Here is a 43,848-nt window from a genome sequence, read left to right on the forward strand (position 1 = left end):
GAGCTTCAGAAGATTGCGCTACTGGCCCTGATCAGTGCGACCAACGCGCTGGTCACACCGCTGGCCCAGGCCGAGGACACCATCAAGGTCGGCCTGATCGCCGCCTTCTCCGGCCCCTTCGCCGACTATGGCAAGCAGATGGAAGGCGGCATCAAGGCCTACATGGCGCAACATGGCGATCAGGTGGCCGGCAAGAAAGTGCAAGTCATCATCAAGGACACCACCGGTCCTTCACCCGAGATCGCCAAGCGCCTGGCGCAGGAGCTGGTGGTGCGCGAGAAGGTGGATTTCCTGGCCGGCTTCGGCCTGACGCCCGAAGCGCTGGCGGTAGCGCCCATTGCCGAACAGGCCAAGAAGCCCATGATCATCATGAACGCAGCTTCTTCCATCATCACCACCAAGTCCAACTACATCGCGCGCTTTTCGATGACGCTGCCCCAGGTCTCCGGTCCCATGGCGACCTGGGCACTGAAGAATGGCATCAAGCGCGTGGTCACGCTGGTGGCCGATTATGGGCCGGGCATCGATGCCGAGACCGCCTTCAAGACCAACCTGCTGGGCGGTGGCGGCCAGGTGGTCGAATCGATCCGGGTGCCGCTGCGCAATCCTGAATTCGCGCCCTACATCCAACGCATCAAGGATGCCAAGCCGCAGGCCGTGTTCATCTTCGTACCGGCTGGCGAGCAGAGCATTGCCTTCATGAAAGGCTATCGTGAACGCGGCCTGGCCGAGGCCGGCATCAAGGTCATCGCCACGGGCGATCTGACCGACGACCACGTCATGCCGGCCATGGGCGACTCCACCCTGGGCGTGATCACCACCTTCCACTATTCGGCCGCGCACGATTCGCCGGAAAACAAGGCTTTCCTGAAAAGCTTCGCCGCCGCCAATCCCGATGCCGGTCGTCCCAACTTCATGGCAGTGGCGGCCTATGACGGCATGAACGCCATCTACGAAGTGAGCAAGAAGCTCAATGGCAAGATCGATGGCGAGCGCGCCATGGCCATCCTCAAGACCATGAAGTTCGTCAGCCCGCGCGGCCCGATTGCCATCGACCCGGCCACCCGCGACATCGTGCAGACGGTGTATGTACGCAAGGTGGAGAAGATCGGCAACGAAGCCTACAACGTGGAATTCGACAAGTTCGAGAACATGAAGGATACGGGCAAGTAAATTCATCTTCATGCCTCCGAGAAACGCCGGTGATGCAGTGCACACCGGCGTTTTTCTTTGCGCCCTCAATGCCGGTGCCCGCTGGCATCGTGCCTGTCACATTATCGTCATCAGGATGACCGCAGCGCAGCATCAAACAGCCATCCAAGATCCTTCATGTTCGTTCGGCTATCGCCCGCTTTTACGAAGATCGCACACACAAGAATGCGGGTTGGGCTTGCGTTTGCCTTCACTTTACTTATACTGAATAAACGTTATAACTTATAACTAATTTAAACGCCGACCGAAACCAGACAGAGACAGCATGAACCAGCACAGCGACCTCCTCGACATCCAAGTTCACGGCGCCATCGCCGAGATTGCCCTCAACCGCAGCGCCAAGCGCAATGCCCTCAACGATCCGATGGTGCGCGCCATCCGCGATTGCTTCGAGGACCTGCCGCCGGAGGTGAAGGTGGCCATCATCCACGGCCGTGGCGAACACTTCTGCGCCGGCCTGGACCTGTCCGAACTGCGCGAGCGAGATACCACCGAATCGGTGCACCATTCGCGCATGTGGCACGCTGCCTTCGAACAGATTTCCTTCGGTCGCGTGCCCGTCATCGCGGTATTGCATGGCGCGGTGATCGGCGGGGGCCTGGAACTGGCTTCGGCGGCCCACATCCGCGTAGCCGAACCGAGCGCCTTCTATGGCTTGCCCGAAGGCCAGCGTGGTCTGTTCGTCGGCGGCGGTGGCTCGGTGCGCATCTCGCGTCTGATCGGGGTGGCGCGCATGACCGACATGATGTTGACCGGTCGCGTCCTGAGCGCCGAAGAAGGCCATCAGGTCGGCATCTCGCAATACAGCGTGGCCGAGGGCGCCGGGCTTGACAAGGCGCGCGAACTGGCCGAGCGCATCGCCCGCAATGCGCCGATGACCAACTACGGCGTCATGCACGTGCTGCCGCGCATCCATGACCAGTCGATCCAGGATGGCCTGATGACCGAGTCGCTGATGGCCGCCGTGGCCGGTAGCGATCCCGATACCAAGGGCCGCTTGGCGGCCTTCCTCGATCACAAGCAGAACAAGGTGAAGCCGGCCTGAGACCAGACCGACTGCACCCGGCAATACACCGCAGCAAGCCAGCAATACAGCGCACACCACAACAATACACCCGCCCGGCCACGACCCGGCGGGCCACACAACAGAGACATGTATGAACACTCCACCTCGCTATCGCAGCTTCAGGTTCGGCATCGGCGGCGTTGACGTCGTACCGGGCCGCGACGGTATCTCCCTCGTCAAGACCCGCCAGCCGCTGGACGCCTATCCGGCGCGCCTGACCGACAAACTGATCCACTGGGCCAAGGTCGACCCCGACCGCACCTACATGGCCCGCCGTGACAAGGAGGGACAATGGCGTCGCATCAGCTATGGCCAGGCACTGCAAAGCGCGCGCCGCATCGGCCAGGCGCTGCTGCAGCGGGGCCTGTCGGCCGAGCGTCCGCTGCTGATCCTCTCCGAGAACGACCTTGAGCACGCCATGCTGGTGCTGGGTTGCCACTATGCAGGCGTGCCGTATGCGCCGGTGTCCTCGGCCTATTCGCTGCTGTCCAAGGACTACGCCAAGCTGCGCCATGCGGTGCAATTGCTCACCCCCGGGCTGATCTTCGCCGCCCATGGCGAGAAGTTCGCCGCTGCCGTCAATGCGGTCGCGCCAGACATCGAATTCGTGGTCACCGAAGCGCCGCCGGCCGGGCGCGAATGCACGCTCTACGCCGACCTGGAAGCCACCCGCGCTGGCGATGAAGTCGAGCGTGCCTTTGCCGCCACAGGCCCGGACACCATCGTCAAGTTCCTCTTCACCTCGGGCTCGACCAAGATGCCCAAGGCAGTCATCAACACCCAGCGCATGATGTGCAGCAATCTGCAGATGATCGTGCAGACCTTCCCCTTCCTGGGCGAAGAGCCGCCCATCCTGATCGACTGGCTGCCCTGGAACCACACCTTCGGCGCCAACCACAACGTGGGCATCGTGATCTACAACGGGGGCACCATGTACATCGATGAGGGCAAGCCCACGCCGCAAGGCCTGGCCACCACCCTGGCCAACCTGCATGAGATCTCCCCGACCGTATATTTCAACGTGCCAGTGGGCTGGGAAGGCATCGCCCACGCGCTGGAGAAGGACCAGGCACTGCGCGAAAAATTCTACAGCCGCCTGCGTATGCAGTTCTATGCCGGCGCCGCCCTGGCGCAACCCGTGTGGGACAAGCTGCACGCCACTGCCGAAGCGACCTGCGGCGAACGCATCGTCATGTGCTGTGGACTGGGCATGACCGAGACCTCGCCCTCGGCACTGTTCGTGGCCGATCTTGAGGTGCAGGCCGGCCAGATCGGCATCCCCACCCCGGGCATGGAAATCAAGCTGGTCCCCAATGGCGACAAGATCGAGATCCGCTATCGTGGCCCCAATGTCACCCCCGGTTACTGGCGCGCCCCGGAGCAGACCGCCGAGGCCTTCGATGAAGAAGGCTACTTCCGCTCGGGCGATGCGGTGCGCTGGCTGGACCCGCAGCACCCGGATCGCGGCTTCATGTTCGATGGCCGCGTGGCCGAAGACTTCAAGCTCTACACCGGGACCTGGGTCAGCGTCGGTCCGCTGCGTGCGCTGATCGCGCATGAAGGCGCGCCCTACCTGCAGGATGCCGTCATCACCGGTCAGGACCGCAAGGAGATCGGCATGTTGATCGTGCCCAATATCGAGCGCTGCCGCCAATTGGCACGCCTGCCGGCCGACGCCTCGCGCGCCGAGGTGCTCAATGCGGCGCCGGTGCGGGACTTCTTCCAGGGTATGTTGGATCGCCTGCAGGCCCACGCCACCGGTAGCTCCAACCGGGTGACCCGGGCCCTGGTGCTGATCGATCCGCCCTCGTTTGACCGTGGCGAAATCACCGACAAGGGTTCCATCAACCAGCGTTCGGTACTGACCCATCGCGCCGCCCTGGTGGAGGCGCTCTACGCCGGCACCGACCCGGCCGTGCTCACGGCCCAGGCCGCGCTCACCCCCGCTCACTGAGGAAGCAACAGACATGGCACAAGCAGCGTTCTACTCCAGCTTCAAGGACATCTGGCTCATCGGCGGCGTGCGCACGCCCATGGTGGATTACTGCACCAGCTTCAGCCAGCTCTCGCCCACCGACATGGGTATCAAGGTGGCGCGCGAAGTGCTGGCGCGCACCGGCATCGCCGCCACCGACATCGGCTCGGTGATCGCCGGCAACATGGCGCCCGGTGACGCCTACCAGTACATGCTGCCGCGTCACATCGGCCTGTATGCCGGGGTGCCCATCACCACCCCGGCCATCATGGTCCAGCGCATCTGCGGCACCGGTTTCGAACTGATCCGCCAAGCCGGCGACCAGATCGAGCGCGGCTATACCGAGACCGCCCTGATCGTGGGCAGTGAATCGATGACGCGCAATCCCATTGCCGCCTTCGGCCACCGCACCGGCTTCAAGCTGGGCGCTCCAGTGGAATTCCAGGACTACATGTGGGAAGCCCTGGTCGATCCGGCTCCCGGCATCACCATGCCGCAGACGGCAGAGAACCTGGCCCGGAAATACGGCATCACCCGCGCCGAAGTGGATGCCTATGCCGCCTATTCATTCGAGCGCGCATTGAAGGCGCAGGCGGCCGGTTTCCATGCGGGCGAGATCGTGAGCGTGGTCAATGAAACCTTCAAGCTCGATGGCTACCACGATCGCCACATCAAGCTGCAAGGCAAGATCAGCGAAGCCTCCGCCGATACCCATCCGCGCCCTTCGCCGGTGGAGGTGCTGGCCAAGCTGCGCACGCTCTACCCGGATGGCGTGCAGACCGGTGGCAACAGCTCGGCGCTGGTCGATGCGGCTGCCGCCACCATCGTCGCTTCCGGCGACTACCTGCGCCGCAATGACAGGCAACCGCTGGCACGCGTGGTCGCCGCCGCGGTAGCCGGCGTACCACCGGAAATCATGGGCATCGGTCCGGTACCGGCCATCCGCACCCTGCTGGAACGCAATGGACTGAGCGTCAACGACATCGGCTGCTTCGAGATCAACGAAGCGCAAGGCGCGCAGATCGTGGCGGTGGAGCGCGAGCTGGGCCTCGATCGCGAACGCCTCAACGTCAACGGCGGTGCCATCGCGCTAGGCCATCCGCTGGCGGCCACCGGGGTGCGCCTGTCGATCACGGCAGCACGCGAGATGAACCGTCGGGGAGCGCGCTATAGCGTGGCCTCGGCCTGCATCGGCGGTGGCCAGGGCATTGCCCTGCTGCTGGAAAATCCCTCGGCTTCCCACTGAACCGTTTATTCACGAAGGACATTCTTCATGCAACTGCAAGGACAAGCCGCCCTGGTAACGGGCGGCGCCTCCGGCCTCGGGGCCGAGACCGTGCGCCAACTGGTGCAGGGCGGTGCCCGCGTTTCCATTCTGGATGTGAACATGGAAGCGGCACAGGCCCTGGCCGATGAACTGCACTGCCACGCTGTGCGCTGCGACATCACCGATAGCGCATCGGTGCAAGCCGCACTGGATGCCGCGCAAGCGGCCAATGGCACGCCACGCATCCTCATCAACTGCGCCGGCATCGGCGGCGCCAAGCGCATGGTGGGCAAGGATGGCAGCGCCATGCCGCTGGAGGACTTCAGCCGCATCGTCAACGTCAACCTGATCGGCACCTTCAACGTGATCCGCCTGGTGGCCGCCCGCATGGCGGCCGCCGAACCGCTGGCCGAGGGCGAGCGTGGCGTCATCGTCGCTACCGCCTCGGTAGCGGCCTTCGATGGCCAGGTCGGCCAGGCCGGCTATGCCGCCTCCAAGGGCGGCATCACCGCCATGACCCTGCCGCTGGCACGTGACCTGGCACAGCATGGCATCCGCGTAGCTTGGAGCCGGATTCGGAAAACGCATTGCCCCAGCGCACGCCGCGCAGGAAGTCGGCAAAGAATCGCTGCTGTTGTTCGGCGTCGGAGACAGTGCGCACCGCCGCCACGAAGCCCAGGTGGTTCTGCGTGATCTGCGCCAGCGAGGGATCGGCGGCGGCGATGATGGCGATTACTTCGGCCAGCGTGGCATAGGAGACTTCGGCCCCGCCGAAGGCACGCGGCACGTTGATGGCCCACAGGCCGCTTTGCGAATAGGCTTCGATTTCTTCCACCGGCCAGCGACGCAGACGGTCGCGTTCGGAAGCACCTTCGGCCAGGCGCTGGGCCAGGGTATGGGCCACGGCGATGGCTTCGGCGTCGTCACGGATCACGTGCGCCGGCTGGGTGGCGCGTGGCAGGCCGGGCACCGGGCCGCTGGCGGGCGAGTATTGCTGCTGGGAGGGGGCGAGAACGGCGGACATGGTCAGGCCTTTCAAAGATAGGGGGGGATGGGGGAGAAAGCGGTCCCGCAGGACCGCCGGGAGATCAGTCGTCGATGCTCTTGCGCACCTTGATATTCTTTTCCTTGGCATAGGCCAGGGCGGATTTCTCGATCATGGGGCGCAGCAGTTTCCAGTCCGGTGCGATCCAGTCGGAGACCACCTTCCACTGCTTGCCATCCCATTGCTGGAAGGCCACCAGGCCATCGCCTTCATGGTTGTCCCAGGTCACGTGGATGGAATGGAACAGGCCCTTGGCGCCCAGTGCCGCAGCCCGCGCCTGGTCGATGTTGAGGTTTTCCAGGCCCCAGCGGATTTCGTCGCCGGTCAGGGTGCGCTTGCCGAACTTGGCCTGGGCGATGCGGATGGCTTCCACGTTGAGGATGCCGTTGAGCACACCCAGGTTGTGATAGACGCTGCCGATGCGCTTGGGATCCTGCAAGTTGCCCTTGCCCGCGCCATAGACGATCTTCTGGATATCCTGCAGCACCGGATACTGCGCGCCAGCGGCCACGGTGGTGATGGCCACATAGCCCTTGGCGGCATCGCCTGCGGGAATCACGTCTTCTTCCGAATTGGACCAGACATTGCCGATGATGTGGTCAGCCGGGAAACCCGACTTCTGCGCCGTCTTCAAGGCCACCGGGTTCATCACGCCCCAGCCGCGCAACACCACGTAGTCCGGCTTGGCGCGGCGGATCGCCAGCCATTGCGCCTGCTGTTCATTGCCGGGGTGCGGCACTTCGATCTGCTGCACGGTGAAGCCATATTTTTCGGCCAGCAACTGATAGATGGGAATGGTCTCCTTGCCATAGGGCGAACCGTGGTAGAGCACCACGATCTTCTTGCCCTTGAGCTTGTCGGTCCCGCCGACCTTGGTGGCGATGTAGTTGACGATGCCCGAGGTCTCGCTATAGGGGTTGAGCAGCAGCGGGAAGATGTACTTGAAGACCCGGCCATCGGTGGTATCGGTGCGACCGTGGTTGATGGTCAGCAGCGGCACCTTGTCGGCGGTGACACGGTCCAGCAGGGCGTAGGCAATGCCCACCGAGAGCGGATTCCAGGTGGCGATGCCAGGATGTTGCTTCAGGCGTTCATAGACTTCGACGCCACGTTCGACTTCGTACTGGGTCTCGCCTTCTTCCCAGGTCAGCTTGACGCCACCCACGCCGCCGTCGCGCAGGTTGACCAGGTTGAGGTAATCGATGAAGCCACCGAAGAAGCCGGTACCGCCAGCGGCGTAAGGACCGACCCGGTAACTCTGCAATGGGAAGAATTGTTCATCGGCACGGGCATTTTGCAGGCCTGTAGCCAGCAAGGCGACGGCCAAGGTGAAGGTTTTTAATAATTTTGAGTGCAGCATGGTCAGAGAGCTTCTCCGTGGTGAGGGTGGAAGTGAAGGTAAAAAAATCAGGTAGACGATGCGCGCTGATGAAGGCTGCGGCGCGCCCGTTCCCACAGCGCCGCCAGCCCCTGTGGTTCGACGATGAGGAAAAAGATGATCAGCGCCCCCAGCACGATGCGTTGGCTCATCTCCAGCACGCCCGAGTCGAACCACTGCCCCAGCAGCAGGCTGCCCAGGCGCGACAGCAGCAGTGGAAAGACCACGATCAGCGCGGCCCCCAGGAAGGCGCCGCGTATCGTCGCCAGGCCACCGATGATGACGATGAAGAGAATCTGCAAGGAGCGGTCGAGGTTGAGCCGGGCCGGCTCCACCGTGCGCAGGTAGACGAAGCCCCACAACACCCCGGCCACGCCGATGATGAAGGAAGAGATGGCAAAGGCCAGCAGCTTGGTGCGCAACACCGGAATGCCGATCACCCGCGCGGCCTGCTCGTTGTCGCGCACGGCGATGAAGTGATGGCCGGTCTGGGTCTGCACCAGGCGCCAGCTCAACAGGGTCAGCACGGTGACGATGCCCAGCGCGAACAGGTAACGCCCGGCCGGGGTATCGAAGCTGATCCCGCCCACCACCAACGCGGGAGCGTCGATGACACCGGAGGGATTGTCGTTGCTGAACCAGCTGAACTTGACCAGCACCCACTGCACGAAGAACTGCGCAGCCAGGGTCGAGACGGCCAGGTAGAAACCGCGCAGGCGCAGGCTGGGCAGGCCGAACACCAGGCCCACGGCGGTTGCGGCCAGACCGGCCAAGGCGATGGAGACCAGCAGCGGCAAGCCCTCCACGCGCAGGTTGATGTTGTAGGCAGCAAACGCGCCCACCGCCATGAAGGCCGAGCTGCCCAGCGAGAGCTGGCCGGCATAACCGGTCAACAGATTCAAGCCGACCGCGGCCAGCGAAAGCGCCAGGAAGGGAATCAGCAAGGCATCAATGACATAGTTGGAGGCGGCCCAGGGCAGCACGCCATAGGCCACCACCAGCAACAGCAGCCAGGGCCAGGCGCGGCGTAACTGCGCAGCAGGATGGACCTTGGGCGCAGCAGAAGCGGCGTAGGGAGTGAAGGAAGTCGTCATCTCATGCCCTTTGCAGCGCAGCTTGTCCGAACAAGCCGCTTGGTTTGACCAGCAGGAAGGCCAGCGCGGCGACATAGGCGAACCAGCCCTCAATGCCGCTGCCCACCAGCGGCCCCAGGTAGACCTCGGCCAGTTTTTCCAGCGCACCGATCAGCAGACCGCCGACGATGGCGCCCAGGATCGAATCGAAGCCACCCAGCACCAGCACCGGCAAGGCCTTCAACACCACCAGCGAGAGCGAGAATTGCACCCCGAGACGCGCCCCCCACAACAGCCCCGCGATCAAGGCAATCAGGCCGGCCGTGGCCCACACCGCCGTGAGGATGCGCGGCAGGCGCAAGCCCACGGCCAGGGCGGCATAACTGTCATCGGCCAGGGCCCGGAATTCCAGCCCCATGCGGGTATAGCGGAAGAAGGCCGAGAGCAGCGCCACCATCAGGGCGGCCGTGATGGCAGCGAACAGGTCGAAGGAAGAAATCATCATCTGGCCTACATGCAGCGGGGTATCGTCGATGCCCAGGTCCAGCGCATGGACTTGCGTACCCCACAGCAACTGCGCCACTCCCTCGATCACATAGGACAGGCCCAGGGTCGCCATGAACAGCGTCATCGGCGACTGGTTCACCAGCGGGCGCAGCACCACCCGTTCGATCGACAGGCCCAGCAGGATCATGGCCGCCAACGTCAGCAGCAATGCCAGTGCAAACGGGATGCCATGCTCCACCAGGCTCACGAAGGTCAGCGCGGCAAACAGCAACTGCGCGCCCTGGGCGAAATTGAGTACGCCCGAGGTCTTGTAGATCAGCACGAAGCCGATGGCCACCAGCGAATACATCACGCCCGAGAGCAGGCCACCGGTCAGCACTTCGGCAAAGAATACCCAATCGAAGTCAGCCATCACGCGGCCTCCTGTGCGCGGTGGGCCACGCCGAGATAGGCCTCGATCACGGCTGCATCCTGGCGCACTGCGGCCGGGGTGCCATCGGCGATCTTGCGGCCATAGTTGAGCACGGCCACGCGGTCGGAGAGGTCGAAGACCAAGCCGATGTCATGTTCGATGAGCAGGATGGCGGTACCGAACTGGTCACGTGCCGCCCGCACGAAACCGGCCATCTCGCTTTTTTCGGTGACGGTCATGCCGGCCATGGGTTCATCCAGCAACAGCAGGCGCGGCTGCGCCACCAGCGCACGCGCCAGCTCCACACGCTTTTGCAGGCCATAGGGCAGGCCGCCGACGGCGCGCTCGGCATGGGCGCCCAGATCGAGGAAGGCGATCATCTGGTCGGCCAGTGCGCGCGCCTGCTGGCGTTCGCGCCGGGCGCGCCCGAGGCCGACGATCTGTTCCAGGAAGCTGGCGCGCATGGCATTGACCCGGCCCAGCACGATGTTGTCGCGCACGCTCAAGCCCTTGAACAAGGCCAGGTTCTGGAAGGTGCGCGCCACGCCGAGCCGGCCCAGGCGGGCCGTCGGCACCTGCGGCCAGTATCGGCCTGCCAGCTGGACCTGGCCTTGGGTGGGGCGATACAGCCCGCTCATGACATTGACCAGCGAACTCTTGCCCGCCCCATTGGGGCCGATGACGGCCAGGATCTCGCGCGCATGGATGGCCAGGTCGATGTGGCTCAAGGCCTGCACGCCACCGAAGGAAAGACTGATGTCGCTCAGTTGCAGCACCGGCGCGCTGGCCTGCCTGGCCAGCGGCGCGGTGGCATGAGCAGCAGCGCCAAGCTCCAGCGGCGCCAGCTGCGGCTGCAGCGTGCTGGTCATGGTCATGCCACCGCTTCCAGGGCCGCCAAGCGGCTGGCATTGCCTTGCGCGGCGCCAGCGGCCTGGCGGGCCTCCAGCTCGCGCACCAGCGGCAAGACCTTCTGGCCGAAGTATTCGACTTCCTCGATGAAGTGCAGGAAGCCGGTCAGCACCAGGTCCACACCGACCGCCTTCAAGGCCACGATGCGCTCGGCGATCTGTTGCGGTGTGCCGATCAGGTTGGTCTTGAAACCATCGTTGTATTGCACCAGGTCTTCGAAGCTGGACTTGGCCCAGTTGCCCTCGCCTTCCGGCGACGCCTTGCCGGCCTGCTTGACGGCGTCGCCAAAGGCGTGCACCGCTTCCACGTGGGCGTGCTTGATGATGTCCTCCAGCACGGCTTGCGCCTCTTCCTCGGTATCGCGGGCGATCACGAAGGCGTTCACGCCGATGCGCACCTTGTGGCCGTTCTGTGCGGCCTTGGCCTGGATGTCGTCGATCTGCGCCTTCAATGCCTCGACCGTATTGCCGTTGGTGAAGTACCAGTCCGAGACGCTGGCCGCATTGTCGCGCGCCGCACGGGAGCTGCCGCCCTGGAAGATTTCCGGGTGCGGTTTCTGGACCGGCTTGGGGCTCAGGGTGTAATTGTTGAAGCGATAGAAATCGCCCTTGAAGGTGAAGTCATCCTGGGTCCAGATCCCCTTCAGTGCCTGAATGAATTCATGGGAACGACGATAGCGTTCATCATGTTCCAGCCAGGGTTCGCCGATGGCCTGGAACTCGCCCTTGAACCAGCCGCTGACCACGTTGATGGCGATGCGGCCATTGGAGATGTGATCGATGGTGGCGATCTGCTTGGCCACCACGGCCGGATGCCACGGCCCCGGCAGGATCGCGGCCAGCACCTTGAGCTTGGTGGTGGCGTGCAGCAGGGCCTGGCTGAAGGATACCGATTCGTGCTGGTATTCGGCACCATAACCGGCGGTGAAGCGGATCTGGCTCAAGGCATATTCGAAGCCGGCTTTTTCAGCGGCCACGGCCAGGCGCTGGTTGTACTCCAGGCTCCATTCGGTACGCTGCGGGATCTTGCTGACCACCAGGCCGCCACTGACATTGGGCACCCAATAGGCGAACTTGACAGCATCGGTGCGGGCGGCGGAAGCGTTGTGGGAGGTGTGGGAGGTATGGGAGGGGGCTTGGCTCATGGAGAATCTCCTTGGGGAATTCGGGTAATCGGGGGGAGTGAAAAATGAATTCAGTGCATCGATGTCATGCGTTGCTACGTGCGGCAGCCAGCGCCTGCAATACCGGCAGTGCGCGTTGCACGGTCAGTGCGATGCGCTCCTGCAAGGCGGTGCTGGTGACGGTTTCGTTGTCGAATTCCTGGGCATTGGCATACACGCCCAGCGGCAGCGTGAGGGTCTGGAAGAAAGCGAACAGCGGACGCAACTGGTGATCGATGATCAATGCATGGCGATCGCTGCCACCGGTGGCCGCCAGCAGGACCGGCTTGCCGAACAGCGACTCCTGCGGCACCAGATCGAACAGGTGCTTGAACAAACCCGAGTAGGACCCGCGATAGACGGGGCTGCCCGCCAGCAGCAGGTCAGCCGCTTCGATGGCGGCGATCTTCTGGCGTACCGGCGCGGGCAACTGGTCCAGTTCAGTGGCACCGAGCAACTGCCCGGTCAGATCCGACAGGGCCACCACTTCGGTCTGGATGCTCAGGTGCTGGCCCAGTTGCGCGGCAATGGCATTGAGCAGGCCCAGGGTACGGGAGGGACGGCGGCCGCTTCCGGCGACGACGACGACTTGCAGTGGACGGCTCATGAAAAGGACTCTCCTTGGCTGACTTGAGGGGAACGCGACATCGATTGCGTACCCTCCTCTTCAGCGAAGAGCGTGCCAGCCTGCAAAGCCTTGCAAATCAAAGACTTGCCAAAAATCGCCTTACTGCTGCAGCAGCAATGTGCGCAATGGCTGCTGCTGGAGCAGCAATCGTTGGCAGACGAAATGACTTATTTTTTTAGGTTTGGATATCCCGCTTCACCTGCCTCCAGCAGCTGTCTCCACATCCCGACAGACCACCGTAAGTCCCTTGTCAGACAAGCTTTTTCGGGCAAGCAACCAAAACAAACCGAGCATACTTATGCTGAATTGGTCGTTAAGAAGCTTGGCGCATATTGTTAGAATTAATTTCACCTTCCCCCCGCATCGCTACCCTCGTTGGGATCACTCCCATGAGCTCGGAGCCTGACATGAACGCCAGCAATCGCTCTGCCCATCTGTATGCGCTGCCCTCCTCCACCGAGGCTGCACGCACTGTCACGCCACTGCTGACGCTCCCCCATGCGCGCAAGCTCGGCACCTCCATTCGCGCTACCGCTCAGGTCTTTCACGACCCGGTGTCGGTAGCCTTGCTGGAACGGGTGCAGATGGTGGCACCCAGCGACGCCAACGTGGTCATCATCGGCGCCACCGGCACCGGCAAGGAATTGATTGCGCGCCACGTGCATGAGTTGAGCTCGCGGCGCGGTGGTCCGTTCGTGGCCGTGAACTGCGGGGCGTTTTCCGAGAACCTGGCCGAAAGCGAATTGTTCGGCCATGAAAAAGGCGCCTTCACCGGTGCCATCGCCCACAAGGCGGGATGGTTCGAAGCGGCCAATGGCGGCACGCTGTTCCTCGATGAAATCGGCGACCTGCCACTGGCGATCCAGGTCAAGCTGTTGCGTGTGCTGCAGGAGCGCGAAGTGGTGCGCCTGGGTTCGCGTCGCAGTATTCCGATTGACGTGCGCATCATCGCCGCCACCAACGTGCGCTTGCAGGATGCGGTGGCAGCCGGGCATTTCCGCCAGGATCTTTACTATCGTCTGCAGGTGGTGCAGTTGACCATTCCGCGGCTGCGCGAACGGCCCGAAGACATCCTGCCGCTGGCCTATCACTTCCTCGATGAATACCGCCAACGCCTGGGCTATGGCGCCCGTGGCATTGATGCCGAGGGCGAACGCAAGCTGCGCAGCCACGACTGGCCCGGCAATATCCGCGAGCTGGAAAACGCCATCCATCATGCCCTGCTGATCTGCCAGGATGAGCAACTGCGCGCCGAGCACTTGCACCTCTCCCACGTGGAGCGGCTGGGTGCAGCCCGACCAGTGGCGGGCAGCCATGCCGACGATCCGCTGCAAGCCCTGGAGCAGGTCTTGCAGTCGCTGTTCAACCAGTCCCAGGCCGGCTTGTTCGAAAAGATCGAAGACACCGTCTTTCGTACCGCCTTCGAATTCTGCGAACGCAATCAAGTGCAGGCCGCGCGCCTGCTCGATATCAGTCGCAACGTGCTGCGTGCGCGCCTGATCCGCACCGGGCAGATCTCCGCACTGAAATAAGCCCTATTGCAAAATAACAACTATTGCTGACAATTTTTCACAAAAATCTTACACTTCACCAACAATTGTTAACGATTATCATTTATATTCGGCCTCCCGATTATTTGCATGGCAGGTTGAATTTCGATGACGACGCAACAAGCATTTCCCACTACCGCCTGCTGGCTGGCCGCCAGCCTGATCACTGCAGCGCCCCTGGCCTGGGCACAAACGCCGGCCCAGGACAGTGGCAGTGCGACCGCCTTGCCGGAGGTCAGCGTCTCGGCCAGCAAGGATAAGAGCAGCTACCTCGCGCCCAGCACCAGCGGCGCCACCCGCACCGATACCCCGTTGATGGAAATCCCGCAGGCCGTGCGTGTGATGACCACCCAGCAGATCGAAGACCTGGGCGCGGTGCGCCTGGCCGATACGGTGGATTACGTCAGCGGCATCAGTCGGCTCAATGACTTCGGCGGTACCTGGGACAACTTCGCCATCCGCGGCTTCAGCAGCACCGACATGGGTTTCCTGGTCAATGGCTTCCCCGGTTCGCGCGGCTACAACCCGCGCCGCGATACGGCCACCATCGAGCGTATCGAATTCCTCAAGGGTCCGGCGGCGGCGCTCTATGGCAGCAGCGAGCCGGGCGGCACCATCAACATCGTCACCAAGAAACCGCAGTTCACCCGCAACAACAGCGCCGAGTTGAGCGCCGGCACAGGTGGCCTCAAGCGCGCCACCGTGGACAGCACCGGGCCGCTGAGCCAGAACCTGGCCTATCGCCTCATTGCCATGACCGAGGAGGGCGACAGCCGCTCCAGCCTGCTCAGCAATCGTCGCTCGCTGGTGGCGCCGTCGCTGGCCTGGGTGATCGACAAGGACACCCTACTGAACTACGAAGCCGAATTCCTGCAAGCCAGTACGCCCCTGGACCGTGGACTGATCAACGTGCGCGGCGTACTGGGTGGCTTGCCGCGCGACCGTGTGCTCAACGAACCCTCGGACGGCAACATGGCCATGCGCAGTAACACCCACCAGCTCACGCTGGAACGCACCCTGTCCGAACAATGGCGTGCCAAGCTCGGCGCCAGCTACAAGGAAAGCAGCTTCGACGGTTTCTATACCGAAGCCGCTCTCAGCAATCCCCTGGCCGCCGACAACCGCACCCTGAGGCGCACCCGCACCTGGCGTCAGCTTCCCTCGCGCGATACTTCGGTGCAGGCCGAGCTGCAAGGCAACTTCAGCACCGGCGCCATCGGCCACACCCTGCTGCTCGGGGCGGAGAGTTCCACTTTGTGGATGAATACCGAAATCCTGCGCTCGGCCGCCCTCACCTCCATCGACATCTACAATCCGGTCTATGGCAGCAGCCCCCTGCTACCGCTGACCAATCGCACCAGCAGCTCGGACGAACACCAGCGTGTCAAGGCCGTGTTCGTCCAGGACCAGTTGAGCCTGTCGTCGCAATGGAAGCTGCTGGCCGGCTTGCGCTGGGACCAGTACAACCAGAGCATCCAGAACCGCGTCGGCGGTGTGACCAACACCTCGCAACAGCAAAGTGCGGTCTCTCCGCGCGCCGGCATCAGCTATCTGCCCAATGCCTGGAGTTCGCTCTACCTGTCGGCGGGCAAGTCCTTCCGTCCCAATAGCGGGGTGGACGTCAACGGCCGCGCCTTCGATCCACAGCATTCGACCGCCTATGAAGCCGGCCTCAAGCTGCAGACCAGCGATGAACGCCTGGGCGCCAACTTCGCCCTCTACGACATCACCAAGACCAACGTGCTGACCGCCAGCGACGTCCCCGGCTTCATGGTGGCCGCAGGCGAAGCCAAGAGCACCGGCTTCGAAGCCGATGCCTATGGTCAATTGGATGCGCACTGGCGCATCTCGGCCAATTTTTCCTGGGACAACGCGCGCGTGACCAAGGACAAGACCCTGGCAGCCGGCACCCGCCTGACCAATATCCCGGCCTATAGCGCCGGCCTGCTGGCCATCCGCGAGGATGCTACCGCCAGCGGTGCGCGTTATGGCCTGGGTGGCGGCATCAACTATGTGGGCAATCGTTCGGGCAATACGGCCGACACCTACTCGCTGCCAGCCTATGCCACGGTCAAGCTGCTGAGCTACTGGCAGGTGAGCAAGCATGTGCGGCTGTCGCTGGATGTGAACAACCTCTTCAATCGCAACTACTATCCGGGCTCGTGGAACAACCTCTACGTGATGCCGGGGGCGGAGCGTACCGTGGTGGCGCGCATGAAGATCGATCTGTAAGCATCAGCAACAGCCCCAATGACAACGCCCCGGTGCGCGCAAAGCGGACCGGGGCGTTTTTATTCTGTGGATAGGCATCAGCGGCCAGGTAGCGGCCACTGTGCAATGTAGAACTCATTTCATCAATAGGCCCTAGTGTGATATGCCAATGTCGATCACGATGCCGAGCGGATGCCTGACCTGTCCATTGACTGCCGTCCCGTTTGCCAGGGTCAGGGTACATCCTGCGATCGTCGGCATCGTTCCCTTACCCTTGGCAGTATGGCGCGCAGCCGCAATCCCCTCCATGGCTGCACAGCGCCGGTGCGGGCTGGCGCCCGCTGTGCCCCCCGACACATCCCGGCAGGGTTCGGCCAAGCAACTGTATTACAAGCGAGGCAATTTGATTAGCCGTCTTTTTGCGAAAGAACTCATTAATCCTGCTTAACAATGAGTCCAAACCCAGTCGGGGCGGCGGCGCTGTGACGCAATTGCACGAAATGATTTATCACACTTGTTAAAAACAGGCCCCTAATCAATCCTCGCGAAATGTAATACATTGGCGCAAACCCCGGCCCTGCTGCGGGCACGCCATGCCACCTTACCACTCCACCCGATCCGATGACGCGCCTAAGACGAATCCCTGTCAGCCAACTGAGCATAGGCATGTATTTTTCCGGCTTCGATGGCGCATGGATTGCCTCGCCCTTCTGGCGCGCCAGCTTCCTCATTCGCACCGAGGCCGAGGTGCGGCAAGCACAACAGGCCGGACTCGGACATTGCTGGATCGACGTGTACAAGGGCTTGGCACCGAGCAACGAGCTACACGCGCCGAGCACGGCCTCCGATGACTCCCCCGCGCCACCTGCCGCAGAGCGGGAAGCCCTGAATCCCGACCTGCTCGAAGCGCTGCGGCTCTACGAAATGGGCCATCAGACCGCGCAGGACGTATTCAACCAGGCGCGTCTGGGCAAGTCGCTGGACGTGGCCAAGTGCAAGGAACTGGTGGAACAGATCGCAGCCTCCGTGGCGCACAATGCCGACGCCCTGTTGAGCATCATCCGCCTCAAGCGCGCCGATGAATACACCTACCTGCATTCGGTTGCGGTCTGCACCATGATGGTGGCACTCGGACGCACCCTGGGTCTGGACGACACCGCCTGCCAACAGGCCGGGCTGGCCGGATTCCTGCACGATGTAGGCAAGGCCTTCATCCCGCTGGAAGTGCTCAACAAACCCGATCTGCTCACCGAGCAGGAATACAAGATCGTACAGCGCCATCCCGTGCTGGGACACGCCTATCTGAGCGGCCTGGTGGGCGTACCTGACGAAGTGCTGGACGTATGCCTGCATCACCACCAGAAGATCGATGGCTCAGGCTACCCCGCACGCCAGCATGACCAGCAGATAAGCCTGTTTTCACGTATGGCAGCGGTGTGCGATGTGTACGACGCAGTCACTTCGCACCGCGTCTACAAGAAGGCCTGGGACCCGGCCGAATCGCTCTCGCGCATGGCCTCCTGGCAGGGGCATTTCGACCGTACCATCTTCCTGGCCTTCGTAAAGATGCTGGGCATCTACCCGCTGGGCTCCATCGTCACCTTGCGCTCGGGACGCACGGCGCTGGTGATCCAACAGAACCGCAAGGACCTGACGCGCCCGGTGGTGAAAGCCTTCACCACCACTGCGGCGATGGAGGTGATGGAGCACGAGATCGTCGACCTGTCCGCTGCCGGCCAGACCGATACCATCGTCGAGCGCAGCGGACAGGACTGGCTCAGGAGCCATGAACTGGTGACCGGCCCATGGCCGACCATGATCAAGGGGGCCGATGCCAGCGCGGTGACCCCGCGCTCTCCGATGGCATCCATCAGCCGGGATGGAAGCTATCGTCCCCGGCCGGATGGCAACGCCTGAAATAAGCCTGGATCTGCGCGATGCAGGCCAGGATCTTGGCCGGTACCGCATCGCGATACTTGGTGGTGAGGAAGGCGCAATAGCTATCCAGCGACCACTCCGGCAGCACGAGCTGTAGCCGTCCGGCATCCAGGTCATCCTGGACCTTGTTCTTCAACAGGCGCGCCACGCCATGCCCCTGCAAGACCAACTTGCGCAAGGAGCGGGCATGGTTGACGGCGATGCGTGGCGTCAGTCGCAACTGCGCACAATGCCCCGCGCGGTTGCGCAAGGTCAGATCCACACCAGCGGGCGTGAAAAAGAGGAAATGATGCAACAACAGATCTTCGGGACGGCGGATCGGCGCCTGCCTTTGCAGGTAAGCAGGTGAGGCACACAATACCGCTTCAAACCGGGTCAACGGAACATCACCGGCAGCGGGCATCTTTCCTACGCGCAAGGCGAGGTCGACGCTGTTATCCATCAGGTCGACATTGTAGTCGTTGACGTCGATGTTGATCTTGAGTTGCGGATGACTGCGGATGAATTCCTCCAGTGCCGGCACCAGGTATTCGGCAGCCATGAAGCTCGAGGTAGCAATGCGCAACTCGCCCACCAGTTCCTTGTGCAGGCTTTCAGTATTTTCCCGGGCCTCGTTGGCCAGCGCGACGATGCGCGCACAATGGGCATAGAAGCCTTGGCCGGCTTCGGTCAGGCACAGCTTGCGCGTGGTCCGGTGCAACAGCGTGGTGCCAAGGATGGCTTCCAGGGCAGTGATGTGCTGGCTGACCGAGGAAGAGGTCAGCCCCAGTTCGCGGGCTGCCTTGGAAAAGGCGCCCAGCTCGACCACGCGGGAAAAGATCACCATGCGGGGCAGGTAATCCATGGCATTGTTTTTCATTATTTGCGCGCAAAAAGAGGCGATCGGAAAGATCGACTATAGCGCGGCTGATGGCATGGCAAGGTCAGAAGCTGGGCGGGAGAAGCAGGGCTTTTCTTCTTTCACGGCAGGTGTGAGCGTGTCGTTGATGCGCAAGATGCCGAAATGAAACATAAAGCGGGGTGCGCACTCTTTACGGACAACGAAAGTCCCGTTTTTTGAGTGTAGTACTGGCCGTTTCGCCAAAAGCCTCGCGATACCGGCGTGAAAACTCGCCGAGGTGGTTGAATCCGTAGCGATAGGCGATCTCGGTGACGTTGCCCGTTTCTTGCCCGGAAGACAAGGCTGCGTGAACGGCTTGCAATCGCTGTTCGCGCAGCCATTGCATGGGCCCCATGCCGGCATGGTGATGGAATAGCCATTGCAGGGTCCGGGCAGGCATGTCCAGTGCCCGCGCCAGGCCGAGCAGCGTAACAGCTTGCTCCATGTGCGCCAGCAGATACTCTTGCGCCTTGCGCAATTGCGCCGAACCTGCCGCCGCGGGAGGCGGTCGCCGCCCCATCTGCGAATGCGGCTGATTCAGCAGCAATGCCGTTACCAGCAAATCCTCGACGCGACTGGCCAGGTGGAAATACGGTCCGCTGCGGCAGTCCTGGTGTGCGCACTCGGCCATCAACTGCAGTACCGATGCAATGGCGCCCCATGAGGTTTCATGACAACGGATGCGACTGTCGAAGCATACCGGCAACACCGGCGCTTGCCCGGTAAGCGCCTGCCATCCTGCATGGACCGCCGGGCGTTCTATCCTGATGAGCAATTGCACCAGGTCGGCACTGACAGAGAAACTGCACGCCTGAGCACCACCGGCGATGAAGGCCTGACCAGCGACGACACGTTCTTCCTCGCGGCCGTGACGATATTCGATCGAACCTCGCATCGGCATCCCCAGGACGTAATAGTCCTCCAGGCAACCAGGATCGATGGCCACCTGTGCCTCCCAGGTATGCCGACTCACTGAAAGCCGGCCAATGGATAGGTGATCCAGTCGTGCACGCAATCTGCGCTGTCGGCCGATAAAACGCAGCTTGTGGGGATGGAAGACACGTCCGTAGAAAGCGGTGGCTTCCTCGACATCCTGCGTATCGAAGAGCATCTTGCCATCGAAATTGGTGGCGGAAAATGCCGACCATGCAGGGGCGAGTGGACTCATGGCAAAGACTCCGCAAGAAATGGAGAAAGGACGCGTCCAGAGTGGGCGCGATGGTAGCCGATGTTAGAGGCAGTGTGCAAAGCCGTCAAACCCATACGTCGGTGCCTGTGACATTTTTAACAGATGCTTGCGCATTTCCGATGGGCCTTGCGCTATTCCGATTGTGCTGTCCTCGGCATTTTCGTATTCTCCAGCAGATCAAAACGGAGAAACCATGAAACCAGTCAAACCGGATCCTGCCAGTCGCCGCTTCATTACCACAGGCGAAGTCATCGGCGCGCTGGATCGTCCAGGCATTCATGCATGGCGCGGTATCCCCTATGCAGCCGCGCCGGTAGGAGCCCTGCGCTGGTGTGCACCGCGCGCTGCATCGCCCTGGGAGGGAACCCGGCCTTGCCTGGAGCATGGCCCCATGGCCCCGCAGTATGGGGGCCTGCTGGCCCCGGTGCCGGCCAGTGCACATGGACATGTCGTGGGCCAGGAGGACTGCCTGAACCTGAACGTATTCGCACCGGCATGGGAGCCGGACCAGGTGCCAGGCCCGGGACAGCAGCGCGCAGTCATGTTGTGGATCCATGGCGGCGGCCTGGCGGTGGGTACATCGGCTTCGTATGACGTGGTACGCAATTACGTGCAACACGAGGACGTACTGGTGGTGACCATCAACTACCGGCTTGGCATACTGGGTTGGTTCACCCATCCGGCACTCGCGGCGGACGGTGCCAGTGCAGAAGAACGTTCTGGCAATTTCGGCTTGCTGGATTGCATCGCAGCCTTGCAATGGGTCAGATCCCATATCGGCTCCTTTGGCGGCGATCCGGACAAGGTCACGATCTTTGGCGAGTCCGCTGGCGCGCAAATGGTATTACTGCTATTGGCCAGTCCGCTGGCCACGGGGCTGTTTCACCGTGCAATTGCACAGTCACCAGTCACGATGAGCGCCAGCCTCGAGGAAGCAGTCAAGCGTAACGACCATTTGCTGGATTGCCAGCGCGCCAGTTCGGAAGAACTCACGCTCAGGCTCTGGTGCAAAGCCTTCCCCCAACTGACTGAGCAATCCGCGCTGACCCAGATCGCTTCGCTCTCGCCACAGCAGCTGGCATCATTCCTGCGCACCAGGACCAGTGAGCAATTGCTGGCAGTGGTGGAGCCTGGTACCGCTGGCATCTACCTGACGCCGCGCCCTACGCGCGACGGCGTGGTGCTGCCGCAGGCGCCGCTCACGGAGGTCTTCGCCAGCGGAAAATGGAACCGCGTGCCCGTGATCATCGGTTCCAACCGCGATGAATACCGCACCTTCATTGCCGACAAGCCTGAGCATGTGCGTTTCATCGGCCCCCTCCCCGTCTTGCGCGATCGTACTGCCTATCAGCTGGAGTCCGGCTATCTCTCGCGTGCCTGGCGCGCCGCGCATGTGGACAGCATTGCCGATGCGATGCTCCAGGGTGGGCATGAGGACGTGTGGAGCTACCGCTTCGACTGGGACGAAGAACTCCGTCTTCCCCTGGTCAGGCCGGACCTGTTGCTCGGTGCTTGCCATGCCGTGGAGATGGCTTTCGCTTTTGGCGATCTGGACGGCGAGTTCGATCCTTTCCGCGTCAATACGATTTTCAACCGGTCCGGGCGTCATTATCTGGCCCTGGCCATGCGCCAGGCCTGGACGTCGTTTGCCCGCGACGCGCACCCGCGTTTGCCGCAACCAATGCGCTGGCCGCGCAGGACACTCTCCGGCCAGGAAGAATCGCTCATCCTGGACAGTCCACGTGACGGCGGCATTCGCATGGCCCGCGCCCGCCAGAACATGATGCAGATCCTGCAGGCCATCACGACCGACTCCCACATCCCCACTCCGCAGATGCGGTGCCAGATCTATGCACGTCTTTACGTGTGGTCGCCGCTCTTCGCCGGCTATGCCGATCAAGCCGACTACCAGCGGTGGTGTGCAGAACTTGACTGCCACATCGCCGCGAGCCAGTTTCGCCCACGCCTGCAGATCTAGCCGGGAGGGCGTTCCATCGGGCGCTGCGCAAAGCGATGCAGCGCCTGTTTCAACTCGTCAAGAAGGTGGCGCCGGCAACGTGGCCGCTACCCCCTGGGGGAAGAACGCATTTTCCCAGATAGCGCCGAGTCCCGCCGAATCCCGCCGAGCCCCAGCGAGCCCAAGCGAGCCCTTTACTCACGAACCGTTGTACGAGTTCCTGTTCAATCCCGAGTTGACCATGGCAAACACCGGCCCACGTGGACTCATGCGCATCCCAGGCCTGAGCTTGCGCCAAGGCAGATCAGCCGGATTGGCCAGCATGGGGCCGGGGGCCTTCGCTACCAGTACCGCCTGCGCAATAGGCTGGAAATCGGCGCGGAAGTGGACCGAGCTCTTGTTGACCAGGATTTTCTTCTGTTCCGGGGTAATCCCCGCCAATCGATACAGATTCCGTTCCAGCATCTGCGCCTTGGAGGATCCCACCGCAATCTCGATGCCGCCATAACGCAGACCTGCGACCGGCCCCAATTGCACCACCATGCCCTGCATCATTGGCCCGTCGTAGCGACACGTCCCGTCCGAGAGCGCAATCACCTCGAATTCGCCCTCGAAAGGACTGTCCCCCTCGATCCCCGCAACGCCTCCCAGGCACAATTTGACGCGCGCGCCGATACCGGCCGCATGGGCTGCGGCGGCGGCCTTGGGGTCGTAAATCAGGCCGATGGCTGCGCCCTGGGCGTCATTGTCCACCAGGGCGCGCAACATGCCCATGGTGTTGGCATCGCCTCCTGCACCAGGATTGTCCTGCGTATCGGCAATCACAACTGGCTTGGATGCGCTGGCAGACAAGCGCATCGCTTCCTTCACCGCCGCATCGGGGGTAAGGAAAGGGACTTCCCACTTTTCCTCTTCATCCAGCATCCGCTGGTATAGCGCCTCTACAGCCTGCTGCAACTGTGCCGGATGGGTCCCATAGCCCCACAGCACCGGCCCGCACTCAGGAAAGTCCGCTGCCGGAAATCCAGGGCAGAAGGACATCGACAGTATGCTTCCCTGTTCCTGTTCTGCCATGCGTTCGTAGATCGATTTGGCCGGGTCGATCAAGGTGCACATGGCGTTGATCGGAATCAGGAATGGCAGACGATGAGATGATTTGCAGATGGCCTTGCGGTCTTCCAGGAATCTCTGCATGAGCGCATAGGCGCGCCGACCGGTATCGGCCATATCGACGTGTGGATAGGTGCGATACGCCACCAGACCATCGGCCGCCGACAGCATCGCCTCCGTGACATTGGCGTGCAAGTCCAGCGATGCGATGATGACCGTCGATGCCGGTACCGCCCGGCGGAGCGCTTGCAGCAGGCTGCCTTCGCCGTCATCTGTGTGTTCGGCGACCATTGCTCCGTGCAGGTCAAGATAGATGGCGTCCACCTGCTCCTTGCCTGCCGCCGCAATGATGTCGCGCGTAATACGTTCATATGCGTCTTGGGTCACATGGGCCGAAGGACTGGCGCCGGCCCAGAGAACCGGCACCAGCACATGCCCGTCTACCTCGGCAGCCTGGATGAATCCTCCGGCAGGAAGATTCACATCCCGTAGCGCCAGCACCTCAGCGCCGCGGCAGAGCGGCGGATGCCCTTCTCCTTTCAGGAAATTTTCATAGGCCGCCTTGGAAGGCGCGAACGTATTGGTTTCGTGTTGAAAACCGGCGACAAGAATTCTTTTTTGCATTCACGATGCCTCTTAGGTTTGCGATGTAATGGGGCGTGCGGCGACCGCCAGATGGGGCATCCTGTTCAATGCCAGCAGCACGAATGCGGTGAACAGCAGAACTGCCATGATCCAAAGCCCGGCGTGGGTGTTGCCCGTCATCTGCCGCGTCCAGCCGATGAGGGTCGGACTGACGAATCCACCGATGAGGCCAATGGTATTGATGAGGGCAATCCCGCCGGCCGCAGAGTCGCCCTTGATGAGTTGCGGCGGGATGGCCCAGAACACCGTGTAGGCGACCCAGATGGCGGCCGTCGCGACCGTCATGAACAACATCGACACCAGCAGATTGCCACTGTTGAGCGTGGCTGCCAGCAGGGTCACGGCGGCAATGACGGCAGGAATCGCACTATGCCAGCGACGTTCATGGTGACGGTCGGATGTGTAGCTGAAGATCACCATGCACACGGCCCCGGCCGCATAGGGAATGGCGGTAAACAAGCCGATCTCGGTGAGGTCGCTCACGCCGGCTTCCTTGACGATGGTGGGCAGCCAGAAATTGACTGCATAGATGCCGCAGATAAGACAGAAGTAGGCGATGGCCAGTTGATAGACCTTGGGGTCGCGCAGCACATGAAGGAAAGAGTGATGCCTGGTCATCGTCGGAGCGATGTCTTCCAGCAGCGATTTCTTTTCGCCATCGCTTAGCCATTTGGCATCCTGGGGACGGTCGGCCAGTACTTTCAGACAGGCCACTCCCAATACCACACAGGGCAGACCTTCCAGCAAGAACATCCACTGCCAGCCGGTCAGGCCATGCACCTGGTGGAAGGACTTCATGAGCCAGGCCGACAGCGGCGCACTGATGATGCCCGCCAGTGGTGCGGCGAGCATGACGATGGCCATGACACGCGCCATGCGACGCTGTGGATACCAACAGGTGAGATAGAAGATCATCCCTGGTGCGAAGCCGGCCTCGAATACGCCCAGCAAGAATCGCAGGACATAAAAGGAGGTTTCGTTGGTCACGAACATCATCGAGGCCGAGGTCAAGCCCCATAGGATCATGATGCGGCTGATGACTTTACTTGCACCAAGTCTGGGCAGCAGAAGATTGCTGGGAATCTCGCACATGGCATAGCCGATAAAAAAGATACCGGCCCCCAGACCGTATGCCGCGTCCGAAAGACCCAGGTCAGATTGCATCTGCAACTTGGCAAAACCGATATTGATGCGGTCCAGGCAAGCGAACAGGTAGCACAGGAGGAGGAAGGGTAAAAGGCGGAAATTGATTTTTCGATAGAGCTCGGTCATTACTACGTGTTGCTGGTCGGCTACGTACATGGTTTCTCTCCCGAAATGTTTTAGATCGTTGTTTCGATTTAATATTCGATGGTTTGAAGATAGGTAGCAATAGCAACTTTGTTGACATATCGTTGCTCACAGAGCAACGCAAAGGATCTCCATGCGCGAATTGAATCAGCGGCGGCTCCGCTACTTTTATGAAGTGCTGACGCACCGGTCGATCCGGGGAGCAGCCGAAAGTCTCAATACGTCACCCTCGGTCATTGCCCGGCAAATCAAGTTGCTTGAAGAGGAAATCGGAACGCTGCTGTTCGAGCGCCAGGCTCGGGGCGTATTGCCGACCGCTGCCGCCGAACTGCTTCTGGATTTCTGGCGCGGCTGCCAATCCCAGCAGGAGCAGTTCGAAGAACGCCTATCCTCTCTGCATGGCTTGCAGTCTGGCGCGGTACGGATCGTTACCAGCGAAGGCTATGTGGATTCACTGATGGAACAGGTCATCGCCCTGTTCTGTGCCAGCTATCCCGGCATCCATGTCACGATGGACGTTCTGGCGGTCAGCGAGTTGATCGACGAAGTGGTGGAAAATCGCGCGCACATCGGACTGGCCTACAACCCTCCGGCGCACCCGGAAATCAAGTACATGACTTCTTCCAGCCAGCCCCTCGCCTTGCTGGTACGTGCCGGTCACCCGTTGGCCAGGCGCGGTAAAAAGGTCAGTGTTCGCGAGCTGCTGGATTACCCTCTGGGGCTGATGCCGGAAGCCTATGGCATCGGGAAGGCGGTGCAGATGATGGCCTACGCCGAGAATCTGGAGCTTCGCCCCACGTTCACCACGAATTCACTGGCCTCGTTACGGCTGTTCGCCAGGGACACGGATGGCATCACATTCATCGGCGGCGGAGCGATGATACGGGAAGTCGTTTCAGGCGAGCTGGTGATTCTTCCGATTGATTATCCAATGTTCAAGAAAGTGAAAGCACGTCTTTTTGTGCGCGCAGGGCGGCCACTCCCCGAAGCGGCATCTGAACTATTGAACTGGATACGTGCGCGATTGACGGCCTTTGAATGACCGCGGCCGATGCAGCAACTCGCCCACCCTCATGGCACTGGAACATACGCCATGAGGGTGATGTGGTGCTGGCAGCGATCAGAAGCGATAGCTCAACGCCAGCGTACTGACCAAGGGATCAAGCCTGACATCGGCACTGGCTGCACTCCCACCAAAGGCCGGCAGCGTGCCGGTGGCGGTGGTACTGGCCCAGATCTTCTTCACATCCAGCACCAGGCTCCAGTGTTCGTTGAACGGCACGTTCACACCGAGTTGCAAGACCGGGCCGAAGGCGCTCCTGGTCTTGAGCCCTTGTACGAAACCATCCTGCGAGTTGAAGACATGGGTGTAGTTGAGGCCGGCTCCGATGTAAGGCTGAACCGGTGCGCCAGCAAAGAAGGTATGCCGTAGCGACAGCACGGCCGGGCCATACTTGACCTTGCCCAGCGTACCGGCACTGGACAGCGTGCCGCTGCCGGTGAGGGTGGTGGTCGGTGGCAGGCCCAGGGCCAGCTCGGCGCTCCAGTGCTCATCGAAACGATAGACCACGCCGAAGGCCAGCGAGTCATTGCTGGACGCATTGGCATTGCCACCGGGCACCTCCACGCCATTGACCCTGACGTGGGCGGTGGGAGAGAAGGCGATGTGAGCCAAGCCGCCATAGACACTCCAGGGAGATTGCTGCGCCGATGCATTGCCCGTCTGCAAGGCCAGTACGACCAGCATCGGCATCATGGTAATTATCTTCATATCGTTCTCCCTGGCTCAGTCGCGACCGGCTTGCAGGACGGCTTGCGCCAGACCGGCGGGGTCAGTGAACATGACCTCGTGGCTACCCTCTGCTTCGACATAGCGGAACAAGCCCAGGCGCTCCGACAGCCGCGGATGCCAGGGCAGGCTGTGGGGCAAGGCGGTGTCCTGGCGGCAGTTGATGTAGGACTTGCCGATGGGCAGTTCAGCCGTGGGCAGGCGCAAGGCCAGGCCATCGGTGAAGCAGCGGTGGGGTTGCGGATGCAGTTGCTGGAAGGCCTGCAGCGCCAGGGTGGCATCGGCATCGTTGATGAAGTTTTCGCGCCAGATCGGATAGGGCAGCATCACGGCGCCGTCGTTGGCCTGCGCCAGCGACTGGAAGAGCGCGCGGTAATGCGGCGGTGCCATGTCGGCCAGGCTTTCACCCGGCAGGGGAACGAAGGCATTGAGGTAGATCAGGCGCTGCAAGCGATGCGCCACCCGGTCGGCCACGCCCGAGATCAGCATTCCGCCATAGCTGTGGCCCAGCAGTCGAACCTGCTGCAGGTCATGCTGTTGCAGGTATTGTTCCAGCGAGTCCACGCAGTCTTGCAGGCTCAGGTTCTGGTAATCCTCCTGGGGCCGGTTGCCCGCCAGCGTGGGGCAATGCACGATGTGGCCCTGCTCGCGCAGGTAATGCGCCGTGGCTTCAAAGGTCGCGCCGGTATGCCATGCACCATGCACCAGGACATAGGTATCGGATGCCATGTTTGTCTCCTTGATGTTGTTGTCGGAGACTGCATGTTGCCTTGCCGGGTGGCGCAAGAATTGCCGTTTCGTGCCGCGGGGATGGCCGATCAGTGCCTAATGCTCTCGTGCCATCTGCTGGCGCGTCTGGCTGGGACGCTGGCCGGTGCAGGCCTGCCAGGCGCGGGAGAAATGCGAGGCATCCAGCCAACCGGCGCGACGGCCGATCTCGGCGATGCTCAATAGCCGGCAACCGGGTGAGGCCAGCATCCTGCGCGCCGCGGCAATGCGGTGCTGGTTCAGCAACGCGGAAAAACTCATGCCTTGCCGTGCCAGCACCCGATACAGGGTCCGCACCGAGATGCCCAGTCGTGCGGCAACCTCGGCGGCCCCCAGGCCGGGTTCGGCGAAATGCGCTGCTACCAGGGCATCGATACGATTGACCAGGGCATCGTCCGCATCCGCCTGAGATGCTTCCAAACGCCCCTGGCTGAAAGTGGCAGCGATCAAGCCACCCAGGTGATCGCGATGCTGCGCAGCCGGCAGTATCGGCGCAGCGGTGGCGACCTGGCGCAGATAAGCGCCCAGCACCGCGCCCCAACCGCTGCTGCCATCGATGCGTTGCCCGAGCAAGGCTCGGGTATTCGGCAACCAGGCATCAAGCCAGCTGATGGGGATCTGCAACGAGAGAGTATCGACCCGTTCGGGGAAATGCAGCTCGTAGCAGCGGCGCGAGTCGATCAGCACCAGGTCACCGGGCAGCAGGCGTGCCTGGCCCAGGTCGCACTGGATGACGTTACAGGGTGTGGCTTGCTTGCACAGCAGGTAGTAGTAATTGCAATCGCTGCGACTGATGGCGCCACGGGTGCGAAAGACCTGCTGGGCGCTGCCGGTGACCCGGTTCAGTCGCAACTCGGCCAGGTCCTGCGACTCCAGCTGGGCCGAGAAATCCTGGCGCCTGCCGGAGTCGGCATCCATCTCGAGAAAGCATTCGCAGATCGCGCCGACCCAGTAGTCGAAACGCTGGGCGGGCTGGACCGCTTCGGTGCTCCATATCCGGGTGCCGAGAGTCATGGCTTGCCTCCAATGAGAATATCGACATCATGCCACTGAAGTGATCTTGCCGGCCTGTCACTCAGCATCCGGCTGCCGCGCCGGATGGGCGGCGGCGAAGGCTTCCAGCTGCTCGCAGGCGGCGGCAATGGCTCGCAGCATGGGGTAAGGCGTGAGATCGACCTCGAAGCGCTGGGCATTGAACAATTGCGGCACCAGACAGCAATCGGCCAGGCCCGGCGTATCACCGCACAGGAAGCGGCCACGCCAGGGGGAAACCTTGACCTGCTGTTCCAGACCTTGCAGACCGAGCCGGTTCCAGTGATGGATCCAGTCCTTCTTTTGCTGCTCGCTCAGACCCAGCGTGCCGGTGAGATACTTCAGCACGCGCAGGTTGTTGATCGGATGCATCTCGCAGGCGATGGTGTTGGCGAGCTGGCGCACGTGGGCGCGCGCAAAGGGATCGGTGGGCAGCAATGGTGACTGCGGATAACGCTCATCCAGATATTCGAGGATGGCAAGCGACTGGCTGATCAGCGCGCCCTCTTCTTCCAGCACCGGCACCAGCGCCTGGACGTTGAGTTCCTGGAAGGCCGCGCCGAACTGCTCGCCGCCGTTGCGGTTCAGATGCACCGCGTGATACTGGAAAGGCAGCCCCTTCAGGTTCAGGGCGATGCGCACGCGGTAGGAAGAAGAACTGCGGAAATAATTATGCAGAATGCGTTCTGTACTGCTCATGATGTTCAGACTCCCAGGTATTGATGGAGCAGCTGGCTCTGCTGGGCCAGTGCGGTAGAGGTGCCGGACCAGACCACGCGGCCCTTCTCCAGCACGAAGTGACGATCAGCCAGCTTCAAGAGCGGCTTGATGTTCTTGTCGATGACGATCTGCGCCAGGCCTTCCTGCTTCAGGCAGGACAGCGACTGCCAGATCTCCTGGCGGATCAGCGGCGACAGCCCTTCGGTCGCCTCATCCAGCACCAGCAGGGTGGGATTGGTCATCAGCGCACGACCGATGGCCAGCATCTGCTGCTCGCCACCCGACAACTGCCAGCCCTGGTGGCGGCGCCGCTCCTGCAGGCGCGGAAACAGTGCATACACCCGCGCCAGCGTCCACGGGGCAGACGATATCTTCTGGCGTGGGGCGCGGGCGGTGGCTACCAGGTTTTCCTCGACGCTCAGGTTGGGGAAGACTTGGCGCCCTTCCGGCACCAGGCCCAGCCCCAGTCGTGCGATCTCATGCGAAGGCGCGGCCTGGATCTCGCGCCCGGCCAGATGGATGCGTCCGTGTTGCGCACGCAGCAGGCCGAACAGGCATTTCACGGTGGTTGAGCGGCCCATGCCGTTGCGCCCCAGCAGGGTCACCACTTCACCCGGCCCCACATCGAAATCGACACCGAACAAGGCTTGCGCACGCCCATAGGCGGCCGTCAGGTTTTCCACTTGCAGCAAGGCGGTCATCATTCTTCCTCCCCCAGATAGATCGCCTTCACTTGCGGGTGATGACGGATTTCTTCAGGCGTACCGCAGAACATGACGCGACCATAGACCAGCACGGTGATGCGGTCGGCCAGGGCGAAGACGGCCTGCATGTCATGCTCGATGAGCAGGATGCCGTAGCGCCCCTTGAGTCTTTGCAGCAGCGCCACCACCGTCGCCGATTCCTGGGCGCTCATGCCGGCCATCGGTTCATCGAGCAACAGAAAGCGCGGCTCGGCGGCCAGCGCCATGGCCAGCTCCAGCTGGCGCCGCTGGCCATAGCCCAACTCACCGGCGAGGGTGTCGGCGACCATGGCCAGCCCCACTTCCTCGATCACCGGATCGGCCACTGCGCGCAAGTCCGTCTGGTCCAGCAACGCACGCCAGAAGCCGAAGCCATGACGACGCGCGCCATGCGCGGCCAGCACCACGTTCTCGCGTACGCTGAATTCTTCGAACACCGCGGTGATCTGGTAGGAGCGCAGCAGACCGCTGCGCGAGCGTTGCGCAATATCCTGCGCGGTCACATCGCGGCCGGCGAAGTGGATCGTGCCCGCATCGGCGCGCAGCTCGCCGCTGAGCTGGTTGACCAGCGTGGTCTTGCCGGCGCCATTGGGACCGATGATGGCGTGCAGCTCGCCTGGGCGGATCTCCAGATCGACCTGATCGGTCACCAGCAAGCCGCCATAGCGCTTGGTGAGACCGCGTGTTTGCAACAGCATCTGGCTCATTGCGATTCCTCCTGCAGACCGCGCGCGGGTACGGCTGGCCGGTGCTGGGCCTCAGCGGGGACTGCACGCGAGCGCAATTGATCCAATCGCGCCAACACACCGGCAATGCCGGCGCGTCCCGTCAGGGCGATGAGTACGATCATCGGGCCGAACACCACGGCCCAGTGATCGGTCCAGGACTTGAGGAATTCTTCCATGCCGAGGAAGGCTAGCGCTCCCAGCAAGGGACCGGCGACCGATCCCATGCCACCCAGCACCACCATCACGATCAGGTCACCCGAGACCGACCATGCCAGTGAACTGGGCGAGGCAAAGGCATTGAGATTGGCAAAGAGCACCCCGGCCACACCGCACAGCACTGCCGAGATCACATAGGCCGCCAACTGGTAGCGTTGTGCCGCAAAGCCCAGCGCATGGACACGGCGCAGGTTCTGGCGCGCGCCGCGCAAGACCATGCCGAACGGAGCCGTGCGGATGCGCCACATGGCCAGCAGCGCCAGGCACAGCAGCACGAAGGCGCAGTAGTAGAGCGTCTTCAGATCCCCCAGGTCGAGCGGCCCCAAACGCGATAGCGCGGTGATGGTCATGCCATCATCGCCGCCATAGTTCTTCAGGCTGACGAAGACGAAGTAACCCATCTGCGCAAAGGCCAGCGTGATCATGATGAAGGCAATGCCGCTGGTACGCAGGCTGATCATGCCGGTCACAGCACCCAGCAGCGCGCAGACCACGATGCAGGCCAGCAAGTGCAGCCAGGCCGCATCGATGCCGTAAAACGCCGGGATGGCCACGCAGTAACTGCCCACACCGAAGAACAGTGCGTGCCCGAAGCTGACCAGACCGCCATAGCCCAAGGCGAGATTGAGCGCCACGGCGGCCAGTGCATAGACCAGCATACGCGCCACCAGCGTGATGAAGAATCCCTGGTCCATCCACTCGGCCACGGTGGGTAAAACCGCCAGCATCAGCAGCAGCAACAGCGGCACCCAGAACGCCAGACCGCGTGGCGATAACGATGTACTGGCGCGCATCATTTGCCTCCCGCCGGGAATAGGCCATTGGGCTTGACCGCCAAAACCAGGGCCATGAGGATGTAGACCAGCATGGACGCCACGGCAGGACCGGCGGCGGTGGCCGTCTCGCGTTCCATGACCAGACGGAACAACTGCGGCAGGAAGGCCCGCCCCAAGGTATCGGCAATGCCCACGATCAGGGCGGCGTACAGCGCACCACGGATGGAGCCAATGCCGCCGATGACGATCACCACCAGCGTGGCGATGAGCACCGCTTCCCCCATGCCCGACTGGATCGACAGGATGGGACCGGCCATCACCCCGGCCAGTCCGGCCAGCAAGGCCCCGATGGCAAACAGCAAGCCATTGAGCAGCCGGATATTGATGCCCAGCGCAGCGACCATGCCGGGATTGACGGCGCCAGCGCGAATGAGCATTCCCAGGCGGGTGCCGTTGATCATCCATTGGCTGGCCAGCGCCACCACGACGCCGGTGACGATGATGAGCAGCCGATAGACCGGGTAATCCAGGCCCAACAGCGAGACCGTACCCTCGAACATGGCCGGCAGCGGCAGGAAATAAGGTTGCGGACCGAACACCATGCGCACCAGTTCATTGAAGAACAGCACCAGGCCGAAACAATCTGTTTGGAGATGGTTGATTCAGTGCTCATTGTCGTCATGGTTCGCAGGCCCGGACGGGCCTTATCCCCCCTATTATGACTGACGCTGTGCTTCAATCGTATTTCGTAGAATGAAGGGAATGACGCCGCCACGGCGCAGTAGTTCGACTTCCAGTTGCGTCTCCACTGCTGCCTGGGCGGCAATATTCTGTACCTGGCCGTTCTTGCGGACCAGGCGAACCGCCACCTCGCAACGGGGTTGCAGCTTGGCCGCATCGGCATCCACGTCAATGCGGTCACCAGGAACGATGTTCAACTCGCCCGGAGACACGCCGGCAGGCAAGCGCAACGGCAGAATACCCATGCCAATGAGGTTCGAACGATGAATGCGTTCAAAGCTCATCGCCAACACGCAGCGAATACCAAGCAAGCGCTGCCCCTTGGCTGCCCAGTCACGCGACGAACCAGTGCCATATCGCTCGCCCGCCACCAGCACTACAGAGTCTCCGCCTGAACGGTAGCGGGCAGCGACCTCATGGATGGGCGCCAGTTCGCTGGTCGGCACATGAACCGTGTAACCCGGCGGCGATTCAGGCGCCAACAGGTTGCGCAGGGTCTTGTTGTAGAACGCTGCGCGCATCATCACCTCCCAATTGCCGCGCCGTGAAGCGAAGACGTTCAAGTCATTGCGGTCGTCGCCACGCTCCACCAGGAAGTCAGCGATGAAACTGTTCTTCGGGATAGCGCTGGCTGGCGAGATATGGTCGGTGGTGATGTCATCGCCGACCACCAGCAGGGGATATGCCGTAAAGCGCCCCAGTAGACTGCCTTCGGATAGTGCGGCGAATGGCGGACGGCACAATGCGGTCGATGTTGGCGACCAGGGGAACAACGGAGTATCGGGCACCTGTAGCCCATGCCACATGGGATTCTGCGTGGCCATGGCGAAGGCTTTAGGGAAGTCTGAAGCGCGAACGCCGGCTGCTACTGCTTCATTGATTTCCTCGTGTGTCGGCCACAAGTCCTTTAGCCATACCTGGCGACCATCGGCCGTCGTCTGCACAGGCTGGCTAGCCAAATCGGTTTCAGCGTTGCCGGCGATGGCACAGGCCACCACCAACGGCGGGGACATCAGGAAACCCAGGTCGAGGTCAGGATGCACGCGGCCCGGAAAGTTGCGGTTACCCGAGAGGGCAGCAACCGGATAAATGTCACCCTGCGCCAAGGCCTGCTGGATTGGCTCGCTCAAGGGGCCAGAGTTGCCGATACAGGTGGTGCAACCATAACCTACGATGTCGAAGCCTACAGCTGACAGGTCTTCAGTCAGACCGGCACGTGCCAGATAGTCGGCTGCTGCTGGCGAACCAGGACCCAGGGATGTCTTGACCCAATACGGTACGCGCAAACCGAAGGCGCGGGCTTTGCGGGCAACGAGGCCGGCCGCGACCAGCAGTGCCGGGTCGGAGGTATTCGTACAGCTAGTGATTGCGGCAATCGCAAACGGATGGCGGGGCAACGGGCTAGTTGTGTGTTTCGGCGTAAAGCCGATGGCGCTTACGGTTGATGCCAGCTGAGAGTAAGACAGCAAATCCTGCGGGCGGCGAGGACCGGCCACGTGCATGTCGATAGCGTCGAGGTGGACTTCGATGGTGCGTGTGTAGCGCGGCGTAGCTGCGGGATTGAACCACAGCGCATTCCTTTTGGCATAGGCCTCAGTCAGCCCAAGCAGGGCTTCCGGGCGATTGGTGGTGCGGAGGTAGTCGATGGTGTGAGCATCTATTGGGAAGAAACCGGAGCTGGCGCCGTATTCAGGCGCCATGTTGGCGATTACGGAGCGCTCACCGGCGGTGAGGCTGGCAACGCCGTCGCCAAAATATTCAACGAACTCACCCGACACACCGATGGCGCGTAGACGCTGCGTCACAGTCAGGGCGAGGTCGGTCGCCAGGACGCCGGCGCGAAGCCGGCCAGTGAGCCGAACGCCGATAACGTCGGGGATGCGCATCATGGTCGGCATACCGAACATGACGGTCTGCGCCTCCAGGCCGCCAACGCCCCAGCCGAGAACACCAATACCGTTAATCATCGGCGTGTGGCTATCGGTTCCGAGCAAGGTATCGGGGACGACCCACGTCTGCCCGTCGCGCTCTTCCTTGGTAACAACCGTGGCTAGTTGTTCAAGGTTGATGGTGTGCATGATACCGGTGCCGGGCGGATGAATGCGCACTCCCTTCATGACCTTGGAGGCCCAACGCATGAAGCTGTAGCGCTCGCCATTGCGTTTCAATTCCAGCTTCAGGTTTTTCTCGAGAGCATCTTTTTGCGCAAAAAATTCCACCGCCAGTGAATGGTCCACAGACACGTCCACTGGCAGCCCAGGATTAAGCGCCGTCGGGTCCCACCCTGCTTCTGCCAGCGCATCTCGCATAGCAGCGATGTCCACCAATGCGGGGGTACTGGTGGTGTCGTGCATCAGCACGCGTCCAGGCTGGAATGCAATCTCGGCCTCGCTGGTTCCACGCTCCAGCCATTCGAAAATCGCAGCCACAGAGGCTTCGCGCTCTGCTCCTGAGCCATTTCGAATGATGTTCTCCAGCAGGATTCGCAGCACTACGGGCAGTTTTTCCAGCCGTTCACCAAACAGCGCGGGCAGGTCGACCACTTGGTAAGACGTTCCGGCGTGGTCAAGCAGTCCCGGGGCGAATGGCGAAGAATTTTTCATAAATTCATTCTTGCATAAATACGCAAACAAATGCAATATGAAAAAAAGAACAAACAATCATCGACAGGAGACGCACGCATGAAGCCAGTAAAGAATTCGTCGGAAAGTACCGTGCAGACTGCCGTTCAGGGAGTTCGCCGGAGGCTTTTGCAAGCAGCGGGCGCCATGGGAGGGCTCGCAGTTGCAGGGCTGAGCGGCTGTGCCGTGGGAACAACAAACCAGGGCGTGGCCACGCCCGTCAACTCAAGAGGTAATGCAATGTTTGCTTATGTGGGTTCTCGCACGACGCGGGAGCGCAACGCACGCGGCGACGGTATCAGCGTGTACAAAGTCGACCTGACAAACGGGAATCTGGAACTGGTGCAGCTGGTCAAGGACCTGGTGAATCCCTCTTTCCTGGCACTGAGCCGCGATGGCGAATTCCTCTACACCGTGCATGGCGACCTCTCCGACATCAGCGCATTCAAGGTAGACCGCGCCACTGGCGAGCTGACGTTCATCAATCGCAAGAGCACGCACGGCAAAAATCCAGTGCACCTGGCGATTGACCCGACGGGAAGGTACATCGTCGTGTCGAACCACCTCGGCTCCAGTCTGGCGGTGTTGCCTATCGCGGCTGATGGCTCGCTGCAGGAAATGACGCAACTGGTGACGCTGGAAGGGCCGATTGGTCCTCATCGGGTCGAGCAAAAGCTTTCCAAGCCCCATTTCAATCCCTTTGACCCGAGCGGTAAATTCGTCATCGTTCCGGACAAAGGCTTGGACCGTACCTTCTCGTTCCGCTTCGCCGACGGCAAGCTGACTCCGGCTGTAAAGCCTTTCGTAGTCGCACGTGAGACCGCTGGTCCCCGCCATATCGCATTCCATCGTCGTCTGCCGACCGCCTATGTGGTCAACGAGTTGGATTCGACCGTCACCACCTATGCATATTCGGCTGCAGACGGCAGCCTCGAACCTCGCCAGATTCTTACGACGTTGCCGGAGACCTTCACCGGCAACAGTCGTGCCTCGGAAATTGAAATCGACCGCAGCGGACGATTCCTGTTCGCATCCAACCGCGGTTATGACAGCATCGCGAGCTTCTTTATCGACCAGCAAACAGGTTTGCTGCGTGCTGGCGCAGTGACTCAGACGGAAGGCAAGACGCCGCGCTTCTTCACCATCACACCGGACAATTGCTATCTGTATGCCCTCAACGAAGACAGCGACACCATCGTTTCCTTCACGCTTGACCAGGGCACTGGCGCTCTCAAACCGAATGGATTTTCGGTCGCCTCCGGCAGTCCGGTCTGCATGATTTTTTCCTGACCTGGCCACCCATTAACTTTCCATGAGGATGCTAGCGTTCAAGCGCTAGCAGCAGTCGCATGCAGACACACCAAGACATCAACGAAGGCGCACTGGTAAGTAAAATTACCTGGAAGATTATTCCCTTCGTCTTCATCCTCTACATCATTTCCTACCTGGACCGCGCCAACATTGGTTATGCTGCGCTGCAGATGAACAAGGAACTGGCCCTGTCGGCAGAGGCCTTCGGATTTATTTCAGGTATCTTCTTCATCGGCTATTTCTTGTTCGAAGTCCCAAGCAACGTAATGCTGAACAAATTCGGCGCGCGTCGCTGGATTGCACGCATCCTGCTCACCTGGGGGGCGGTGTCAGTGGCCTGTGGTTTCGTACAGAGTGCAAACCAGTTGTACGTACTGCGTTTCTTGCTGGGTGTAGCCGAAGCTGGCTTCTTCCCAGGCATCATCGTGTATCTGACCTATTGGTTCCGCCAGAGAGAACTGGCGACGACCGTGGCGCTATTTACGGCCGCTATTCCGGTCTCGTACATTATTGGCGCACCGCTTTCGACATGGATTATGGATAACGTCCACTGGTTCAACTGGAGTGGCTGGCGATGGATGCTGGTTCTGGAAGGTGTCCCGGCGATTCTCGGTGGTTTCCTTTGTTACTTCTATCTGATTGACCGCCCGCAAGACGCGAAGTGGCTGTCCCAGGCAGAAAAGGACTGGATTGCGGGCGAACTTGAGAAGGACCGCCTGGCCAAGCCTGAGGCCAAGCACCTCAGCACGATGAAGACGCTGTCCAATCCGCGCGTGCTGTACTTGTCCTTCATCTACTTCGTGTATCAATGCGGTAGCTTGGGTATCGGGTATTGGATGCCGCAGATTATCAAGGGCTTTTCGGAAAAATTGAGCCACACGCAGATCGGCCTCATTGCGATGATTCCTTACATCTTCGCGACGATTGTGATGGTCATCTGGTCACGCAGCTCGGATAAGCGCGTCGAACGCCGACTGCACTCTGCGATTCCGCTGGCAGTGGCTGCAGCCGCGCTGGGTACCATCGCGCATGTGGCGAATCCGTTTGCCGCGACGGCGCTCATCAGCGTGAGCCTGGCCGGCCTGTATGCATTCAAGTCCCCCTTCTGGGCGTTACCCACCTTGTTCCTGTCGCGTGAAACTGCGGCGGTATCCATCGCGGTCATCAACTCGGTGGGTAACCTTGGAGGCTTCGTTGGTCCCTCATTGATAGGCTATGTCAAGGGTCAAGGTTACGGAGCGAGCACCGGTTTGATGTTTTTGGCCGGATTATTGGTGATCGCCTTCCTTATGACGATTTTTATCCGAGTCAAAGAAAGTAAAATGTAAGCGGCTTTGAGTCCAAATTTCATGGATCAGATTTAAATGTTTCTACATGTTGTCAGGCGTAGCTCATCAGACGATATTAAGGAGCCTCTAGTCGTGTTTTTTCGGCACACTAGCTTTATGCGTCAATGTGAGAAAAACTATTTCAGGAACTCCTAAATCGGTTGCCGCAAAACACGAAATTCCGTCGGTGAACTGAAGAAATCGACAGTGTAGTCACGTCAAAATCGCTAATCCACCTTGCTGTTCGAAACGGTTGTTATGGATACATCTCGGAGATGCGCAATTGAAGTGACGGCTGTCGTGAATCGCCATTAGTGTGGCGTTCCATTCTTCAGTAGTAGTTCTTTTGCAATTTCCATTGCCTCCTGACGAGAAGCAGCGAGGAGCAGAGGGTACCCCCAAAACTTAGCAAACACCACCGCAAACGCCTTAAATCCAAGTCGTTTGGCCGGGCTGGATTCGACCACGATCATGGCCAGAACCAGCCTTCGCAATTCAAGCTTGTTCTTCTTCATCCACAGTGCGGTGCGCTTCTTTTCTTCCGGTGAATGCTCGTGGTCTTCGGCAGGTGCAGTGTCGGTCAAGAGGACGAAGGGCTCACCGCGCGCCAGATTGGCCTCGAATTCGATGTAGTCCTTGTCATGATCATGTCCGGGTTCCTGGGCAAGACTCATCCATACATAAGGGAAGTTGGAACTATTCATCGGCATGGCCGTTTCCTTTGCGTTTGAGGTGACGCCAGGTGACCGCGATGGCGAACACGCCTGGCAATGAGATGAAGAGCACAGCCGACAAGACAATGTGCCAGCCATCGCGCAATCCGTCGGCAATTCCGCCCAGGGTATTGAGGATGACGAGCAGGCTGCCGAGGATCAGGGTCAGCCACTGCGCCTTGCGGCTGCCTCGCAGTGCGAGCAACACCGTGACGATCCAGCAACCGTAGTACGCCGAAAACATCCACAGGAGATTGGTCTCGAAGGTGATGGCCGGTGTTGCTCCGTGCTCTCTCACAAAGTCGTTGACGTAGAAGAACAACTGGAAAGTCACGAAGAGCACGGTACCAATGGCTGTGGTCAACCAGTACAAGGCGGGCTTGTTGGGATTGCGCGCCGCCCCATGAGGGGCGGCGGAGAGGGTGGGCTGTTGGGACATGAACCTTATCTCCTTGATGAAGTGCTGGGTGTGGGCGGGAATCAATACTTGAAATCAAGCGTCGCCATCATGTTGCGTGGTGCACCATACGTCACGGTATCGAAATCGCCCTTCTGCAAGGCATACGTCTTGTTGAACAAGTTGTTGACATTGACCGTCAGGGTAGTTTTCTTCGAGAAGGCATAACGCGCCATCAGAGAGCCTAGGGCGTAAGCACCCTGTTCGCCGCCCAGCGTACTGGTGCCGGTATTGGCTGCCTCGTAGAAGCTGCTCTGCCATTTCACACCGCCGCCCACCGTCAGCTGGCTCCACGCTCCGGGCAACTGGTAGGTCGTGAAGAGCTGCGCCGTGGTGCGCGGTATCTGCGAATTCAGGCGTACGCCGTCGCCATCCTGCGCCGTGAAGTGGGACAGGCCTGCGTAGATGTTCCAGCCACTTGCCAGCTCGCCCTGCAGATCCACTTCGATACCGCGTGACTTGGTGCCATCCACACCCGTGTAGGCCTGGGCGCCGCCTGGAGTAAAGGTGCCGGGGACGATCTGCGCGGCATTGTCCAGTCTGGTCTCGAACAAGGCCACCGATGCATTCAGACGCCCACCCAGGTACGCGCCTTTGAGACCGATTTCCGCCGTCTTTCCGATGGCCGGGGTGAGCACGTTGCCCTTGCTGTCCTGATAGTCCGTCTGCGGATTGAAGATGCCTGTGTAGCTGACGTAGGCCGAATAGATCTTGTTGATGTCGTAGATCAGGCCCGCATAGGGTGTGAACTCATGGCTCTTCTTGTAGTGCATTGCCGTGCCGCTGGCGATGTCGTCGATTTCATAGTTGGTCAGGCGACCGCCGACGATGAGTTTCAGCGGGTCCGTCAGTGAGAAACGGGCGGCGCTATAGACGCCGGTCTGCTTGATCTCGGTGTAGCTCGGCGTCGACGGCATTGCCGCGAAGTTGGGGCTCGGGAATGGGGTATTCAGGTCATAGATATTGACCGGGGTGAAGCCTGCATAAAACGGTGCGATATCGTTCTCGCCGGAAGAGCGCCGCGACGTCGTGGCACCCACCACCAGTTCGTGTTGGCGACCCAGCAGTTCAAAGGGACCGTTCACCATCACATCGAAAGTATTTTGACGGCTGCTACCCGCAGAGGCGAGTCCGACCGGATAAGCCCCGTTGGGAAAGAAGCCCAGTCCGGTGGCCTGATCGGGGCGACCGACCAGGCCGAGCAGTTGCGCGTTGTATTCGGTGCGGTACTGGTTGGCGATGGCGCGGAGCTTCCAGCCATTGTCAAAGCGGTGATCGATCTCGGCAAACGCCGTCTTGTAGATGTTGTCCCAATGGCTCCAGTCCTGCGCGTAGCTCTGAGAGGGTGAATAACTGGCCTGCGCTCCGTTGCTGTACCACAGTGGCAGCCCCCCCCAAGTGGAACCCGTGGAGGTGAGGTCCTGATAGTCAAAGCCCAGGCTGACGGTCGTATTGCGGCTCAGGTAGGCTTCGATGATGCCGTAGAACGACTTCTTGTCCGGCTCGTAGCCATTGATGTAGGAGTGCGCCTCTTGATCGGTGGCGACCACGCGTGCGCGAATGCGGCCATCCGAGGTCAAGGGAGTGGAGATGTCGGCGGTGGCCCGGTGGGTATCCCAGCTCCCCTCACTGATCGAGGCGGAGGCCGAGAAGTCCTGGGTCGGACGCTTGCGGACGAGGTTGATGGCCGCCGAGGGCGTACCGCTCCCGGTCAGCAAGCCGGATGCGCCGCGCACTACCTCGATACGATCATAGAACGAGGTATCGATGGCACTGATCCCGCTGCCGTTGACGGTATTGCCGATGACCGTGGGAATGCCGTCGTACTGGATATTGTTGATCAGGAAGCCGCGTGAATAAAAACTCGTCCGCTCACTGTCGGACTGATAAGAACTGATCCCCGTCGTGTTATCCAGCACGTTCTGCACGGAATTCAATTGCTGGTCGTCCATGCGCTGGCGCGTGACCACCGTGACCGACTGTGGCGTTTCCTTCAGCGACAGCGGCAGGCGCGTCGCCGCTGCCGTCTCGCCGGTGGTGTAGGAGCCGGTACCTTGGGTGGTTGCCGTCTCGGCGCGGCCCGTCACGGTGATGGCGGGCAAGGCTGTGTTTTGCTGAGACGACGCATCAGTCGTGCTCTGGACTTGTGAAGAGTCGGCGGCGAGTGCGCTCTGGGCGCTGATGAGAACGGCTGCCGCTACTGCCGAGCTCAATACCGTGCGCCGGACCGTGCCCAGATACGGCCGTTCTGGAAGCGGATAGGCAATGGGATGTGCGCGCAGAGCGATTGAACCCCGGACTTTTGAAACAGCGTTGAGATAAGTCATAAACGATAATCATTTTTATTTGAATACCGCATTTAACAATGGAGGCCACAAGCTGCAATAGCGAAAGTAGGCCAGATTGTTATTCGATTAGGCCAATCCGGACTACTGCTGTTCTATGGCCGAATTGAAAAATACATTGACTCAATTTCGCAATGTGGATATCTGGCGGCGTCGGTACGCTATGTCCGACGGTGGTTCGCCATGCCTCAACTCGCGCACTGAGCCGGCCTTCCAAGCACTTGATCTCTCCAGGAAACCAACTGATGCCCCTACCTCGCCTTCGTCCATCGACACTCCCCCGTCGATCCCACTCGTCCTTAGCACCGTTGGTCGCCGGGGTGAACACATGACTACCGTCGCTACATTCCGGCTCAGGCCCATCGCTATCAGCGTCGTCGGCCTCGTGGTGGTCTTCGGCGCGCTGTATGCCGTGCGCTCCTTGCGCAGCGGTGGCGCTGAACACTACGCCATGCCCCCGCTGCCGGTTTCTACGATCCGCGCCGAAGCTCGTGCCGTGCCCCAAAACTTGCAGGCTGTCGCCAGTTTGCAAGCCGTGCGGGAAGTGCAGTTGGCGCCGGACACATCCGGCCGTGTGACCGCCATCCATTTCGAGTCCGGCCAGACGGTCAAGCAGGGCAGCTTGCTGGTCGAGCTCTATGACGCTCCCGAACAGGCGGATCGCGCTGCGGCAGTGGCCAAGGCCGATTTCGCCCAGCTCCAGCTGCGACGCTCGCGAGAACTGTCTCCTGCCGGCGCCGAGTCGCGTGAATTGCTGGAGCAACGCCAGGCAGACGCTGATCAGGCCGTCGCCGCCGTCAGGCAGCTGGACGCGCGTATCGAGCAGAAGAATATACGGGCGCCGTTCTCCGGCCAGATCGGCATCCGGCATGTCAATCCAGGCCAGTATCTCAATGCCGGCGATGCGATCGCCACTCTGACCCAGGCCGACCCGCTTTACGTGAACTTCCAGCTTCCCCAGCAGGACTTGTCCAGGCTCACGGCAGGCGCATCGATGCAGGTCTCCGTAGACGCTGTGCCGGGCCGGATATTCACCGGCAAGATCAGCAGTATCGAACCGCGCATCGACGGTGAAACCCGTAACGTGGTCGTGCAGGCCGTCGTGCCCAATGCCGATCGGCTCCTGAAGTCAGGGATGTACGCGACGGCACGCGTGGACTTGCCTGCCGTGGATAATGGCATCGTGTTGCCCTTGACGGCGATCCAGACATCGGCATCAGGTGACAGCGTGGTGCTCGTGCGCGGGGCCGACGCGCAGGGCATCGGCAAGGTGGTTGCCGTACCGGTCGTGACCGGCCAGCGGCTCGGTGACGGAGTCCTGGTGACCCAGGGCGTCAAGGCCGGCGACATCGTGGTGATGGCCGGTCAGAACCGCCTGCCACCTGGTGCCGTGGTGAAGATCAATGCCACTGCGGCGGCCGCGTCCACCGCTGGCGCAAAGTAAGGGACGGCACCATGCATTTCACCGACATCTTCATTCGGCGACCTATCCTGGCGCTGGTGGTGAGCCTGTTGATACTGCTGATGGGCGTCACCGCAGTGTTCCTGCTGCCCGTCCGGCAGTATCCCTATCTGGAAAACGCCACCATCACGATCAGCACCACGCTTCCGGGGGCGACCCAGGACGTGATGCAGGGCTTTGTCACCACACCGATTTCGCAGTCCATCGCGACGGCCAGCGGTATTGAATACCTCAGTTCGACCACCAAGCAGGGCAGAAGCGAGATCAAGGCACGCCTCGTACTCAATGCCAATGCCGATCGCACGATGACCGAAATCCTCGCGAAGGTACAGCAGGTCAAGTATCAGTTGCCGGCGGGAGTGACCGATCCCGTCATCAGCAAGTCCACCGAAGGTGGCACAGCAGTCCAGTACATCGCCTTCTACAGCAAGACCCTATCGATCCCGCAGGTGACGGATTTTGCCTCCCGGGTGGCGCAACCCTTGCTGACCAGCATTCCGGGCGTGGCCTCGGCCGATGTCTTCGGAGGACAGGCCCTGGCCATGCGCATCTGGATCGACCCGTTGCGATTGGCCGCGCATGGCCTCTCGGCCGGGGAGATATCGGCCGCGCTGCGTGCCAATAACGTCCAGTCAGCTCCGGGCCAGCTCAAGAGTTCCTTGACGGTGACCAATATCAGCGCGGCCACCGACTG

General features: G+C 61.2%; 37 protein-coding genes and 2 pseudogenes. 16 read left to right on the top strand and 23 right to left on the bottom strand.

Going from position 1 to position 43,848, the window contains the following annotated elements:
* The 5 genes from I5W_RS24680 to I5W_RS30535 all read left to right on the top strand — a co-directional run.
* Positions 1 to 1,173: ABC transporter substrate-binding protein (locus tag I5W_RS24680; protein WP_252717210.1), on the top strand; the 1,173-nt coding region annotated here is incomplete at its 5' end.
* A 304-nt stretch (positions 1,174 to 1,477) separates the two neighbouring features.
* A complete protein-coding gene (locus I5W_RS24685; protein ID WP_044531238.1) occupies positions 1,478 to 2,257 on the top strand; it encodes a crotonase/enoyl-CoA hydratase family protein in 780 nt (259 codons plus the stop codon).
* Between the two features lie 112 nt (positions 2,258 to 2,369).
* Complete coding sequence (locus tag I5W_RS24690) at positions 2,370 to 4,232, top strand: feruloyl-CoA synthase (RefSeq protein ID WP_044531239.1); 1,863 nt, start codon at positions 2,370 to 2,372, stop codon at positions 4,230 to 4,232.
* A gap of 13 nt (positions 4,233 to 4,245) precedes the next feature.
* Positions 4,246 to 5,499, top strand: a complete 1,254-nt coding sequence (locus I5W_RS24695) for a thiolase family protein (protein WP_044531240.1) — start codon at positions 4,246 to 4,248, stop codon at positions 5,497 to 5,499.
* A gap of 27 nt (positions 5,500 to 5,526) precedes the next feature.
* Positions 5,527 to 6,213: an SDR family NAD(P)-dependent oxidoreductase gene (locus tag I5W_RS30535; RefSeq protein ID WP_252717211.1), complete on the top strand. Its 687-nt coding sequence runs from the start codon at positions 5,527 to 5,529 to the stop codon at positions 6,211 to 6,213.
* Here I5W_RS30535 and I5W_RS24705 read toward each other — a convergent pair.
* The 7 genes and pseudogenes from I5W_RS24705 to msuE form a co-directional block, all read right to left on the bottom strand.
* Positions 6,182 to 6,655 (bottom strand): annotated as a pseudogene (locus tag I5W_RS24705) (acyl-CoA dehydrogenase family protein); the annotation flags it as partial. The gene I5W_RS30535 and the pseudogene I5W_RS24705 overlap by 32 nt on opposite strands.
* On the bottom strand, positions 6,609 to 7,925 hold the full coding sequence (locus tag I5W_RS24710; RefSeq protein ID WP_044531242.1) for an ABC transporter substrate-binding protein: 1,317 nt from the start codon (positions 7,923 to 7,925) through the stop codon (positions 6,609 to 6,611). The gene I5W_RS24710 and the pseudogene I5W_RS24705, both read right to left, overlap by 47 nt.
* Before the next feature lie 47 nt (positions 7,926 to 7,972).
* Entirely contained in the window at positions 7,973 to 9,037 is a 1,065-nt protein-coding gene (locus tag I5W_RS24715) for a branched-chain amino acid ABC transporter permease (RefSeq protein ID WP_044531243.1), read from the bottom strand.
* Between the two features lies 1 nt (position 9,038).
* Positions 9,039 to 9,935 (bottom strand): branched-chain amino acid ABC transporter permease, encoded by an 897-nt coding sequence (locus I5W_RS24720; RefSeq protein ID WP_044531244.1) that lies wholly within the window; start codon positions 9,933 to 9,935, stop codon positions 9,039 to 9,041.
* Positions 9,935 to 10,810 (bottom strand): ABC transporter ATP-binding protein, encoded by an 876-nt coding sequence (locus I5W_RS24725; protein WP_017451351.1) that lies wholly within the window; start codon positions 10,808 to 10,810, stop codon positions 9,935 to 9,937. The genes I5W_RS24720 and I5W_RS24725 overlap by 1 nt, the downstream gene beginning before the upstream one ends.
* Positions 10,807 to 11,988, bottom strand: coding sequence for a dimethylsulfone monooxygenase SfnG (sfnG, locus tag I5W_RS24730; protein ID WP_044531245.1), 1,182 nt, complete (start codon positions 11,986 to 11,988; stop codon positions 10,807 to 10,809). Before sfnG ends, I5W_RS24725 begins: the two co-directional genes overlap by 4 nt.
* Positions 11,989 to 12,052: 64 nt before the next feature.
* Entirely contained in the window at positions 12,053 to 12,613 is a 561-nt protein-coding gene (gene msuE, locus I5W_RS24735) for an FMN reductase (protein WP_044531246.1), read from the bottom strand.
* Between the two features lie 90 nt (positions 12,614 to 12,703).
* On the opposite strand from msuE, the gene I5W_RS31710 reads away from it, so the two are divergent.
* The 4 genes from I5W_RS31710 to I5W_RS24750 all read left to right on the top strand — a co-directional run bounded on the left by I5W_RS31710 (position 12,704) and on the right by I5W_RS24750 (position 18,312).
* Positions 12,704 to 12,973 (top strand): hypothetical protein, encoded by a 270-nt coding sequence (locus I5W_RS31710; RefSeq protein ID WP_146744553.1) that lies wholly within the window; start codon positions 12,704 to 12,706, stop codon positions 12,971 to 12,973.
* Positions 12,974 to 13,041: 68 nt separating this feature from the next.
* Positions 13,042 to 14,166: a sigma-54 interaction domain-containing protein gene (locus I5W_RS24740; RefSeq protein ID WP_044531247.1), complete on the top strand. Its 1,125-nt coding sequence runs from the start codon at positions 13,042 to 13,044 to the stop codon at positions 14,164 to 14,166.
* 126 nt (positions 14,167 to 14,292) lie between these two features.
* Positions 14,293 to 16,416 (top strand): TonB-dependent siderophore receptor, encoded by a 2,124-nt coding sequence (locus tag I5W_RS24745; RefSeq protein WP_044531248.1) that lies wholly within the window; start codon positions 14,293 to 14,295, stop codon positions 16,414 to 16,416.
* Between the two features lie 600 nt (positions 16,417 to 17,016).
* Positions 17,017 to 18,312 (top strand): HD-GYP domain-containing protein, encoded by a 1,296-nt coding sequence (locus I5W_RS24750; protein ID WP_044531249.1) that lies wholly within the window; start codon positions 17,017 to 17,019, stop codon positions 18,310 to 18,312.
* Here the strand turns inward: I5W_RS24750 and I5W_RS24755 are convergent.
* The gene (locus tag I5W_RS24755) at positions 18,266 to 19,177 is read right to left on the bottom strand and encodes a LysR family transcriptional regulator (RefSeq protein ID WP_017451358.1); all 912 of its coding nucleotides are present in this window, start codon (positions 19,175 to 19,177) and stop codon (positions 18,266 to 18,268) included. The genes I5W_RS24750 and I5W_RS24755 overlap by 47 nt on opposite strands.
* Here I5W_RS24755 and I5W_RS32660 point away from each other — a divergent pair.
* Complete coding sequence (locus I5W_RS32660) at positions 19,176 to 19,340, top strand: hypothetical protein (protein ID WP_017451359.1); 165 nt, start codon at positions 19,176 to 19,178, stop codon at positions 19,338 to 19,340. The genes I5W_RS24755 and I5W_RS32660 overlap by 2 nt on opposite strands.
* 24 nt (positions 19,341 to 19,364) lie before the next feature.
* Here I5W_RS32660 and I5W_RS24760 read toward each other — a convergent pair whose 3' ends face one another.
* A complete protein-coding gene (locus tag I5W_RS24760; RefSeq protein ID WP_044531250.1) occupies positions 19,365 to 20,381 on the bottom strand; it encodes a helix-turn-helix domain-containing protein in 1,017 nt (338 codons plus the stop codon).
* 214 nt (positions 20,382 to 20,595) lie between these two features.
* On the opposite strand from I5W_RS24760, the gene I5W_RS24765 reads away from it, so the two are divergent.
* Complete coding sequence (locus I5W_RS24765; protein WP_083893628.1) at positions 20,596 to 22,380, top strand: carboxylesterase/lipase family protein; 1,785 nt, start codon at positions 20,596 to 20,598, stop codon at positions 22,378 to 22,380.
* A gap of 177 nt (positions 22,381 to 22,557) precedes the next feature.
* On the opposite strand, the gene I5W_RS24770 is transcribed toward I5W_RS24765, so the two are convergent.
* Positions 22,558 to 24,093 (bottom strand): M81 family metallopeptidase, encoded by a 1,536-nt coding sequence (locus I5W_RS24770; RefSeq protein ID WP_044531252.1) that lies wholly within the window; start codon positions 24,091 to 24,093, stop codon positions 22,558 to 22,560.
* A gap of 12 nt (positions 24,094 to 24,105) precedes the next feature.
* Complete coding sequence (locus tag I5W_RS24775; protein WP_044531253.1) at positions 24,106 to 25,386, bottom strand: MFS transporter; 1,281 nt, start codon at positions 25,384 to 25,386, stop codon at positions 24,106 to 24,108.
* Positions 25,387 to 25,537: 151 nt separating this feature from the next.
* Here I5W_RS24775 and I5W_RS24780 point away from each other — a divergent pair, with 151 nt between their 5' ends.
* The gene (locus I5W_RS24780; protein ID WP_017451364.1) at positions 25,538 to 26,446 is read left to right on the top strand and encodes a LysR family transcriptional regulator; all 909 of its coding nucleotides are present in this window, start codon (positions 25,538 to 25,540) and stop codon (positions 26,444 to 26,446) included.
* Positions 26,447 to 26,524: 78 nt separating this feature from the next.
* Here I5W_RS24780 and I5W_RS24785 read toward each other — a convergent pair whose 3' ends face one another.
* From I5W_RS24785 to acnA, 9 genes and pseudogenes are all read right to left on the bottom strand, one after another.
* The gene (locus I5W_RS24785; RefSeq protein WP_252717212.1) at positions 26,525 to 27,175 is read right to left on the bottom strand and encodes an OmpW/AlkL family protein; all 651 of its coding nucleotides are present in this window, start codon (positions 27,173 to 27,175) and stop codon (positions 26,525 to 26,527) included.
* A gap of 15 nt (positions 27,176 to 27,190) precedes the next feature.
* Positions 27,191 to 27,922, bottom strand: a complete 732-nt coding sequence (locus tag I5W_RS24790; RefSeq protein ID WP_017451366.1) for an alpha/beta fold hydrolase — start codon at positions 27,920 to 27,922, stop codon at positions 27,191 to 27,193.
* A 96-nt stretch (positions 27,923 to 28,018) separates the two neighbouring features.
* Positions 28,019 to 28,975 carry a helix-turn-helix domain-containing protein gene (locus tag I5W_RS24795; protein WP_044531255.1) on the bottom strand — a complete coding sequence of 319 codons (957 nt, stop codon included), beginning with the start codon at positions 28,973 to 28,975 and terminating at the stop codon, positions 28,019 to 28,021.
* 57 nt (positions 28,976 to 29,032) lie between these two features.
* Entirely contained in the window at positions 29,033 to 29,692 is a 660-nt protein-coding gene (maiA, locus tag I5W_RS24800; protein WP_044531256.1) for a maleylacetoacetate isomerase, read from the bottom strand.
* Positions 29,693 to 29,697: 5 nt separating this feature from the next.
* Positions 29,698 to 30,414 carry an ABC transporter ATP-binding protein gene (locus I5W_RS24805; RefSeq protein WP_044531257.1) on the bottom strand — a complete coding sequence of 239 codons (717 nt, stop codon included), beginning with the start codon at positions 30,412 to 30,414 and terminating at the stop codon, positions 29,698 to 29,700.
* A complete protein-coding gene (locus tag I5W_RS24810; protein WP_017451370.1) occupies positions 30,414 to 31,163 on the bottom strand; it encodes an ABC transporter ATP-binding protein in 750 nt (249 codons plus the stop codon). Before I5W_RS24810 ends, I5W_RS24805 begins: the two co-directional genes overlap by 1 nt.
* Positions 31,160 to 32,194, bottom strand: a complete 1,035-nt coding sequence (locus I5W_RS24815) for a branched-chain amino acid ABC transporter permease (RefSeq protein WP_017451371.1) — start codon at positions 32,192 to 32,194, stop codon at positions 31,160 to 31,162. The genes I5W_RS24810 and I5W_RS24815 overlap by 4 nt, the downstream gene beginning before the upstream one ends.
* Positions 32,194 to 32,814, bottom strand: a pseudogene (locus tag I5W_RS24820) (branched-chain amino acid ABC transporter permease); the annotation flags it as partial. The gene I5W_RS24815 and the pseudogene I5W_RS24820, both read right to left, overlap by 1 nt.
* Before the next feature lie 78 nt (positions 32,815 to 32,892).
* Positions 32,893 to 35,520: an aconitate hydratase AcnA gene (gene acnA / locus I5W_RS24825; protein WP_044531258.1), complete on the bottom strand. Its 2,628-nt coding sequence runs from the start codon at positions 35,518 to 35,520 to the stop codon at positions 32,893 to 32,895.
* 78 nt (positions 35,521 to 35,598) lie between these two features.
* On the opposite strand from acnA, the gene I5W_RS24830 reads away from it, so the two are divergent.
* Both I5W_RS24830 and I5W_RS24835 read left to right on the top strand, forming a co-directional pair.
* The gene (locus I5W_RS24830) at positions 35,599 to 36,828 is read left to right on the top strand and encodes a lactonase family protein (protein WP_374702155.1); all 1,230 of its coding nucleotides are present in this window, start codon (positions 35,599 to 35,601) and stop codon (positions 36,826 to 36,828) included.
* A gap of 59 nt (positions 36,829 to 36,887) precedes the next feature.
* Positions 36,888 to 38,177, top strand: coding sequence for an MFS transporter (locus tag I5W_RS24835; RefSeq protein ID WP_044531260.1), 1,290 nt, complete (start codon positions 36,888 to 36,890; stop codon positions 38,175 to 38,177).
* 311 nt (positions 38,178 to 38,488) lie between these two features.
* Here the strand turns inward: I5W_RS24835 and I5W_RS24840 are convergent, their stop codons facing one another.
* From I5W_RS24840 to I5W_RS24850, 3 genes are read right to left on the bottom strand one after another with little or no spacing between them, the layout of a single operon-like run.
* Complete coding sequence (locus I5W_RS24840) at positions 38,489 to 38,881, bottom strand: hypothetical protein (RefSeq protein WP_252717213.1); 393 nt, start codon at positions 38,879 to 38,881, stop codon at positions 38,489 to 38,491.
* Positions 38,874 to 39,329 carry a hypothetical protein gene (locus I5W_RS24845; protein ID WP_044531262.1) on the bottom strand — a complete coding sequence of 152 codons (456 nt, stop codon included), beginning with the start codon at positions 39,327 to 39,329 and terminating at the stop codon, positions 38,874 to 38,876. Before I5W_RS24845 ends, I5W_RS24840 begins: the two co-directional genes overlap by 8 nt.
* 41 nt (positions 39,330 to 39,370) lie before the next feature.
* Complete coding sequence (locus tag I5W_RS24850) at positions 39,371 to 41,449, bottom strand: TonB-dependent siderophore receptor (RefSeq protein ID WP_252717214.1); 2,079 nt, start codon at positions 41,447 to 41,449, stop codon at positions 39,371 to 39,373.
* A 571-nt stretch (positions 41,450 to 42,020) separates the two neighbouring features.
* Between I5W_RS24850 and I5W_RS24855 the strand changes: the two genes are divergently transcribed.
* A complete protein-coding gene (locus I5W_RS24855; RefSeq protein ID WP_044531264.1) occupies positions 42,021 to 43,136 on the top strand; it encodes an efflux RND transporter periplasmic adaptor subunit in 1,116 nt (371 codons plus the stop codon).
* An 11-nt stretch (positions 43,137 to 43,147) separates the two neighbouring features.
* Positions 43,148 to 43,848 (top strand): efflux RND transporter permease subunit (locus I5W_RS24860; protein WP_044531265.1); only part of this gene is annotated, 701 nt, incomplete at its 3' end.

This window comes from Herbaspirillum sp. B65 (genome assembly GCF_000333555.1).
In the GTDB taxonomy this organism is placed as follows: Bacteria; Pseudomonadota; Gammaproteobacteria; order Burkholderiales; family Burkholderiaceae_D; genus Herbaspirillum; species Herbaspirillum rubrisubalbicans.

Excerpts from the sequence above, each read along its gene's own strand:
- I5W_RS24740 (WP_044531247.1), top strand. The coding sequence starts at position 13,042 with ATGAACGCCAGCAATCGCTCTGCCCATCTGTATGCGCTGCCCTCCTCC.
- I5W_RS24845 (WP_044531262.1), bottom strand. The coding sequence starts at position 39,329 with ATGTCCCAACAGCCCACCCTCTCCGCCGCCCCTCATGGGGCGGCGCGC.
- I5W_RS24750 (WP_044531249.1), top strand. The coding sequence starts at position 17,017 with ATGACGCGCCTAAGACGAATCCCTGTCAGCCAACTGAGCATAGGCATG.
- sfnG (WP_044531245.1), bottom strand. The coding sequence starts at position 11,988 with ATGAGCCAAGCCCCCTCCCATACCTCCCACACCTCCCACAACGCTTCC.
- I5W_RS30535 (WP_252717211.1), top strand. The coding sequence starts at position 5,527 with ATGCAACTGCAAGGACAAGCCGCCCTGGTAACGGGCGGCGCCTCCGGC.
- I5W_RS24855 (WP_044531264.1), top strand. The coding sequence starts at position 42,021 with ATGACTACCGTCGCTACATTCCGGCTCAGGCCCATCGCTATCAGCGTC.
- I5W_RS24795 (WP_044531255.1), bottom strand. The coding sequence starts at position 28,975 with ATGACTCTCGGCACCCGGATATGGAGCACCGAAGCGGTCCAGCCCGCC.
- I5W_RS24725 (WP_017451351.1), bottom strand. The coding sequence starts at position 10,810 with ATGACCATGACCAGCACGCTGCAGCCGCAGCTGGCGCCGCTGGAGCTT.
- I5W_RS24690 (WP_044531239.1), top strand. The coding sequence starts at position 2,370 with ATGAACACTCCACCTCGCTATCGCAGCTTCAGGTTCGGCATCGGCGGC.
- I5W_RS24770 (WP_044531252.1), bottom strand. The coding sequence starts at position 24,093 with ATGCAAAAAAGAATTCTTGTCGCCGGTTTTCAACACGAAACCAATACG.
- acnA (WP_044531258.1), bottom strand. The coding sequence starts at position 35,520 with ATGAAAAATTCTTCGCCATTCGCCCCGGGACTGCTTGACCACGCCGGA.
- I5W_RS24830 (WP_374702155.1), top strand. The coding sequence starts at position 35,599 with ATGAAGCCAGTAAAGAATTCGTCGGAAAGTACCGTGCAGACTGCCGTT.
- I5W_RS24805 (WP_044531257.1), bottom strand. The coding sequence starts at position 30,414 with ATGACCGCCTTGCTGCAAGTGGAAAACCTGACGGCCGCCTATGGGCGT.
- I5W_RS24760 (WP_044531250.1), bottom strand. The coding sequence starts at position 20,381 with ATGAGTCCACTCGCCCCTGCATGGTCGGCATTTTCCGCCACCAATTTC.
- I5W_RS24775 (WP_044531253.1), bottom strand. The coding sequence starts at position 25,386 with ATGACCGAGCTCTATCGAAAAATCAATTTCCGCCTTTTACCCTTCCTC.
- I5W_RS24745 (WP_044531248.1), top strand. The coding sequence starts at position 14,293 with ATGACGACGCAACAAGCATTTCCCACTACCGCCTGCTGGCTGGCCGCC.
- I5W_RS24695 (WP_044531240.1), top strand. The coding sequence starts at position 4,246 with ATGGCACAAGCAGCGTTCTACTCCAGCTTCAAGGACATCTGGCTCATC.
- I5W_RS24685 (WP_044531238.1), top strand. The coding sequence starts at position 1,478 with ATGAACCAGCACAGCGACCTCCTCGACATCCAAGTTCACGGCGCCATC.
- maiA (WP_044531256.1), bottom strand. The coding sequence starts at position 29,692 with ATGAGCAGTACAGAACGCATTCTGCATAATTATTTCCGCAGTTCTTCT.
- I5W_RS24785 (WP_252717212.1), bottom strand. The coding sequence starts at position 27,175 with ATGAAGATAATTACCATGATGCCGATGCTGGTCGTACTGGCCTTGCAG.
- I5W_RS24780 (WP_017451364.1), top strand. The coding sequence starts at position 25,538 with ATGCGCGAATTGAATCAGCGGCGGCTCCGCTACTTTTATGAAGTGCTG.
- I5W_RS24810 (WP_017451370.1), bottom strand. The coding sequence starts at position 31,163 with ATGAGCCAGATGCTGTTGCAAACACGCGGTCTCACCAAGCGCTATGGC.
- I5W_RS24835 (WP_044531260.1), top strand. The coding sequence starts at position 36,888 with ATGCAGACACACCAAGACATCAACGAAGGCGCACTGGTAAGTAAAATT.
- I5W_RS24790 (WP_017451366.1), bottom strand. The coding sequence starts at position 27,922 with ATGGCATCCGATACCTATGTCCTGGTGCATGGTGCATGGCATACCGGC.
- I5W_RS32660 (WP_017451359.1), top strand. The coding sequence starts at position 19,176 with ATGGCATTGTTTTTCATTATTTGCGCGCAAAAAGAGGCGATCGGAAAG.
- I5W_RS24755 (WP_017451358.1), bottom strand. The coding sequence starts at position 19,177 with ATGGATTACCTGCCCCGCATGGTGATCTTTTCCCGCGTGGTCGAGCTG.
- I5W_RS24840 (WP_252717213.1), bottom strand. The coding sequence starts at position 38,881 with ATGAATAGTTCCAACTTCCCTTATGTATGGATGAGTCTTGCCCAGGAA.
- I5W_RS24815 (WP_017451371.1), bottom strand. The coding sequence starts at position 32,194 with ATGCGCGCCAGTACATCGTTATCGCCACGCGGTCTGGCGTTCTGGGTG.
- I5W_RS24715 (WP_044531243.1), bottom strand. The coding sequence starts at position 9,037 with ATGACGACTTCCTTCACTCCCTACGCCGCTTCTGCTGCGCCCAAGGTC.
- I5W_RS24765 (WP_083893628.1), top strand. The coding sequence starts at position 20,596 with ATGAAACCAGTCAAACCGGATCCTGCCAGTCGCCGCTTCATTACCACA.
- I5W_RS24710 (WP_044531242.1), bottom strand. The coding sequence starts at position 7,925 with ATGCTGCACTCAAAATTATTAAAAACCTTCACCTTGGCCGTCGCCTTG.
- msuE (WP_044531246.1), bottom strand. The coding sequence starts at position 12,613 with ATGAGCCGTCCACTGCAAGTCGTCGTCGTCGCCGGAAGCGGCCGCCGT.
- I5W_RS24720 (WP_044531244.1), bottom strand. The coding sequence starts at position 9,935 with ATGGCTGACTTCGATTGGGTATTCTTTGCCGAAGTGCTGACCGGTGGC.